General features: G+C 61.9%; 50 protein-coding genes and 1 pseudogene (2 of these 51 only partly in view). 31 read left to right on the top strand and 20 right to left on the bottom strand.

Annotated elements, in window-relative coordinates:
* Window positions 1-5,336: the 5' portion of an ATP-binding sensor histidine kinase gene (locus V1283_RS01370; protein WP_334392926.1), read on the bottom strand. 955 nt of this gene lie to the left of the window's left edge; only the first 5,336 of its 6,291 coding nucleotides appear in the window; the start codon lies at window positions 5,334-5,336; its stop codon lies off the left edge, out of view.
* 325 nt (window positions 5,337-5,661) lie between these two features.
* Here V1283_RS01370 and V1283_RS01365 point away from each other — a divergent pair, with 325 nt between their 5' ends.
* The 16 genes from V1283_RS01365 to cyoD all read left to right on the top strand — a co-directional run bounded on the left by V1283_RS01365 (window position 5,662) and on the right by cyoD (window position 21,786).
* The gene (locus tag V1283_RS01365) at window positions 5,662-6,282 is read left to right on the top strand and encodes a hypothetical protein (protein WP_334384660.1); all 621 of its coding nucleotides are present in this window, start codon (window positions 5,662-5,664) and stop codon (window positions 6,280-6,282) included.
* A 44-nt stretch (window positions 6,283-6,326) separates the two neighbouring features.
* Window positions 6,327-6,941, top strand: coding sequence for a hypothetical protein (locus V1283_RS01360; RefSeq protein WP_334384659.1), 615 nt, complete (start codon window positions 6,327-6,329; stop codon window positions 6,939-6,941).
* Between the two features lie 66 nt (window positions 6,942-7,007).
* Window positions 7,008-8,375: a Dyp-type peroxidase gene (locus V1283_RS01355; protein ID WP_334384658.1), complete on the top strand. Its 1,368-nt coding sequence runs from the start codon at window positions 7,008-7,010 to the stop codon at window positions 8,373-8,375.
* A 12-nt stretch (window positions 8,376-8,387) separates the two neighbouring features.
* Complete coding sequence (locus tag V1283_RS01350; RefSeq protein ID WP_334384657.1) at window positions 8,388-9,887, top strand: DUF4331 family protein; 1,500 nt, start codon at window positions 8,388-8,390, stop codon at window positions 9,885-9,887.
* The gene (locus V1283_RS01345; protein ID WP_334384656.1) at window positions 9,884-10,972 is read left to right on the top strand and encodes a hypothetical protein; all 1,089 of its coding nucleotides are present in this window, start codon (window positions 9,884-9,886) and stop codon (window positions 10,970-10,972) included. Before V1283_RS01350 ends, V1283_RS01345 begins: the two co-directional genes overlap by 4 nt.
* Window positions 10,973-11,164: 192 nt before the next feature.
* Complete coding sequence (locus V1283_RS01340; protein ID WP_334384655.1) at window positions 11,165-11,566, top strand: EthD family reductase; 402 nt, start codon at window positions 11,165-11,167, stop codon at window positions 11,564-11,566.
* A complete protein-coding gene (locus V1283_RS01335; RefSeq protein ID WP_334384654.1) occupies window positions 11,563-11,745 on the top strand; it encodes a hypothetical protein in 183 nt (60 codons plus the stop codon). Before V1283_RS01340 ends, V1283_RS01335 begins: the two co-directional genes overlap by 4 nt.
* Before the next feature lie 27 nt (window positions 11,746-11,772).
* On the top strand, window positions 11,773-13,071 hold the full coding sequence (locus V1283_RS01330; protein ID WP_334384653.1) for a c-type cytochrome: 1,299 nt from the start codon (window positions 11,773-11,775) through the stop codon (window positions 13,069-13,071).
* A gap of 17 nt (window positions 13,072-13,088) precedes the next feature.
* Window positions 13,089-13,562: a (2Fe-2S)-binding protein gene (locus tag V1283_RS01325; protein WP_334384652.1), complete on the top strand. Its 474-nt coding sequence runs from the start codon at window positions 13,089-13,091 to the stop codon at window positions 13,560-13,562.
* Complete coding sequence (locus V1283_RS01320; protein WP_334384651.1) at window positions 13,555-15,822, top strand: xanthine dehydrogenase family protein molybdopterin-binding subunit; 2,268 nt, start codon at window positions 13,555-13,557, stop codon at window positions 15,820-15,822. The genes V1283_RS01325 and V1283_RS01320 overlap by 8 nt, the downstream gene beginning before the upstream one ends.
* Before the next feature lie 319 nt (window positions 15,823-16,141).
* Window positions 16,142-16,585 (top strand): hypothetical protein, encoded by a 444-nt coding sequence (locus V1283_RS01315; RefSeq protein ID WP_334384650.1) that lies wholly within the window; start codon window positions 16,142-16,144, stop codon window positions 16,583-16,585.
* 283 nt (window positions 16,586-16,868) lie between these two features.
* Entirely contained in the window at window positions 16,869-17,900 is a 1,032-nt protein-coding gene (locus V1283_RS01310; protein ID WP_334384649.1) for a heme o synthase, read from the top strand.
* 1 nt (window position 17,901) lies between these two features.
* Entirely contained in the window at window positions 17,902-18,780 is an 879-nt protein-coding gene (gene cyoA / locus V1283_RS01305; RefSeq protein ID WP_334384648.1) for a ubiquinol oxidase subunit II, read from the top strand.
* Between the two features lie 2 nt (window positions 18,781-18,782).
* A complete protein-coding gene (cyoB, locus tag V1283_RS01300; protein WP_334392925.1) occupies window positions 18,783-20,765 on the top strand; it encodes a cytochrome o ubiquinol oxidase subunit I in 1,983 nt (660 codons plus the stop codon).
* A gap of 14 nt (window positions 20,766-20,779) precedes the next feature.
* Window positions 20,780-21,394 (top strand): cytochrome o ubiquinol oxidase subunit III, encoded by a 615-nt coding sequence (gene cyoC, locus V1283_RS01295; protein ID WP_334392924.1) that lies wholly within the window; start codon window positions 20,780-20,782, stop codon window positions 21,392-21,394.
* Window positions 21,391-21,786: a cytochrome o ubiquinol oxidase subunit IV gene (gene cyoD / locus V1283_RS01290; protein WP_334384647.1), complete on the top strand. Its 396-nt coding sequence runs from the start codon at window positions 21,391-21,393 to the stop codon at window positions 21,784-21,786. Before cyoC ends, cyoD begins: the two co-directional genes overlap by 4 nt.
* Before the next feature lie 1,114 nt (window positions 21,787-22,900).
* Here the strand turns inward: cyoD and V1283_RS01285 are convergent.
* A complete protein-coding gene (locus V1283_RS01285; RefSeq protein ID WP_334384646.1) occupies window positions 22,901-23,914 on the bottom strand; it encodes a DUF2891 domain-containing protein in 1,014 nt (337 codons plus the stop codon).
* Window positions 23,911-24,834 carry a hypothetical protein gene (locus V1283_RS01280; RefSeq protein WP_442895689.1) on the bottom strand — a complete coding sequence of 308 codons (924 nt, stop codon included), beginning with the start codon at window positions 24,832-24,834 and terminating at the stop codon, window positions 23,911-23,913. Before V1283_RS01280 ends, V1283_RS01285 begins: the two co-directional genes overlap by 4 nt.
* Window positions 24,835-24,906: 72 nt before the next feature.
* Here V1283_RS01280 and V1283_RS44525 point away from each other — a divergent pair.
* Together V1283_RS44525 and V1283_RS01275 are read left to right on the top strand one after the other, a co-directional pair.
* Window positions 24,907-25,011 (top strand): annotated as a pseudogene (locus tag V1283_RS44525) (LysR family transcriptional regulator); the annotation flags it as partial.
* 89 nt (window positions 25,012-25,100) lie between these two features.
* On the top strand, window positions 25,101-25,838 hold the full coding sequence (locus V1283_RS01275) for a LysR family transcriptional regulator (RefSeq protein WP_334384644.1): 738 nt from the start codon (window positions 25,101-25,103) through the stop codon (window positions 25,836-25,838).
* 71 nt (window positions 25,839-25,909) lie between these two features.
* Here the strand turns inward: V1283_RS01275 and V1283_RS01270 are convergent, their stop codons facing one another.
* The gene (locus V1283_RS01270; RefSeq protein WP_334384643.1) at window positions 25,910-26,878 is read right to left on the bottom strand and encodes an alpha/beta hydrolase; all 969 of its coding nucleotides are present in this window, start codon (window positions 26,876-26,878) and stop codon (window positions 25,910-25,912) included.
* Between the two features lie 225 nt (window positions 26,879-27,103).
* Between V1283_RS01270 and V1283_RS01265 the strand changes: the two genes are divergently transcribed.
* Entirely contained in the window at window positions 27,104-28,129 is a 1,026-nt protein-coding gene (locus V1283_RS01265) for an AraC family transcriptional regulator (protein WP_334384642.1), read from the top strand.
* Window positions 28,130-28,423: 294 nt separating this feature from the next.
* On the opposite strand, the gene V1283_RS01260 is transcribed toward V1283_RS01265, so the two are convergent.
* The 4 genes from V1283_RS01260 to V1283_RS01245 form a co-directional block, all read right to left on the bottom strand.
* On the bottom strand, window positions 28,424-29,275 hold the full coding sequence (locus V1283_RS01260; protein WP_334384641.1) for a class II aldolase/adducin family protein: 852 nt from the start codon (window positions 29,273-29,275) through the stop codon (window positions 28,424-28,426).
* The gene (locus V1283_RS01255) at window positions 29,223-30,215 is read right to left on the bottom strand and encodes an NAD(P)-dependent oxidoreductase (RefSeq protein WP_334384640.1); all 993 of its coding nucleotides are present in this window, start codon (window positions 30,213-30,215) and stop codon (window positions 29,223-29,225) included. The genes V1283_RS01260 and V1283_RS01255 overlap by 53 nt, the downstream gene beginning before the upstream one ends.
* 169 nt (window positions 30,216-30,384) lie before the next feature.
* Complete coding sequence (locus tag V1283_RS01250) at window positions 30,385-30,747, bottom strand: ferredoxin family protein (protein ID WP_334384639.1); 363 nt, start codon at window positions 30,745-30,747, stop codon at window positions 30,385-30,387.
* Entirely contained in the window at window positions 30,744-32,348 is a 1,605-nt protein-coding gene (locus V1283_RS01245; protein WP_334384638.1) for an FAD-binding protein, read from the bottom strand. Before V1283_RS01245 ends, V1283_RS01250 begins: the two co-directional genes overlap by 4 nt.
* 513 nt (window positions 32,349-32,861) lie before the next feature.
* On the opposite strand from V1283_RS01245, the gene V1283_RS01240 reads away from it, so the two are divergent.
* Genes V1283_RS01240 through V1283_RS01225 form a run of 4 tightly spaced genes read left to right on the top strand, consistent with a single transcriptional unit; the run spans window position 32,862 to window position 38,090 of the window.
* Window positions 32,862-34,514, top strand: a complete 1,653-nt coding sequence (locus V1283_RS01240) for an ABC transporter substrate-binding protein (protein ID WP_334384637.1) — start codon at window positions 32,862-32,864, stop codon at window positions 34,512-34,514.
* A 38-nt stretch (window positions 34,515-34,552) separates the two neighbouring features.
* Window positions 34,553-35,563 (top strand): ABC transporter permease, encoded by a 1,011-nt coding sequence (locus V1283_RS01235; RefSeq protein WP_334384636.1) that lies wholly within the window; start codon window positions 34,553-34,555, stop codon window positions 35,561-35,563.
* A complete protein-coding gene (locus V1283_RS01230) occupies window positions 35,560-36,402 on the top strand; it encodes an ABC transporter permease (RefSeq protein WP_334384635.1) in 843 nt (280 codons plus the stop codon). Before V1283_RS01235 ends, V1283_RS01230 begins: the two co-directional genes overlap by 4 nt.
* The gene (locus V1283_RS01225) at window positions 36,381-38,090 is read left to right on the top strand and encodes an ABC transporter ATP-binding protein (protein ID WP_334384634.1); all 1,710 of its coding nucleotides are present in this window, start codon (window positions 36,381-36,383) and stop codon (window positions 38,088-38,090) included. Before V1283_RS01230 ends, V1283_RS01225 begins: the two co-directional genes overlap by 22 nt.
* 129 nt (window positions 38,091-38,219) lie before the next feature.
* On the opposite strand, the gene V1283_RS01220 is transcribed toward V1283_RS01225, so the two are convergent.
* Complete coding sequence (locus V1283_RS01220; protein ID WP_334384633.1) at window positions 38,220-38,486, bottom strand: hypothetical protein; 267 nt, start codon at window positions 38,484-38,486, stop codon at window positions 38,220-38,222.
* A gap of 272 nt (window positions 38,487-38,758) precedes the next feature.
* Here V1283_RS01220 and V1283_RS01215 point away from each other — a divergent pair, with 272 nt between their 5' ends.
* Complete coding sequence (locus V1283_RS01215; RefSeq protein WP_334384632.1) at window positions 38,759-39,268, top strand: Lrp/AsnC family transcriptional regulator; 510 nt, start codon at window positions 38,759-38,761, stop codon at window positions 39,266-39,268.
* A gap of 61 nt (window positions 39,269-39,329) precedes the next feature.
* Here the strand turns inward: V1283_RS01215 and V1283_RS01210 are convergent, their stop codons facing one another.
* Both V1283_RS01210 and V1283_RS01205 read right to left on the bottom strand, forming a co-directional pair.
* Complete coding sequence (locus V1283_RS01210; protein WP_334384631.1) at window positions 39,330-40,112, bottom strand: MetQ/NlpA family ABC transporter substrate-binding protein; 783 nt, start codon at window positions 40,110-40,112, stop codon at window positions 39,330-39,332.
* Window positions 40,113-40,151: 39 nt separating this feature from the next.
* The gene (locus V1283_RS01205; protein WP_334384630.1) at window positions 40,152-40,367 is read right to left on the bottom strand and encodes a hypothetical protein; all 216 of its coding nucleotides are present in this window, start codon (window positions 40,365-40,367) and stop codon (window positions 40,152-40,154) included.
* A 576-nt stretch (window positions 40,368-40,943) separates the two neighbouring features.
* On the opposite strand from V1283_RS01205, the gene V1283_RS01200 reads away from it, so the two are divergent.
* Entirely contained in the window at window positions 40,944-42,332 is a 1,389-nt protein-coding gene (locus V1283_RS01200; protein ID WP_334384629.1) for an FAD/NAD(P)-binding protein, read from the top strand.
* Here the strand turns inward: V1283_RS01200 and V1283_RS01195 are convergent.
* Window positions 42,329-43,126 carry a MetQ/NlpA family ABC transporter substrate-binding protein gene (locus V1283_RS01195; RefSeq protein ID WP_334384628.1) on the bottom strand — a complete coding sequence of 266 codons (798 nt, stop codon included), beginning with the start codon at window positions 43,124-43,126 and terminating at the stop codon, window positions 42,329-42,331. The two genes, V1283_RS01200 and V1283_RS01195, sit on opposite strands and share 4 nt — an antisense overlap.
* A gap of 36 nt (window positions 43,127-43,162) precedes the next feature.
* A complete protein-coding gene (locus tag V1283_RS01190; RefSeq protein ID WP_334384627.1) occupies window positions 43,163-44,485 on the bottom strand; it encodes an O-acetylhomoserine aminocarboxypropyltransferase/cysteine synthase family protein in 1,323 nt (440 codons plus the stop codon).
* Window positions 44,486-44,886: 401 nt separating this feature from the next.
* Between V1283_RS01190 and V1283_RS01185 the strand changes: the two genes are divergently transcribed.
* Window positions 44,887-46,296: an LLM class flavin-dependent oxidoreductase gene (locus V1283_RS01185; RefSeq protein ID WP_334384626.1), complete on the top strand. Its 1,410-nt coding sequence runs from the start codon at window positions 44,887-44,889 to the stop codon at window positions 46,294-46,296.
* 35 nt (window positions 46,297-46,331) lie between these two features.
* Here the strand turns inward: V1283_RS01185 and V1283_RS01180 are convergent, their stop codons facing one another.
* From V1283_RS01180 to V1283_RS01155, 6 genes are read right to left on the bottom strand one after another with little or no spacing between them, the layout of a single operon-like run.
* The gene (locus V1283_RS01180; protein ID WP_334392923.1) at window positions 46,332-47,102 is read right to left on the bottom strand and encodes a MetQ/NlpA family ABC transporter substrate-binding protein; all 771 of its coding nucleotides are present in this window, start codon (window positions 47,100-47,102) and stop codon (window positions 46,332-46,334) included.
* Between the two features lie 59 nt (window positions 47,103-47,161).
* Window positions 47,162-47,947 (bottom strand): sulfurtransferase, encoded by a 786-nt coding sequence (locus V1283_RS01175; protein ID WP_334384625.1) that lies wholly within the window; start codon window positions 47,945-47,947, stop codon window positions 47,162-47,164.
* Window positions 47,948-47,973: 26 nt separating this feature from the next.
* The gene (locus tag V1283_RS01170) at window positions 47,974-48,639 is read right to left on the bottom strand and encodes a methionine ABC transporter permease (protein WP_334384624.1); all 666 of its coding nucleotides are present in this window, start codon (window positions 48,637-48,639) and stop codon (window positions 47,974-47,976) included.
* Complete coding sequence (locus tag V1283_RS01165) at window positions 48,629-49,750, bottom strand: methionine ABC transporter ATP-binding protein (RefSeq protein WP_334384623.1); 1,122 nt, start codon at window positions 49,748-49,750, stop codon at window positions 48,629-48,631. The genes V1283_RS01170 and V1283_RS01165 overlap by 11 nt, the downstream gene beginning before the upstream one ends.
* Before the next feature lie 54 nt (window positions 49,751-49,804).
* Window positions 49,805-50,125, bottom strand: coding sequence for a ferredoxin family protein (locus tag V1283_RS01160; RefSeq protein WP_334384622.1), 321 nt, complete (start codon window positions 50,123-50,125; stop codon window positions 49,805-49,807).
* Window positions 50,122-51,750: an FAD-binding protein gene (locus tag V1283_RS01155; protein WP_334384621.1), complete on the bottom strand. Its 1,629-nt coding sequence runs from the start codon at window positions 51,748-51,750 to the stop codon at window positions 50,122-50,124. Before V1283_RS01155 ends, V1283_RS01160 begins: the two co-directional genes overlap by 4 nt.
* 317 nt (window positions 51,751-52,067) lie before the next feature.
* Between V1283_RS01155 and V1283_RS01150 the strand changes: the two genes are divergently transcribed.
* Window positions 52,068-53,408, top strand: coding sequence for an LLM class flavin-dependent oxidoreductase (locus V1283_RS01150; protein WP_334384620.1), 1,341 nt, complete (start codon window positions 52,068-52,070; stop codon window positions 53,406-53,408).
* Window positions 53,409-53,412: 4 nt separating this feature from the next.
* On the opposite strand, the gene V1283_RS01145 is transcribed toward V1283_RS01150, so the two are convergent.
* Entirely contained in the window at window positions 53,413-54,507 is a 1,095-nt protein-coding gene (locus V1283_RS01145; protein ID WP_334384619.1) for an LLM class flavin-dependent oxidoreductase, read from the bottom strand.
* A gap of 438 nt (window positions 54,508-54,945) precedes the next feature.
* Here V1283_RS01145 and V1283_RS01140 point away from each other — a divergent pair, with 438 nt between their 5' ends.
* The 4 genes in view from V1283_RS01140 to V1283_RS01125 are tightly spaced (at most 37 nt apart) and all read left to right on the top strand, a layout consistent with a single transcriptional unit that may run on beyond the window.
* Entirely contained in the window at window positions 54,946-55,701 is a 756-nt protein-coding gene (locus V1283_RS01140) for an ABC transporter permease subunit (protein WP_334392922.1), read from the top strand.
* Window positions 55,698-56,423 carry an ABC transporter ATP-binding protein gene (locus tag V1283_RS01135; protein WP_334384618.1) on the top strand — a complete coding sequence of 242 codons (726 nt, stop codon included), beginning with the start codon at window positions 55,698-55,700 and terminating at the stop codon, window positions 56,421-56,423. The genes V1283_RS01140 and V1283_RS01135 overlap by 4 nt, the downstream gene beginning before the upstream one ends.
* 22 nt (window positions 56,424-56,445) lie before the next feature.
* Complete coding sequence (locus V1283_RS01130; protein WP_334384617.1) at window positions 56,446-57,444, top strand: NrtA/SsuA/CpmA family ABC transporter substrate-binding protein; 999 nt, start codon at window positions 56,446-56,448, stop codon at window positions 57,442-57,444.
* A gap of 37 nt (window positions 57,445-57,481) precedes the next feature.
* Window positions 57,482-57,553, top strand: the start of a protein-coding gene (locus tag V1283_RS01125) for an acyl-CoA dehydrogenase family protein (protein WP_334384616.1). The gene runs 1,158 nt beyond the window's last position; 72 of the gene's 1,230 nt are visible here — the first part of the coding sequence; its start codon is at window positions 57,482-57,484; its stop codon lies beyond the right edge, outside the window.

The raw sequence follows: 57,553 nt of genomic DNA, 5'->3' as shown, positions 1-57,553 counted from the left end.
GGATGGTCATCAGGATGAATCGTTCCGTTGGTGCCCCAGTTCCTCAGCTCTTCCAGTGACTGGCCGCAATACTCAAAGATTTGGCGATTTACCGCTTCGACGTCGCCGTTCGGAGCCAGGATCGCGACGAGACCCGGTATCCCGTCAATTGCCGAGCGCAAATTTCGCTCGCTTTCACGCAGTGCCTCCTGCGCGCGAATGATCACTGTCGCGTCCGTACCGGTGCCGCGATAGCCGAGGAATTTGCCGTCGACGTTAAACACCGGCTTACCACTGGCCCTCACATACATCGGGGAACCGTCGAAGCCAGCGGCGAGATAGACGAAGTCGCGGAACGGCTCATGCGAATCCATCGTGGCCTGGATCGCCCGCCACTTCTCCGGCTCGGCTTCAAGGTCGAGGGCACGCTCCCAGGCCGCGGTGCCAAGCCGAGCCGAAGGACTGGAGCCGAATGCATTCGGGGTCAGCATCGTCAATTTGTGGTCTGGCCCCATCTCCCAAAGCCAGTCGGACGCCGTCTCGGCGAAGTCGCGGAACCTTTCCTCGCTCTCGCGTAATGCGTTCTCAGCCCGCTTGCGCTCGGTCAAATCGAGTACGAACGCGATGCCTTTGTCTCTCTTTTCCTCGAAGGCCGTGTAGCCGATTAGCACGGGCACGCGGCTACCGTCTTTTCGAAAGTATTCCTTCTCGAAGGGTTGCGCCGTGCCGGTCGTCAACAATTCTTCCAGCGCGCGCGCAGTGCGGTCGCGCCATTCCGGCGGAGTCAGTTCATTCCAGCGCACGTTGCCCGAAGCAAAGTCGTTACGATCAAATCCCAGGATATGGAGAAACGCATCGTTGGCTTCGAAAATCCCACCTTCGGCATCGGCAACGATGATCCCAATGATATTGGCATCGACAAGACGCCGGATCTTGCCTTCGCGATCCGCAAGATCGCGATAAAGCTGCGTGTTCTCGAGCGAGATCGCCGCCTGCGACGCCAGCACCTTCAGCATGGTTACCCGGTCTGGAGTGAAAGCGTGCGGCGTCAGGTTGTTTTCAAGGTAGAGAATACCGATGAGCTTTCCCTGATTGATCAATGGCAGACAGAGAACAGAGTGGACGCGATACTTCACAATGTAAGGATCGGCGGAAAACGAACTCCTCGAAACGGCGTCACCCAGAACAACCGGCTCCCGCGTACGTATCGAGTAGAGAACGAGTGACTCAGGCAGCGCTGCTACATCGCTCGCAGGATGTTGCCGCACTTGCAGGGTGATCTCATTTCCGCGCACGACTGCCTCCGCGGAAGTTCGCAGCTCCTCATCCCGTACGGCAACCAGAACGGCGCGCTCGGCGCCGGCGTGCTCGATGGCCGCTCGCATGAACCTATCGATCAGCCTGTCCACGACTATCTCGCCAGAGAGGGCTTGCGAGACCTCGACGATCGTCGCGAGATCGAGATGGTCGACCGGCGCCTCGATTGTGCCCGTGAGACCCGGTGCGTGCTGGTCCTGCCTCAGCGACGGGTGCAGCTGGTCGAGCTGCCGGACCTTGCCGTCGGCGCCCCAACGCAGGTAGCAGGACCGGGCCTCCCGCAGATAGGCGTTTGCGATCGTCTCGACGTCGCGCGCGGCGTAGAAACGGGCGGCCAACTCGTTGGCGAGTCCTTCGATGTGCACGAAGCCATTCGTACGTGCCGAACGGATCGCCTTTTCGTAAAGGCGCTCTGCGTCGAGCTCCCGATTTTCGATTCGAGCCATCTCGGCGCCGACGATAGCGGTTCGGCTTTCAAAATTTTCCGAGCAGTTCTCCGCCCATTCCGCGAGCATCCTGTATTCCACGCTTACTGCCTGGACGCGCTGCCTGATGTCGTCGGGCGATGCGCGATCGCTGGACGCCGCCTGGCTTAGCGCGCCATAGAAGCGAGCTTCCGCTGCTTCGAAAAACGACGGCGATGCCCACAGCAACTCTTTCGCCTTCAGCCATGCATCAGCGGCCGCCGCATAGTCGCCGGCAAGTACGCGCGCCTGAAGCTTTCGTGCCCAATACCAACAAGCCGTGGTTGGTGGATGCGACCGGCCTTCGAATTCAAGTTCATTGAATTTCCCGTCGTCGAAGCAGCCGAAACTCGTCGTAAAGCCGCGAAGATTGCGGATGAACGCAAGTTGCGTCGCGATCACATCGACTATTGGAGTGACACCAGCTTTCTGCGTAAACTCCAAGCCTTTCTCGGCTTCGCGCTGCACGTCGGGGAGCGGATCGCCTATAGCCAGAAGCCTGTGGTTCAGGTTGAGGCACGCATATGTCGCATACATGATCTCGCCGACATCATTGGCGGCATCGAAAACTCGACGGAACAAATCTTGCCCGGTTCGCAGATGTTTGGTCCACGGGATGATGAGAACAACGAAATCCAGGTATGTCCGCACCTGGAATCTCTTCAGAGAGCGCCGCTCGACCAGGTCATACCCTAGCTGGCCGAAGCGAAAACCGGCCTTGTACTGACCAAAAACGCGTTCGGCGATTGCGCCCACGCAGACGTAAGCGACGCAGGAAGCTTCGTTATTGCCGTGTTCAAGGCTGAGATTGACCATTCGGCAAACAACAAGACCATATAAATTAACATCCGTATTCATCGCCGCAATCGTCACCTTGGTCAGGACCTCCATGGTGCCCAAAGCCTCAGGATCAGCCATGATGGGCAAGTCGACGAGGGCTTCTATCTCGCGCCCTTCGAGTAGCGACCAGATACGCTCGTATTCCTGTCGCGCCTCATCTGCCGTCGGATGGGCCGACCACTCGATGCCCAGATGACGGAGATAACCGAGACAGACTTCGACCGCCCGGCCAACGTCGTTCGCTGTCAAATATAGCTCGATGCGTAAGCCGGCGAGCGCCGCATGATCGACGATCGTGGCGGCGCGGGACGTCAACATCGTCAAGCGTTCCTCCGCCACCGTTAATGCGCCGGTCAGAAACTCGCATTCGGCTCGATGCAGCTCCAGCGCGAACATGAGGTCCGGCCGCCGCTCCCATGCGTCGTCTGGCATGACTGCCGCGCCCGCAATGAAATAGCGCAATGCCGAAACATAGGCCGTGGAGGCTTTGGCGCGCTTACCTGCCATCAGATTGAAATCCGCAAGCTGCTCCTTTTCGATTCGCTCCGCTATCAGCGTAGCACCGCGATTGAGTTGATTGACGATTTCGAAGATCGCCTCTTCCCGCTCCTCCGGAGCAGTATGAACGGCCAACAGCCTCCCAATTCGGAGATGTGCCTCGGCGCGCCTTGCCTCGGGAATCAGGGAATAGGCCGCTTCCTGAACACGATCGTGAAGGAAACGATAGCTGCTTCCCGAATGGAGCACGAGTTCGGATCGAAGCGCTTCCTGTAGATTGTGGCGCAACTCCTCGTCCGATTCCTCGCGGACCATTGCCAGCTGCGCGAACTCGGCGGTGCTGCCCAGACAGGCGAGCCGCTGCAGGATCTTTTGAGTGCTCGCAGGCAGACGGCTCAGCTTGCCGATCATGAGGTCGACGACATTGTCCGTGTAGCCCTTGCCGTGAATACCGGCCAGGTCCCAGGACCAGTTCGCCGAGCTGTGATCGAAAGTGAGCAAACCCTCTTCGACCAGTGCGGAAAGAAACTGGACGACGAAGAATGGATTACCGGCCGTTTTCGCATGCACCAGTGCCGCCAGCGGGGCCACGTCGTGGCGGTCACAACGGATCGAGTCCGCGATTAAATCGACGACATGTTTGTTGGCGAAGGGGGCGAGGACGATCTCCTGCACTTGCGCTCCAGCGCTTCGGATCCGATCCAACGTTCGCATGAGTGGATGGGCTGGGGTAACCTCGTTGTCTCGATATGCGCCGATCAGCAGCAAATGCCGTACACCCACTTCGGTCAGCAGATGTTCGAGCAGTTCGAGCGTGGCTGCGTCGAGCCATTGAAGGTCGTCGAGGAACAGAGCCAGGGGATGTTCGGAGCGAGCTAACACAGCCAGGAAACGCCTAAACACAAGGAAAAAACGTCGTTGCGCGTCCTGGGGTGGCAGCTCAGGGAGCGGCTCCTGTTCCCCGATGATAAGCTTCAAGTCCGGGACCAGGTCGACCATTAGTTGGCCATGTGGACCCATGGATTCACGGAAAGCATCACGCCAGTATCCGAGTTCGACGTCGCGCTTCGCCAAGAGCGGGCGGACAAGGCCCTGAAAAGCCTGCGCCAATGTGGAATAGGGAATATCGCGCTTGTACTGATCGAACTTACCTGTAGCAAACAGGCCGCGCTGCGGGACCAATACCTTGTGCAGTTCGTTTACAACGACGGACTTGCCAATCCCCGAATAGCCTGACACAAGCACCAGTTCCGGTGCGCCGCCCTGAACGACACGGTCGAACGCGGCCAGCAACGTCTCGATCTCGCTCGTCCGTCCATACAGCTTCTCCGGGATCAGCAGTCGGTCAGCTGCGTCCTGTTGGCCAAGTGGAAAGCAATCGACAAGACCCCGCGTTTCCCATTCGGTTAGGCAGTGTCGCAGATCATGGGCGATCCCCGTGGCAGTCTGGTAGCGATCTTCGGCTGATTTGGCGAGCAGCTTCATCACGATATCAGAGATGACCCTTGGCAAACTCGGGACGCTCTCGCAGGGTGGCACCGGCTGGCGCGCGATGTGGTAGTGAATCAATTCCATCGGGTCGGCAGCATTGAAGGGCAGTACACCGGTGAGCATTTGGTAGAATGTGACGCCAAGCGCGTAAAGGTCGCTGCGGGAATCGATGGACCGATTCATCCGTCCGGTCTGTTCGGGGGCCATGTAGGCCAGCGTGCCGGCGATCGTCTCGGGAGGGTGAGGCGACTGACGCTCGCGCGCGAAGCGCGAGGCGATGCCGAACCCGGTCAAGCGCACCTCGCCGGTTGCGTCGTTGCGCAGGATGTTGGCCGGCTTGATGTCTTTGTGGACGAGCCCACGCTGGTGAAGTCTGCCAAGAGCTGCCGCGACAGGAATGGCGAGGCGCAAGAAGCGTCCCACCTCCATCGGCGCACCGAGCAGCCGGTCGAACGGCTCACTTCCCTCATCTTCGAGCACCAGTATCGTGCGACCAGTGTCGCGTACGAGGTCCAGCGGGCGCACTGCCCACGCCCTATCGAGTTCGTCCTTTAGTTCGTATTCGTGGGTGAGCCGATCGAGGTTAGAGCGGGACGGGTAGTCGGCGGCAGGAACAACAAGCAGCACGGAGCGACGCTTGCCGTCGTCGCCCAGCCGCCAGCCGCGGCGAAACACGCGTTCGCCGTCCTCCCACAAGACCTGAGATTCGCCGTCCGAGTACGCAACGTTCAGCGAATGCGGCACCATTTGTGAGCCTCCGGCATTCGAACTCCAAATTGAGTTCGTCCAGCCAAGCTTCATGTGCGCCATGGGCGCGGCCCTATGCGGCCCGCAGAAATCGTACCCGATCGGCTGAGAAACGCCAGCCGTCCGCCCTCCCCTTAGCAGCAATTTGGCGCGATTTGCCGAGCTTCACTGGCGTCGGGAACGCATGCGGGCCAATTAGAGGCCCATCGCGGGTAAGAAATCCCACGATGGCAACTCAACCCGCAGCCGTGCGCCAATCAGCCGGTTAGGCCAACAGGATTTCTAGAACGCACGAGTCGAACAACATCGAAAGGACAATACAACCATGGCAACTCAAACACTGATAAAGTCGAAACAGAACCAGACCGTCGAAGACAAGATCCAGCAGCTGCGGCAGCTTTACGCCGACGCGCCGGAGTTTGCCAAAACGGCGCTGGAGAACACGCTCAAGGACCTGGCATCGACGGCGGCGCAGCCGCGATCACGGATGGAAAGCGCAGGCCGGACCGGCGTGCGTCAGGGCACGGTCTCGGAGTTGACCGTGATCGCCCCGTTCGCACCAGGTGGCGCCGCGCGACTGCGCGCCTTGCTACAGTTGCGGAACGGAAACTTCGACGATACGGACCGGGTTGGTACCGTCCACGACATGCGTTTCGTGTTTCTGGACAACGACACCAAGCTGCTCTTCGCCACGGCCTACGACGGCGACTGGGATATCTACATCGAAGACTTCGTGGCGAAGATTCCCAACGAAATGGACGTTCTCTTTTCGTGCTTTGAAGGCTGGCCGGGAATCCACAACGCGAAGGTGAAAGACTTTATCGCCAATCATCAGATCCCTGCCGAAGGCTGGTACGTCGCCCATCCGGATCTGACGGTACGGGACGTCCACCGCGTGAAGCGCGTTGGCAAGGCCGCTGAAGAATTCCTCGACAAGATTGGTTGAGCGAACCGCAACACCAAACCAAACACACGAGAAGGAGAACTGATATGGCAACGCAAACACTGAGCAGACCGCAACAGGACCAGACCATCGAGCAGAAGATTCAGCTGCTCCGGCAGCTTTACGCCGACTCGCCGGTGGGGAAAACCGCGCTGGAGAACTCGATCCCAGCGCTCAGGGAGCAGTTTGCCGGGGGACTGCGATATGAGAGCGCCGGCCGGGTCGGCCTTCGTCAGGGTAAGGTCTCGGAGCTCACCCTGATCTTTAAGTTCGTGCCAGGCGGAGCGAAGCGACTTCGCGGCCTGCTGCAGGCGCTGGAAGCCAACTTCAGCGCGGAGAAGGTACCCACCGTCCACGATATGCGTTTTGTGTTCCTGGACAATGACACGAAGCTGCTCTTCGCCACCGCCTACGATGGCGATTCGTGGGACAGCTATCTCGACGAGTTCGCAACGAAGATTCCCGACGAGCTGGATCTGCTGTTCTCCGAACTGGAGGAGTTTCCGGGGTTTCGCGACCCCTCCGTGAAAGACTGGATCGCCAAATACCAGATCGCGGCAGAAGGCTGGTACGTCGCCCATCCGGATCTGACGGTACGGGACGTCCACCGCGTGAAGCGCGTTGGTAAGGCCGCAGAAGAATTCCTCGACAAGATTGGATAGCCGACGCTCAGCGATTGCTCGGGGGCCGGTCCGGAATGGACCCGGCCCCCAGATAAGGATGCTCGTATGTTTTCCATCGAGAAACCCGTCGACGACACGGTTTCGACGCGCTCGCCGGCGCTCGAAACGAGCGACATACAGGCAACCGTCCTGCGCCCGCGCCCGACACCATACTGCGGAGAATACGTCATTCTCCGCATAGGCAGCGCGGAGCAGGGACGGGAGATGCTGCGTCGCATCCTTCCTCATGTCGCGCCGGCTGACGAATGGTGGGTGCCATCATTGCACGGCTGGTTGGGGATTGCTTTCACGTTCGAGGGGCTCAAGGCGTTGGGCGTGCCTCAGGACTCCCTGGACAGTTTTCCGACCGAATTTCGACAGGGCATGGCGGCGCGCGCCGAGACCCTGCATGATTTCGGCGCCAGTGCGCCAGCCAACTGGGAGTATCCGTTCGGCACACCGAACGCGCACGTCGCCCTGGCGATATACGCAAAAAGCAATCAGGACCTGGAGAAGGTCCTGGGCCTCGCGCGCAAGAGTCATGCCGACCTCCCGGAAATTTCGGTCGTGTACCGTTTGCGATTCGGCGAACTGCCGGATGGACGCAACCCGTTCGGCTTCAAGGATGGGCTGCACAATCCTCACGTCGAAGGAAGCGGTTCAGCAGGAGCAGGCACAGAAGCATCGATCAAGGCCGGCGAGTTCGTCATAGGCTATTCCGACGAGCGCGGGGAAACCGCCGATCTCCCGGTTCCCGTGGAGCTGCGTCGCAACGGCACCTTCGTCGCGATCCGCAAATTTCACATGGATGTTGCCGGGTTTCGCCGATACCTGCGCGCCCAGGCCTCGTCGCCCGAGGAAGAGGAGCTGATTGCCGCAAAAATGGTGGGCCGATGGCGCAGCGGCGCGCCCCTGGTGCTGGCGCCGGACCGCGACGATCCCGCGCTGGGCGCGGACGGCAATCGCAACAACGATTTCGGCTACGCGGACGACATGAAGGGATTGAAGTGCCCGTTCAGCGCGCACATTCGCCGTGTGAATCCGCGCGATGCCCTGAAAGACGACGTTGTCGCCGTCAATCTTCACCATTTCCTGCGCCGCGGCACCAACTACGGGCCACCGCTGCCGGAGGGCGTGCTCGAGGATGACGGCGCCGAGCGCGGTGGCGTCTTCCTGCTGATCGGCGCGCATCTGCATCGGCAGTTCGAATTCATTCAGTCGCAGTGGGTGACCGACGGCAACTTCATCAGCCACGGAATCGAGCAGGATCCGCTGATCGGCAACAACGAGGGCGACGGCGTCTTCACCATCCCACGAGTTCCGGTTCGACGGCGCCTGCACGGGTTGCCAAGCTTCGTTGCCGTCCGTGGTGGCGAATATGCCTTCATGCCGGGACTGCGCGCGCTGCGATGGATCTCAAACCTGGGCCGATGAAGGAGGCTGACGATGTCCGATCACGTTGACGGTCCACGGTCGATCGGCGACCCTGCGGCCGACATCACCGATCTCTTCGCGTTCACCAGTCCGGAAAACCCGGCGCGCACCGTCCTGGCCATGGATGTTTTTCCTTCAGCCGGCGAAGATGCGATTTTCTCGAATATCATCGATTACGCGATCGCCGTTCGCCATGTGACCGTTGCGGGCGTTGGCAACAACGCGAAGTTTCAGCCGGCAGACGACGAGATCCGCTTTAGCTTTCGCTTCGAGACCCTCAAGCGCGACGCTGCGGGGAAAGCGATCCAGCACGGCATTTGCAAACTGCCTGATGGTCGCGAGCTGTCGCTCACTGTGAACGAAGAGAACGGGACGTCGACGCCGGAGGGTGATGTTCGCGTGTTCGCAGGGCTGCGCTCCGACCCTTTCTACCTCGCCTGGGACATCGCCATACTCAAGAAGCTTCCAAATCTGCTGCAGCACACCAATGTGCTCTGCATTGTTGTCGAGTGCGATACGCGTCGCGTGCTTGATCCCGCAAAAGGCTCGTTGTTCGGCGCCATCGCCGAGACGGTTCCCCCGCAGAAGCGGGGCCTCCTCGGTCCCGCAATCTCCCGCATCGACTGGATCGGACGCCCCGAGCAAACAAACATGCGCCTCAACAATCCGGCGATGTCGGAGATCACCGATTTGCGCGACCTGTGGAATCAGCAGACGCCGTTCGCCATCTCGAAGGTGCTCCAGCCCCTGTTCCTGCAACGTCTGAAGGACAGCATCGCCACCTGGGACATGCTCGACGGCAAGGCCGATTGGACGCCGGAAGCGATTGCCGCCACCGCGAATGTCTTCCTCGACGATTTTCTGCTGTTCGATGTGGCCAAGCCGATCAATGACAAAAGCCACCTCGAGATAGAGAAGAGCACGCTTTCCGGCCACCCTTACCAGACGGGAGGAGGTCGTACGATCGACGCGAATTCGATCGACATCCTGCTTAGCTGGCTGGTCAACAACGATCGCGAGTTCCTTCTGGGCGGCGCGACCGGGGCGACGAAGCCTGGCATGAACGTTTTCCCGTACTTCGCGACGCCGAACACGAAACTGCAGATCGTCAGCGAATCCGTTGAGCTCGCGGCGACGCCCGACGACGTGTGGTCGCTGATCGGACAGTTCGGCGGCGCCTGGCATCCTCTGAACGCAAGAGTTAACTTGACCGGCGCAGGCATCGGTCAGCTCCGCTCCATCCTGACGCTCGACGGCCAGCAAATTGTCGAACGGCTCGAGGCAATCGACGATGCGAAGCGGTTCTTCAGCTACTCGAACATCGCGGGGATGGGCGTTTCCCAGTACACCGGCACACTCGAAGTGAAACCGAAGGGCAGCGGCTCCGTCGTCGATTGGCGCGCGCAATTCCTGGCAGCCAACGCGACCGACAGGGCCATGAAGGTCAAGGTGTCGACACTATTCAAGACCGGCCTCGAAAGTCTGAAGCAGCGCTTCGGAGTCACGAAATGACTGCATTCGTGGAACTTGACCATTCTCGTCCATCCGCGACCGACGGGGAGATCGCCGCGATCAACCTGGAGAGCGCGCGCCGTGGCGCATGGGCTCGTTTCGCGCAAGACCCGCGGCTGCCGGGCGTGGCGGAGGAGATTGTTGATAGCGAGCGTCTGGCATCGCAATTTCTGGGCGATCTGGACGTGCTCGACCGCCTGGATGTGCTCGCCTCGCAATTCGCGCGCGCGGACGACTCGTCTCGTGCGCCCCTTGTTCAAGCCGAGGTCGCTTCGGCAGCGCATCGCTTCGACGATGCGCGCGGCTACCTCGCTCGTGCCGCGCGGGCAGGCGCGCCCCGCGAGGCGATTGAGCGCCAGGCGTTGGCGATCGATCAGGCCTGTGGCGTGGGGCTCCAAGCAGTACTCGCGGCTCGCCGCGGGTTCGCCAAGGCGAGCGGCCGGCTCGAAGACCTCGTACCTCTCGGCGCCCTGCTTGCCGACCTCGAACGCTGCGCCGAGGCAGACACTATCTATCGGCAGGCATTCTTCTCGTACAGTGACGTTTCGCCGTTTCCGTTGGCGTGGGTCTGCTTTCAGCTCGGCATGCTGTGGGGAGAACTCGCAGCCGTGCCGGATCCGGCTCTTGCCGCGGTCTGGTATCGCCGCGCGATTGCTTACTTGCCGGGCTATGTGAAGGCGCGTGTGCACTTGGCTGAGATCTACGCGAGCCAAAGCCGCATGGGCGACGCGGAGGCGTTGCTCTTGCCGGCGCTTTCGAGCCGCGATCCAGAGGTCAATTGGCGCCTGGCCGATGTGCTGACTGCGCAAGGCAAGTTCGAAGAGGCCGAGAGACAGCTCGATGCCGCGCGGTCCGGCTTCGATCAGCTCCTGGGGAGACATCTGCTCGCTTTCGCGGACCACGCTGCGGAGTTCTACGCCGGCAGCGGCAATGATGGCCGGCGGGCGTTCGAGCTCGCGCGCACCAATGTCGCCAATCGCCCGACGCGCCGTGCGGTCAAGCAAGCGGATGCAATTGCGTTGATTGCCGATGCGGCTGGGCCAAGCGATCCGCATGAAGCCTGCGGCGCGGGAACGCCGGTGTGACGATCAATCGCAGAATCCCATCCAGTCCACTGGCGTAGTTGCCTCGGGTTCGCATCGACTTGCAGTTCTTTGGCAGTCTTCACTCGCGCGCACGGGGCTGCTTGGCGTAACCAATGGATGACGCAAGGCGCAGGCGAGTTGCGTGAGCCGCGCAACACGGAAGCTGCCGTATGACGATCTGCAGGAGGAACCATGATCAAGGTTAGCGTGATTTATCCCAACAAGGCGGGCACGCGGTTCGACCACCACTACTACCGCACGACGCACCTCCCCCTCATCAAAAGCAGGATGGGTGCAGCCTTGAAGTACTACGCCATCGACAGGGGGCTTGCGGATAAGGATGGCAAGCCTCTCGGCGCATATGTCGCCATGTGTCACCTGCTGTGCGACTCGGTCGATGCGTACCAGTCGTCGTTCGGACCGCATGCCCAAGACATCAGGGCAGACATAGCCAACTTCACTGACGTAGTGCCGATCCACCAGATCAGTGAGGTGGTGGTCGAGAACTCCGCCGTGGATGGGGCCGAGGCGCTGCATCGAATCCCGATTGATCGCAGCCCGTCGCCGCACATGTCCGATCCGGTGGCCCGATGAAAAAGCTCATCGCGCTTCTGTCCGCCTTCAGCATGCCCGCGCAGGCCCATGACTCACTCGCGCCGCATGCGCATCCGCACGGATTGAGCATGCTGGCGAGCAGCGACGCCGTCATATGCATGCTGTTCGCGCTTGTCGTTGGCCTGGTCGCCTACTGGCGATTCAGGCGCGCACCCTGAACGCAAGCAAGACTCTGGGAGTTCGCCGTGTTCAAGAAGCTGCTCATCGCGACCGTCGCACTCGGATGTCTCGGGCTTGCAGGCTTTGGCGCGTTGGCGTGGAAACCCGCCATCGCTCCGGTCGCGCGGCCTGCGGCGGGTAGCTTCGCGCCGGAGTTGGTCGCGAAAGGTGAAGCTCTTGCGGGTGGCGGCTATTGCGCGGCGTGTCACACCGCAAGGGGCGGCGAGAAATTCGCCGGCGGTTACGAGATGGCAACCCCGTTCGGCGCGATCTATTCGACCAACATCACGCCGGATCCGGAGACCGGAATCGGCACGTGGTCGGAGGCGGCCTTCAGGCGCGCCATGCATGAAGGTGTCTCACGCGACGGCTCGCATCTCCTTCCGGTGTTCTCCTTTGACCATTTCACCAAGCTTTCCAACGATGACGTGCGTGCTCTCTACGCCTACTTCATAACCAGAACGCCGGTTCATGCTGTCCGGCAACCGAACGGCATCCCGTTTCCGTTCAACATCCGTTACCTGCAGGCCGGATGGAAGCTGCTGTTTTTCCGGCCCGGTCGCTTCGAACCGGATGTCACCAGGAGTGCGGAGTGGAATCGTGGCGCTTATCTCGCGCAGGGCTTGAGCCACTGCGGCGCCTGCCATACGCCGCGCAACCTGCTGGGAGCGGAGAAGTCCGGCAACGCATACGGCGGTGCCGTGATCGACAACTGGGTCGCGCCACCACTGACAGCCGCAAATCCCGCGCCGGCACCCTGGACGCACGAAGAACTCTACGACTACCTGCGCACGGGCACCAGCAAGCTGCATGGAACCGCTGCGGGGCCGATGTCCCCCGTCGTGCAGGGGCTCGGTGCGCTGCCGGACTCTGACATCCGCGCGCTCGCGACCTATTTTGCCGATCTCGACACGGCGGCGGACCGGCTGCCATACGTCTCCGGCGCCGTGAGCCTTGCGATGTCCAGCGCATTGGCCAAGCAGGGCGCGCCGTTCGATCCCGACGCGCGGCTCTACACCGCGGCTTGCGCGTCCTGTCACTACAACGCAACCAACGCGCCGCTCGCTTCACGGCCCGACCTGGCGCTCAACAGCGCTGTGCACCTTTCCGATCCCAGCAACCTGATCCAGGTCATCCTGCGCGGCATTAGCGCCAAGGAAGGAATGCGTGATGTCGTCATGCCGGCCTTCGGTGGCGCACTCAGCGATGCCGACGTTGCCCGCATCGCCGCGTACCTGCGGCGGACACGCACGAGCCTTCCGCCCTGGCCGGATCTCGTCGCAAAGACCGCAGAGATTCGCCGAATGAACGGCGCAGCCAATTGACCCAGCGGAGAACGAACATGACCTCATTTGACATCAATGGCCGCGCGATGACGGTTGACGCCGAGGAGGATACGCCCCTGTTGTGGGTGATCCGCGACGTCATCGGTCTCACCGGCACGAAGTTCGGCTGCGGGATCGGGATGTGCGGCGCCTGCACGGTCCACGTCGGCGGCCGACCCACGCGCTCGTGCATCACGCCGCTTGCCAGCGTGGCCGGCGCCAAGGTTACCACCATCGAGGGCCTCGACCCTGAGAGCCAGCATCCAGTGCAAAAGGCGTGGGCCGACCTTCAGGTTCCCCAATGCGGTTACTGCCAGTCGGGCCAGATCATGCAGGCGGCGTCGCTCATCAACGACTTTCCTTCCCCGACCGATCAGGACATCGATGCCGTTATGGCTGGGAACCTGTGCCGCTGCATGACCTACGTCCGCATCCGCAACGCGGTCAAACAGGCCGCCGCTGCATCACGGAAGGTCGCCAGTGATGACTAAGCTCGGGAAACAGAGCTCGCTTTCGCGCCGCGCATTTCTAGTCGGCATGGCCGGCACAGCGGTCACGTTCGGTTTCGCGCCAGGGCGAGGCACCGCGAAGGACTCGGGGGCCAGCCCCTTCGAACCCACGATTTGGTACAGCCTTGACCGCGATGGCATCGTGACCGTGAACATCATCCGTGCGGAGATGGGTCAGCACATCGGCACTGCTATCGCCCGCGTCCTCGCCGATGAGCTCGAAGTCGACTGGACCAACGTGCGCATCCTTCTGGTCGATGCTGATCCGAAATGGGGTTACATGCAGACCGGCGGCAGCAAGTCGGTCCGGGTCGATTTCCCGATTTACAGCCGCGCCGGTGCTGCAGGCCGCATCGCCCTCATCGAGGCCGGCGCAAGGCTGCTTGGGGTGAGCCCAACGCAATGTGTCGCGCGCCGGGGCGCCGTGTCTGCCGAAGGTCGGTCCATCACCTATGGCGAAATCGTCCGGCGCGGCAGCCCGGCACGCGAATTTACGTCGGACCAACTCGCGAAGCTGCCGATCAAGCCGCCCTCAGAACGACGTCTTATCGGGCAAAAGATCGACGCTCTCGATGTCCCCGGGAAGATCAACGGTACGGCGCGTTACGGCATCGATGCCGTCGTTGAGGGTATGGTCTATGCCCGGCCGAAGATTCCTCCGACACGTTACGGCTCAGTGGTCCGCACCGTCGATGACTCCGCGGCGAAGCGGGTCAAGGGATATCTCACGAGCCTCGTATTGGAGGATCCCTCCGAGACGGTGCCCGGTTGGGTCGTCGTATGCGCGACATCTTATCCGGCAGCAATCCGCGCCGCTGACCTCGTCAAGGTCGATTGGGCCGCGGGTGATGCGTCGATGGTATCGGAGCAGGACATCCTCGATTACGGCGCTAGGCAGATCGCTGCACCGCGCGGGGGAGCCCTTGTGGTTGATGGCCCCGAAGTCGATTCCGCGTTTCGCGCAGCCGCCTCCACACTCGAGCGAACGTACACCACCAACAGCGTTCTCCATGCCCAGCTCGAGCCGGTGAACGCTCTCGCCTTCGAGAAGGACGGCCGCTTCGAGATCCATACCGGCAGTCAGGCGCAGAGCACGATTCTGCCCGTGCTTGCACGGGCGCTGGACCTGGCGCAGGATCGCATTGTCCTGCGCACCTATCTGCTCGGCGGGGCATTCGGGCGCAGGCTCAACACTGATTATGCCATCCCCGCCGCGCTGGCCGCCAAAGCTCTTGGCAAGCCGGTGAAGCTCGTACTGACGCGTCAGGATGACACGCGTTTCGACTCGTTTCGTTCGCCGTCGATCCAGAAATTACGCTTGGCATTCGATGTCCACGGCAAGGTCACGGCCATGGAACATCACGCGTCGGCCGGCTGGCCGACCTCAGTCTACGTGCCGCCAGCGGCCATGCCGAAGGCGCCTGACGGAAACCCATTTGATCCATTCGCCATCGATGGCGCGGACCACTGGTACAGCGTTGGGGCGCAACGCGTACGCGCGCTCGAGAACGACCTTGCAAATCGTGCGTTTCGCCCTGGCTATCTGCGAGCGGTGGCGCCCGGGTGGACCAACTGGGCGCTCGAGACCTTCATGGATGAGGCGGCGCGGATGGCTGGCGCAGACCCTGTCGCCTTCCGCTCCGGGCTGTTGGACGGCGCTGGCCGCAACGCCGGGTCGGCGCCCAACGCGGTGGGGGGCGCGAAGCGTCAGGCGGCAGTCCTCAAGCGAGCGGCAGAAAAGGCCGGATGGGGCGCTCGCATGCCGGCCGGCACCGGGCTCGGCGTCGCCACCACGTTCGGCCAGGCACGATCGATGCCCACATGGGTCGCTTGCGTCGCGCGCGTTCGCGTTGACCGCAGCAACGGCGGCGTTTCAGTCGAAAAGCTCACGATCGTCGTCGATGCGGGCACCCTCGTCCATCCAGACGGCGCGCTCGCGCAGGTTGAAGGCAGCGCTCTGTGGGGCCTCAGCATGGCGCTCTATGAGGGAACCGAGTTCCACAAAGGCCAGGTGAAGGACACGAATTTCGACAGCTACACGCCACTGCGCATCGGTGACGTGCCGGACCTCGACATCGAATTCATCGAGAGCACCGAGGCTCCGGTCGGTCTCGGCGAGCCCGGTACGACGGTCGTCGCGCCCGCCATCGGCAATGCGATTTTTGCCGCCACCGGGATTCGCTTGCACCATCTTCCCATTCGGCCAGCTGCCGTGCTCGCGGCACTCGCGTCGAAAAAATGAGTGCCGTTACCGACGTGCAAATTGAGAATATCGGCGCCAGGTGGACATGGATTGGAAGTGAGATGAAAGACGTCTTGAGCCTCGTTATGTTTGCCATCATAGCCCTGTGCTTTGCGGTGTTCGTAGCCACGGTAAGGCCGCTTAGCGCAGGGCCGGCGTTGGGCAACCCTGCGAATTGTATGATGGCGAGTTCCGGTGCGCCGGGATGCGGCTCCGAATGGCGATGGTGGCATTTCACAGGCTGGGGCAGTTCCCGATCGATATCCGAGCTTCCGAGCGTTGCTTCATCCGGCCCTACCATTTATCGGAAGCTCGCGACATGAGCACTGTCTACCTTCCCGCAATCGCGGCGTTGGCGGGCTCAGCGATTGGCGGCCTGACGTCGTTCGCGTCAGCATGGCTCACTCAGTACCGTCAGGATCGCGCCAATCGGCTGTCGGGGGAAAAGGCCAGGCGGCAAAAGTTGTACAAGCAATTCATCGATAAGGCATCGAAACTCTACGCCGACGCGCTGGTGCATGATCAAGCGGAAGTCTCCGCGCTGGTCAGCGTCTACGCTCTCATCAGCCGGATGCGTGTCATATCGAGCTCCCCCGTGATCGAGAAGGCCGAGATTGTCGTACAGTTGATCTTCGATACCTATTCCACACCCAACAAGACCTTTTCGGAATTACGCGATCTGATGAGCAGCCACGCCGTCAATCCGCTGCGGGCCTTCAGCGAGGAATGCCGGGCTGAATTGCGCGCGCTCAATTCTCGCTGAAGCCGCGCCACAGCACTCAGCGCCAGAACCGGCTCAGATTGATCGCGACGAGCACGGCGTGATGGCTGGCCGCCATCAGCGCGTTCGGCTTGGTGATCGCCAGACTCCCGCCCTTCTCCCAAATCGCGGCAGTTCCTGCAATCGTTAGGAACAATTTGCCGGGATTTGGCAGCCTTCACTCACGCTCTTGGAGCCCATCAGCTTAGTTAGCGGGAAAGCCGCGAGGCCCAACGAATGGGCGATAGTGGTTTCGCAAAACAACTTTCTGCATGAGGAGCCGATCATGAACAGCATCGCGATTTCGGTATCGCGCTTCCGGCTGGCTTCGCGGTCCGGCTGGGTGGAGCGACTACCCCATTTCATCAGCTTGGCCAAGCCGCGCGTCATGGCGCTCGCGCTGTTCGCCGCGTTCGTCGGATTGATGATCGCACCGGCACGTCCCGACCCGGTTTCCAGCTTCATTGCAATTCTTGCAATCGCAGCCGGCGCCGGAGCCGCCGGCGCACTGAACATGTGGTACGACGCCGATATCGACGCGGTCATGGCTCGCACCGCGATGCGGCCAATTCCCCGTGGCAAGGTTTCGAAGGTTGAGGCGCTAGTCTTTGGACTCGTCCTCGGCGTTATCGCAGTCACGTCTCTCGCTTCGGCGACTAACCTCGCGGCAGCCGCGCTGTTGGCCGGCACGATCCTCTTCTATGCTGTCGTGTACACTGTGTGGCTGAAACGGGCAACGCGTCACAACATCGTCATCGGCGGTGCTGCGGGGGCGCTACCGCCCATGATCGGATGGGCTGCGGCGACCGGACAAACCGGGCTCGAGCCACTTGCGCTCTTCCTCATTATCTTCCTTTGGACGCCGCCCCATTTCTGGGCTCTCGCGCTCAATCGCACCGATGATTATGCCCGTGCGGGCGTTCCCATGCTGCCGGTTGTTGCGGGACGAGCTGCAACAACGCGACAAATACTGATCTATAGCGGCCTCACCGCTCTTGCCTCGGAACTGCCTTGGGGGCTCGGGTTTGCAGGCGCGATCTATGGCGTGATCGCCAGCATCTGCGGCGCGGTTTTCTTCTTGCTCGCACTTCAGCTGAACAGGAGCGTTGGAGCCGATCGTCGCTCGGCTCACAGGCTGTTCGTCTTCTCCATCTCCCATCTGTTCCTGCTGTTTGCAACCCTTCTGGTCGATCACAACGGCGGTTCGTTCGCGCCGACGCGTTTGTCGCATGACGACCGGGCAAGCGTGTCCCCATCTGCCGCGCGGCAGTCGAGCGCCACGCGCAAATCATGCACCTTCAAGGTTCGGGAGGCCTAATATGCAATACCGTTCGCTTATCGTGGTCCTGCTGGTGGCCGCGACACTCGGTGGCTGCGATGGAGGCGTGCTCGATCCGAAGGGGCCCGTCGCCCTAGCCGAGCGACAAATTCTGTTCAACGCGACCGGCATCATGCTGGCGATCGTGATCCCGGTAGCCGCTGCGACGCTTGGCTTTGCTTTCTGGTTCCGTGCATCGAATGAGCGTGCGCGCTATCGGCCAGATTTCACATATTCAGGCCGCATCGAGATGCTCGTCTGGTCTATCCCGCTGATGACCGTGCTCCTTGTCGGTACCGTGGCCTGGATCGGTGCGTACGATCTTGATCCACCCAGGCCGATTGCCGCCTCCACCAAGCCTCTCAAGATACAGGTCGTCTCGCTCGACTGGAAATGGTTGTTCATCTATCCGGAGCAAGGTATCGCGAGCGTCAATCATCTGACGATCCCGGTCGGCACGCCGGTCAGCTTCGAACTGACTTCCTCGGGCGTCATGAACAGCTTCTTCGTGCCGCAACTCGCCGGCCAGATCTACACCATGGCCGGAATGGTTACGCGCCTGAATCTACAGGCCGACTATTCCGGCACATACCGCGGGATGTCGGCGAATTACAGCGGCGCGGGCTTCGCCGACATGTACTTCCATGTCGACGCAGTGGCGCCCGACGCCTTTGCGCAATGGGCGGCTTCAACGCGCACCGCCGGGCCCGTCCTCGACGCACCGGCTTACGCCGCTCTGGTCAAGCCGAGCAAGGCGGTCGCGCCCTTTACTTATCGCTCCATCGCCAACGGCCTGTTTGCCAACATTCTGAGTGCCGGAATTCAGCCGGCCGCAGGTCTCTGTGTCGCTTATCCCGCATCCAAGAGGGCAGAACGATGAACATATCGGGCAAACTCACCTGGGCCGCTATTCCTTTTCAAGAGCCTATCATCATGGGCACAGTGGCCAGCGCCGGTGCTGTCATCCTGGCGGTTCTGGCATGGGTCACCGTCAAGGGATATTGGCCGTATCTCTGGCGCGAATGGCTTACATCCGTCGATCATAAGCGCATCGGCGTCATGTATCTCGTCTTTGCGCTGATCATGCTTATACGCGGTTTCGCGGACGGAATCATGATGCGCACGCAGCAGGCGGTCGCAGCCGGCGGCGCGCAAGGATATCTGCCGCCCGAGCATTTCGATCAGATTTTCTCGGCGCACGGCACGATCATGATCTTCTTCGTCGCCATGCCGCTTGTGATCGGTCTGATGAACTTTGCGGTGCCGCTGCAACTCGGCGTCCGGGATGTGGCGTTCCCCACGATGAATTCTGTAAGCCTTTGGCTGACGGCCACAGGCATCTTGCTGATCAACGTCTCGCTTTTTGTCGGTGAGTTCGCAAAGACGGGCTGGGTCGCCTACCCTCCGCTCAGCGAACTGCAATTCTCGCCCGGCGTCGGCGTCGACTATTATCTTTGGTCACTGCAGATCTCGGGCATCGGAACCTTGTTGAGCGGCGTCAATTTCGTCACCACGATTCTAAAGATGAGGGCTCCCGGCATGAGTTACATGCGGATGCCGGTTTTCTGCTGGACTGCGCTCGCCTCGAATCTTCTGATCGTGGCTGCATTCCCGGTGCTCACCGCACTCTTTGCGATGTTGTTGCTCGACCGTTACCTCGGCTTCCACTTCTTTACGCTGGACGCCGGCGGCAACGCCATGATGTACGTGAACCTGTTCTGGGTCTGGGGTCACCCCGAAGTCTACATCCTGGTCCTGCCGGCATTCGGCATCTATTCGGAGGTGAGCGCGACATTTTCCGGCAAGCCGCTGTTCGGCTACCGGTCGATGGTCGGTGCGACCCTGGTGATCTGCGTGCTCTCCTATACCGTGTGGCTGCATCATTTCTTCACCATGGGTGCAAGTGCTGGCGTGAACGCGTTTTTCGGCATCACCAGCATGATCATCGGCGTGCCGACGGGCGTCAAAGTCTTCAATTGGCTGTTTACGATGTACGGCGGTCGTATCCGATTCACGGTGCCGGTGCTTTGGACAATCGGCTTCATGGTGGCTTTCGTCTTCGGCGGCCTGACCGGGGTTCTGCTGGCCTTGCCGGCTGTGGATTGGCAGGTGCACAACAGCGTCTTCCTGGTCGCTCATTTCCATCATGTCATCGTCCCGGGTGTTCTGTTCGGGGCCATCGCCGGCTACAATTACTGGTTTCCAAAGGCATTCGGCTTCAAGCTGGATGAGCGCTGGGGCGTCGCCTCTTTCTGGTGCTGGTTCATCGGCTTCCATCTCGCGTTCATGCCGCTCTACGTGACAGGGCTGATGGGCATGACCCGTCGCCTGCAGCACTACGATGTGCTCTCCTGGCAGCCCTGGCTATTGGTGGCTGAAGCGGGCGCAGTCATCATTCTGATCGGTATTATCTGTCAGATCATCCAGATCGTGGTGTCCATTCGTCACCGTGAGCAACTCCGCGACACGACCGGCGATCCGTGGAACGGCCGCACCCTGGAGTGGGCTACCGCATCGCCGCCGCCAGCTTGGAATTTCGCAGTGCTGCCTCGTGTCCATGAACTCGATGCCTTTTGGGCAAAGAAGCAACGCGTGCTCGCGAAGCAAGAACTGCCGGGGCAGCAGCATAAGTACGAACCAATCGAAGTGCCCAAGAACAGTCCGACCGGTTTCGTGACCGCCTTCTTCGCGGTGATCACCGGGTTCGCTTTGATCTGGCATATCTGGTGGATGGCAGGCGTTGGAATTCTCGGTCTGACCGTGACGCTGCTTGCCTTCATGTTCCGCGTGGAGGACGAGGTTGAGATCTCCGCAGAACAGGTCGGTCAATTCGATCGGACGCACGCAGTGGAGGTATCGCTATGAACGTCGCCGTTGAAATGGATGATGTCCGGCAGGGCAAATTGCTTGATATCAGTGAGGCGGGTCCGGCACCTAAGCGAATTATCGCTGGCTTTGGGTTCTGGATCTTCCTGCTGAGCGACATCGTGATGTTCTCGGCGTTGTTTGCGGCCTACGCCGTGCTCGCCAAAGCGACTGCAGGCGGTCCAACCGGTGCGCAGCTGTTCAATCTGCGGACCGCAGCGATGGAGACGGCTTTTCTCCTGCTCTCCAGCTACAGCTGCGGGCTGATGTCGCTCGCCATCAATTCGCGGCAACGCTTCGGGATTTTCTTCGGCGCCGTGGTGACGTTCCTGCTGGGCGCGGCATTTCTCAATCTCGAGCTTCGCGAGTTCCACGACTTGATCGCGGCGGGGGCGGCCCCGCAACGCAGCGCATTTCTTTCCGCCTTCTTCACGCTGGTCGGCTGTCACGGGCTGCATGTGGCGATCGGACTGGTCTGGCTGGTTCTCATGATGGTTCAGCTGTCAATCAGAGGATTCCAGGGGGTTGTAGTGCGCCGTTTGCACTGCTTCTCCCTGTTCTGGCATGCGCTCGACATCATCTGGGTCCTGATATTCACGATTGTTTACCTTATGGGAGTCCTTCCATGACCGACATGCGTTGGGATGTTGCACCCGGAGACAGGCCAGCGATTCCGGCCTCGGAGCAAAGCACGTCTTCTGGCTTGCTCGTGTACACGACCGGCTTGCTGCTGGCAGCGATCCTGACAGCCACATCCTTCTGGGTGGCAAATACCTCGGCGATCTGGGCTCCTGGTGTGCCGGCCGGACTCGCGGTCCTTGCCATCGCCCAGATGGGAGTGCACCTGGTGTTCTTCCTTCACATCACCACGGGACCCGACAGCACCCACAATGTCCTGGCGCTCGCGTTTGGCGTGCTCATCGTATTCCTGGTCCTCGCCGGGTCGCTCGTGATCATGGCCAACCTGAATGAGAACATGATGGCGCATGGTGAAATGATGACTCTGCAGACGCGGCGGTGACCAGCGGGGCATTGCGCTGCGATCGGTTCCAGCAGTCAAACAGGTACGCAGTGTCATTCACTGCCGACGTGGGGCATCCGTGGCGGTCTTCGAAAGTTGTCGAGCGGGGTCGACTGGCAGCACTCACGGAGCAGAAAATGCCTACCCGAGCTACGCCTTGCGCCGGTTACTGGGCCGCGCACTACGTCAACCGCAATGGAGATTGGAGCATCGCATGCGACGCTCTCGGCCGCATCATCCGGTGCGAGACCGAGAAACTAGCGCTCTCGGTCGCGCGCTATCGCCGTCGTCGCCTCCGCCAATTTTGCGAGTGACCGCTTTGCGCCAGAAGCGGTCCTATCACAACGCTCCATATCCGAATCCCTGCTTGAGCCGCGCGCGCTACCTAGGCGCCGCACGAGCCAAGCTTTAATCCCACCTTATGGGGGAATTAGACCGTTTGCGCTTGGGGGCGAGGCGCTACCATCAAGCGCACAGGATCGCAAAGGATCGAAGGACGTCGAGCAAAATCGTAGTAGGTTGGTAGCGAGAGACCGCTACCGCCTTTCCCCACACGACGTAAATCTGCGATATTTCCTCCGATCGTCCGCCTAAACTCGGAAACTTATCGAATGGTAGGTTCAAATCGGGGAGGCGCAACACCCGATCTCTGCGAAATAGTCGTCAAACGGAAAGGCGACCCTTCCGGGTCGCCTGCGCCGATATCGCAAGGATCGGTGGTTGCGGGGCTCGCAACACCCGATTCTCGCGATTAATTGAACAAGTCGTTCCTCGCTTAGCAGCATAGCGACCGCTGCCCTCCGAAGGCAAAGGTCACACGTTCGAATCATGCCGGGTGCGCCAGTTTTTCTTTATTTTACAGCGGTATGCGCGCGTGGACTTGAGCTCGGGGCGGCCTAATTCCAGCGAGGAAAATCGCCGCCGAGTGCAGAAAGCTTGGTGACTGACGATGTCGGTCGAAAGCTGCGAACTACCGCTTCTTTCTCTCCAGGGATGCGATCAACGAGTCCATCTGTGGGCGAGTCGTGGACGAGGTTTAAGCAATCATCAATCGACAGTAATGCCGGCGACGCTGCAGCGGCCTGATGGCAAATCACCTCCCGCACGGGTACACTCAATCCTCATCACCGAGTGCGAGAACGGCGAAGCTCGCAAGCCAATGCTCGCCCATGTAGTCGCCGGCAGTATGGGGAAGACCTACGCTCAGATGATTTTGAGCAGCTTCGAGGGCAAGGGTGCGCCGTCCGTCGTTCGCCGGCAAGGCATTGCCGAGCGAGCGCCAGCACCAGGCCCGGCTGAGATTGAGACCGTCGAGATGGGCGATCTTACCATCTGTGCGATCGGTGACGGTGGCGGGCCGGAACAGCGCTGCTGGCTTTCTTTCGATCAGCCGTGGCAGGAACCGATCGAACCATGGCAAGAACACCTCGGGCGGCAGCAAGCGTCGCATGCACTCGACTTCTATGAGCGCCGAGGACTGGAAATCGTCGCCGCTCGGTTCGCCCCAGGCCGGGCAGTCGCTATCCTCGCCATACCAGCGCAAGCCGGTCTCGCGCAGCAACTTGACGAGTGCTTCATCTTTTGTGACGTCGGCATAGTCCGCCGCCATCCGCAGGCCAAAGGCTGTGTTGAAATGCGTTCCCACACGTACTGGATAGGTCAATAGCGGCAGGAAGTCGCGAAAGCGCTGCGCGATGATTTCGGCCAGCGGCGCGAGATTGCACCCCCAACGATCGTCGGAGTGGAGTGCCAGTTCCGTCGCCAGCTTCATGAGCCACCCCCACCCATAGGGCCGCTTGAAGCCACGGGCAGTCGGACGGGTGAAATAGGCGCACTCGGCGGCGACCTTGTCGGGCACGAACTGGGTGTCGAACAGCGCGCTGATGTCGGCAGCCGGCGCAAAATCCGGAAATCGGCGCAGCAGTCGCGCCAGCATCCAGTGGCTATGGACACAGGAATGCCAGTCATAGCTGCCGTAGAAGATTGGATGCAGCTCGCTCGGCGTGCGGGCGTCCTCCGGTCCGGCAAGCGCGTGGTCCACATTGTTTGGATATTCACGCCTGACGTGGCCGAGCGCGATGCTGGCGAGGTGCGAAGCCAGTTCGAGGGTGAGACGGGTCGTGGTCATGGCTTCACCTTGTTTTTGTCACGGCCGATCAGCGTTTCGATCAGGCGCGGCAGGATGTAAATCGGCAACTGCGTCGCCGCGAAGTACAGGGCCATGCGTGGCGAGGCGGCAGCGCCGAGCGCCGACCAGACCAGGCCGACATTGCGATTGCCGAGGATGAGCCCGACGGTCAGCCGTTGGGCCAGATCCCCTTGCAGCAGCACGGCACCGGTGGCTTGAAGAGCGATATTGCAGGCGAAGGCGAGCACAAGACAGAGAGTGGCGGCCTGCATATCGGCCGCGATCTGGGCGCCGATACCCGCCATGGTTGCCACCGCGAAGACGAGAAGTGCCGCGACGATGATCCCGTCAACCATGCCGCCATGGGCCGCCAGCACTGGCGCCGCATGCCGGCGGAACAGGAAGGCGATGCCTTCGGCGCCGCCAATCAACAGCGCGAGCCGGAGTGCGAGTTCAAACGCACTGATTTCGAGCCCTCCGAACCAGCCTGCGAGAAGCGGCACCGTGACCGGGGCCAGCACCATGGACAACACCGTGACCACAAGCGGTACAGCGCCATCGAGCCCGAGCATTCGTGCCACCGCCGCCGTGCCGCTCGATGGCGGCGCCGAAACGGCGAGCACGACTGCAAGCGCGAGTTCGGGACTGAGGCTCAGGGCGTGACCGGCAATACCAATCACCAGCGGACAGGCAACCATAACGACGGCCGGCAGGAGCACGGAAAGCGATGGCTGTCGTAGTGCCCCAACGACAGCCTGGTTGTCTATCCGCAGGAGGGTCCCGAGCACGATCAGGAAGATCGTGGCCGGCATCAGGGGGCGGGCAAGATCCGCGAGAGCTGGAAAGGCCAACCCAAGAAGCACGCCGAGCACCAACAATGTCGGTCCGCGCGGGATGAGGCGCAGCAGTGAGGGTCGCATGCGCCCCGTCCAATTCGGTCTGTCACCGCCAATAGAACAGGCATCGAGACATTGTGGAAATCGATTATTGATATGTGTATTATTGTTCAAATGAATTTGGCTTCTGTCGATCTCAACCTTCTGGTGGCCTTCGAGGCGCTGATGGAGGAACGCAACGTGACCCGCGCCGGCGAACGCATTGGTCTGGCGCAACCTTCCATGAGCAGCACGTTGACGCGCCTGCGCGCGCTCTTGCCGATGATCTTTTCGTGCGCTCGGCCTCCGGCATGCAACCAACTGCCAAGGCGCTATCGCTCGCCCGGCCAAACAGCGACGCACTGGGACAGATCAGAGGTGTGCTCGCGCCTGGGTCGGATTTCGAGCCCGCAATGGCCCGTCGTCGCCTGTCTATCGCCGTGACCGACTATGGCGATCTCGTCGTGGTCCCCTCACTGGTCAAGGCGCTGCGGCGGGAGGCCCCGGGCATCGATCTGGTGGTGCGTCCCATTATCGACGCGGCAGAAGGCGTCGCCAGCCTCGAACGTGGCGAGGTCGACGCTCTGATTGGCGGCCATCTCCCCGGCTCCGCACGCGTCACGCGGCAGTTGCTGTTCGAGGAACGCTTTGTCTGCATTCGCGACGCCAAACGCGTCAAGCAAGACGTGTCACTCACCGGCGAGGACTACACGCGTCTTCCGCACGCCCTGTTCTCCTCCGCGGGCGGAGACGGACTTCCTGGCGCCATCGATACGATGCTGGCACGGCATGGACGCAAACGTCGGACCGCGGTCACGCTCGCCCACGTCGTCGCGGTGCCCTTTGCCGTCGCCGGCACCGACCTCGTGGCGACCATGGCCCAGCGCATCGCTCGTCGCTTCGCAGCAGCCGCGGGCGTGGCGGTCGTACCGCTTCCCTATGACGTGCCGGCTTTCACCATCGACCTTATGCACACGCGCCGCGTCATGGCCGATCCGGCACTGCGCTGGTTCATCGAAATGATCAGTCGTGTGTGCAAAGGGATCTGACGCCCCAGGGACGGTTGTAGTGACGCAACGATAGCCACGCAGAGTGAGCCGCCGTCGACGTCGTTCACCGATCAAGGTTTCACGAAGTCGGCTATCTCCCGCAGGGCTTCGGTTGCCTCGGGAAACAATCCCAAAAACGCATGCCAGACGTGAGGCAGCTCCGGCCAGATGCTCAAGTTCGTTCTTACGCCGGCATCCTCGAGACGTGCTGCAAATTTCCGGCTGTCATAAGCCAGGGTTTCGATCGAACTGGCCTGTAACAAGGTCGGCGGAAACTTCGCCAGGAGATGACGGGGCGCATTCACCGGCGAGACAAGATGATCGGACGGATTGCCGTTCGGAGCGAGATAGACAGCCGTGCCGGCATCCAGGGACTCCGCAGTCGCAATCTGATCGTCTATTCCGACGCGATCCGCCGGCGATTGATTGTCGAGCGTGCCTGCGATCAGCACGAGACGATCAGGAACCAGTTCGCCGCCTGCGATCAATTCCAGACAGGTCGCCGCCGCCAGGTTTCCGCCCGCGGAATCACCAACCAGGCTCAGATGGGTCGACGCATCGCCTGAGTGCACGCGACCGCCATCGGGTCCATGCAGCGCAGCCCAGCGAAATGCATTGACACAGTCTTCCAAGCCCGACGGAAAGCGATGTTCGGGCGCCAGACGATAGTCGACGACCAGAATCGCCGCGCGCGACAGACGGGCGAGCGTCCCGGTGATGGCCCGATAGCCATCGGGAGAGCCACCGACCCACCCGCCTCCATGCGTATAAACAATGCGACGCGCGGGATCGGGATCGGGCGGGATCACCCACTCTGCACCCACACCTCCGGCGTCGACCGGCGTAAAGGTCACGCCTTCGAAGCTCGGTATCGGACCGACATCGCCATAACGCGGCATCAAGGTTCGAATGATGGCGACGAATTGCTGCAGCGGGTCGGAAATCCCCGCCAGGTCCGCTGAGGCGGCCAGTCCAGCAAGGTGCGCAAAGGCACGATCGAGCTCCGGACGGCGCTCGCGCTTCGCTGCGGTCTCGTTCATCGCTCACTCCATATCCGCCAGGTCATGGCAAAGCGTAAATGGGAACACGGCTCGCCGCACTGACCGAAGGATGCAGATGAGGGAGACCCAATCGATCAGCCTGACGAAAAGGTCGGGCTTCGTATCCCTGAGTCGGGCTTCGTATCCCTGAATTGCGGACGATGGAGTTTGTCCCTAGGATCATCGCCGCGGCTCGGCCCGTTGCGAGGCTTCATGCGTCACGGCATGCCATTCGATTGGATCACCCGACAGGTCAGCGGCGTCCTTCGCCAAGGCCTGTCGTTTGAACAGGTCATGGCGGCATCCCTGATCGACTTGCGTCACGGCGACAATCGCGACCTTGTCGGTCCCGCTCAATATCTGCTGCTGTGCATGAATACGGCGCTTGGCATCGACGATGCGGCGCACGGCTTGGCGCGCTCGCGCATCGATCCAGCCTATACCGCGCTCGGCCTCCGGATAGCCCTTGGCTGCGCCACGCTGGAAGACGCGATCCTTTCGGTAGCGCGGCTATATCGAACCGCGTCCAGCGCCGTTCAGATCGAGCTGAAGACCGAGCACGATGTTGCGGTCCTCAACGTTCGCACAGACTCCGCGAGGGGCGCCGACGCGGTCCTGCTCGAGGATATCTACCTGAGCTGGATATTCATGCATTGCATGTACTTTCTCGGCGCCGCGATGCCAATCCTCGAGGTGACCACCCGCGATCCCCTGCACTACAATCTCGGCCGCCGGCATTTTGCGGTCGATGCTCCGGTGCGTCACGGTCCGGTCACGGGCATGCGATTCTCGCGTGCCCTGCTTGGTCGTCGAGGGTTCAGGCGTGCCGGCGCCAATCCACATTGGGAATGCTTTCGGCTCTGGCTTGATTTTATCGATGAGGGGGCTTGGCGAGATGATAGCGCAACACTAGCGGATGCCGGGCGGTTGCGCCTGAAGGACGTTGCGGAGCGTGCGGCCGTCAGCACATCCACGATGCGCCGCCGGCTGGCGACGACCGGTGGATTTCGTCATGTGCGCGAGCGCGCCCTGGTCACCGCCGCCGTCCGCAGGCTACGAACAACCAATGACAGCGTCGAAGCCATCGCCGCCGAGCTCGGCTATTCCGACGCAAGGAGCCTCCGCCGATTTCTGAAGGCGGCCACGGGGACCACCCCGCAGCAGATTCGTGCCGAGCGCATGCCTTCCGACCCCGACGATGGCGCTGTTCGCTCCCGATTGCAGGCGATCGGCGCCATGATGGGCGCCTAGCCGGACAAGCGAACCGGATCGAGCCCGCCGTTCAGCACGATACCGAGTTCAGCGGCCATAGTTCCCGTCGAGGCCACGCTGCGATTCAGCCTTCGCGCGATCTTTCTGACAGGCGTATTGTTCTTCGCCAGCCCTCGGAGCTTATGTTTCTCGGCGGCTGTCCACGCCCTGTCATCGGTCCGCAGCGATCGTGCACCGGTGGTCGCGTCGTCTCTCAGCGTCACATTCCGGCCCTTGCGTCTCGATCGGCGTCCACGGTCATGCGGCCGCGAACGCCGATGCAAACCTGATGCGCTAGTTGAACAGATCCGGCTCCGCCTCAGTGATCCAGTCCCACAATGGCTGGAAGCTGAAATAGCCGCCCTTGTGGGTCCCGACCTGGCTTGCGGTCAGTTTCGCTACCTCGTGCGGAATCGGATTCGGCGTTCCCGCCGCTTCGGCGAGGAGCTGCGTTCGCGCCGCATTGTCCATCGCTATGTACCACCAAGCGGTCGCTTCGATCGTCGGCCCAACCGTCAACAGGCCGTGGTTCTGCAGAATGACGGCCTTCTTCGATCCCAGCGCTTCGGCGATTTTTCTCCCCTCCTCCGCTTCCAGCACGACGCCGGAGAACGGGTCGAACAGCGCGTGGTCTTCATAGAAGGCGCAGGAGTCTTGGGTCAGCGGATCGAGCACACGGCCGAGCGCCGACCAGGCTTTGCCGTAGGTCGAGTGCGTATGGGCCGCGGCGATCACCTCGGGATGTGCGGCATGGATCGCCGAATGAATCACGAAGCCGGCCTGATTGATCGGCTTGTCACCGATCAGGATGTTGCCGGCATGATCGACCAGCTGAAGGTCCGAGACCTTGATCTGGCCGAAAAACTTCGACAGCGGGTTGATCCAGAAGCGATCCGGGAATTCCGGATCGCGCACGGTGACATGGCCGGCGAGGCCCTGATCGAAACCGTAGCGCGAGAACAGGCGGAAGGTTGCGGCAAGCCGCTGCTTGCGATGCAGCCTCTCCTCCTCAAACGAGGCGGCAGGCGCACGCTCGACCAGCGAATATTTCTTCGGCTTCTCGACGATCTGGTTCATTCTCGCAGCTCCTTGTTCAGTATTCCAAATTCTTGTCGAAGACGTCTGCCAGCGGTGCTCCGTGCGCATAGGCGTCGAGGTTGATGAGCACCTTGCCAGCCAGCCGCTTGACATCCTCTCCGCCTGTCCAAGAGACATGCGGCGTTAGCAGGACCTTGGGATGGCTGTAGATCGGGTCGCCGTCCGGGGGCGGTTCCGGATCGGTAACATCGAGGGTGGCCCCGGCGAGCTGGCCATCGTCTAGTGCCCTCAACAGAGCTTGTTGATCGATGATCCGGCCGCGCGCCACGTTGATGAGATGCAGCGACTTCTTCGCCCGCGCCAGCACGTCGGCGTTGATGAGATGCATCGTTCTTGACGTTGCCGGCAGCGCGACCACAAGATGATCGGAAAGGGCAAACAGCGTCTCGATATCATCGACCGGCAGGATGCCCGCCGGCGCATATTGCCAGGGTGTTCTCCGCAGCACCCCGATCTGGACCCCGAACGGCTTTACCCGCTCGGCGACGGCATGACCGATCGAGCCAAAGCCCGCGATCCCGATCGTCTTGCCGCCGAGCGAGCCCAGCGGAGTGATCTTCCAGTCGTCACGGCTGCGCGGCCGGATATCGTGCAGGCGCTTCGTAAAGCCGAGAATGGCCGCAAGGACATACTCCGCAATCGCGTCCGCCGAGATGCCGCGCCCGATCGTCACCACCGGACCATCAAGCAGCCACGCCGGAAAGAAATCAACTCCGGTCGATGCCGTCTGGATCCAGCGCAAGCCGTTGGGCCAGCCCGCCGGCCTGTCAGCCGGCGCCTTGTTCCAGCCTGCCAGCGGCCGCGTCAGCAGCACGTCAGCTTCCGGCGCGATCTCCCACGGCGGGCGATCGGCGGGATGGTCGATGACCAAAGGCCGGGACCAGTGATCGATCAGCGACGCGCGGATTTCCGCTCCGAGCTGATTGATGATGATCGGCGATCGCACGCTCACCGCTGCGCGTTTTTCGTCGATACGAGGAGTGTTCATTGCAAACGCCTTGCGACTTCAACGTCCCGACAGGCTAGGCGCTTACGACAAGATAGTCTTTTCAAAGATCACGAACGCTCTGCAATAAGAGGATGACGTGTCCGAGCGACGCAAATGAAATCATCTCTCGAGCCGCAACGCTGTTACCCAACCCACGCGAGCGGCGCAATCATGGTTTCTCATTGCGACGTGCCGCCGTTTCGCCGGCCCTCCGGAACACTGTCTCCATCAGCCATTGCTCGTTGGGGAAATGTTGCGCCCATTCATCCCAGCCGGAATGCTTCCGATATTGACCAAGGCGGCCCGAGGCGACGACCTCGTCAGCGGTTGCGTGGATGCGACGGTCGCAATCGGGTGCGACATAGATCGCGTCCGCACGGCAGTAGAGTTCGCACATGAAACAGGTCTGGCAATCGTCCACCCGTGCCGGAATCGGAGGACCAGCGTGCCCGGGATCGAACACGTTGGTCGGACAGACCGCGATGCACTCGCCACAATTGGTACAACGGTCCGAGACGATGAGTTCGATCATAACGCCGGCTCCAATTGATTTGATCGAGCGCTCGGGGATTCGCCGTCAGCACCGACCCAGACGCGATCCAATCCGCCGCTGAGGAACCGGATCGCGAGTTGGGCCTTGGGCTCCGTAAAATCCTCGCGACGGTGCATTCCCCTGCTCTCGCTGCGCCACTCAGCCGTTGCGACCGACCAGCGGGCCGCTGCCACCAAAGCCGCCGCTTCACGCCATGCGAGGGCGCCTGCGGGCGCGTGGTCGGCGAGTTCGGTCCAGAGGCTGTCGAGCACGTTCCGAGAAGCATTGAGCCCCGCGCGTGTGCGAAACAGATTCTTGTCGAACGGATGCATTTCGGCGCGGACACCTTTCCGGACCTCCGCCAGATCGAGCGCCTTCGGCTGCCGACGTTGCCGAAGGCCGACACGACCGAGCGGCGTAAGATGTGCCGAGCGGCCGCCCGCCTCGCGCGCAAGACGCGCGGCTGCTTGTCCAGCGAATACGCCCGATGACAGCGCCCAGGCCGAATTGACATTGCCACCACCGGAAATCGCGCCGGCGGCTTTCTCGCGGGACGCATTGTCGCCAGCCACGAACAGACCCGGCACCGATGTCGCGCAATCGGCATTGACCACGCGCACGCCGCCGAGACCGCGGATGGTGCCGTCATTGTGCAGCGTCACCTCGAAGCGGTCACGGTAAGGATCGATCGACCAGCGATCAAACACCAGCGGCACGTTCGGCGAGATTGTATGCAACCTCGCCTTTACATCGTCTGGAAGTCGATACAGCGAACAGTACACCGGCCCGCGCTGGAGCGCGCGGGCGAGACGCACGGTCTGGTCGGGCCCGAACGGCAGGTCCAGCTCGCGCCCGTCGGCGTCGTAGTAGGTCGCGAAGGAATAGGCCATGCTGCGCGTCATGGTCGAATGCGCCGGCGCGATGGTGTAGGCGGCGGTGAATTCCATACCGGACATTTCCACCCCCGCCTCCGCCGCCAGCAGGTAGCCATCGCCGGTGTTGGTTCGCGATCCCAGCAGGTGAGACAGAAAGCTCGTGCCACCGGCCGCCAGCACTACGGCTGCGGCGTTGATTTGATAAGGCCTGTTCCCGTCCTGTCGACGCAGGCCGCGTGCGCCGCCAATCGAGCCGTCATCGCGGGCCAACAACTCCAGTACGGGCGAATGATCGAGAACGGCGACACCGCGGTTCACCGCGAACTGACGAAGCGCCCGCATATATTCGGGTCCACGGACGGCGCGATAATTGACCCGTCCCTCGTCGTCGACGCCAAACGTGTAATGCGGCGCAAGCCTCGGCAACGTCCGCCAGGTCTGGTCGAGGATTCGATACATCCACTCGGCCTCGCCGAGCCCAAGTCCGGCTGCGATACGATTGCGGACGGCGCTCGCGCGCGCTTCGGGCGGATCCGGAGGCACCCACCAGTGTCCGGGCCCCGCAGCCGCCGTCACGCCGCTCGTGCCGCAATAGCCCTTGTCGGCCAGGATGACCTTCGCGCCCGCCTCCGCCGCGGCACTCGCCGCCCAAGCACCAGCCATTCCGCCACCGACAACAAGGACGTCTGTTGTGATCGACAGCGGCTCGCGCGATGAAACAGTCATGATCGTGCCCTTGGCAGACGCAGCGGACCGCAGCTCACCGCGCGACGCTCGTTACCGTATCGTTGGGTGGCTCTGCGTCAGCGTCAACGAAACGCAAAACTCTTTTCCGACGTAACGCGAACGAGTTCTCCCGCGAATGCCAACATCAGCGCCATGTCTGTTTCGAGGGAGAACAGTTTTCCTCTCTCTGAGCGCACGCAACACATTGCTTCTCCGCGCCACAACGCTCGACGTTACCTAAGCAATCGTGTGCGAGCTCCTGGATTCTCCGGCGTTCTTCCTGGATCCGCTTCGTTTTGCCTCAGGACTCAATGTTCGATGCTGCAAGAACGCTCTCCCGTGGCAGGGATTTCCATCAAACACCAACTCTTTGGAATCTCAAATTTCAAACGAAACGCTACGCTGCCAGCAACGAAGTATTGCCGCGAAGCTGGAACGGCATTCCGCTGCCTCCAGGGTCCTCTTCGATGATCCGCAGATGCAGGACCTAACTAGAACCGCCAGGAGCTATCCATGACCAAACGCTTTTCCTCGCGCTTCCTTTCCCGGCGCCGCCTGCTGATCACCACTTCCGCGGTGGCAGCCGCTGCTCTAGTGGTAATGGCGGGTCTTAATCCGGTTCAGAGTGCCGGCGTTCCGCAGAATGGCGGCAACATTACCTTCCTCATCGACTCGCTGGGCAGCACCTGGATCCCGAACAACAGCGCTATCTCTAGCTTTCAGGGCCACATATGGGGCCACGTGACCGACAAGCTCGTCTATGTCGACGCTGACGGCAAGGTCAGTCCGTGGATCGCCGAGAGCTGGGAGCAGAACGATAACGCCACCCAGTTCACTCTCCACCTCAAGAAGGGCGTGACCTTCTCCGACGGTACGCCGCTCGATGCGTCGGCCGTCGTTGCCAACCTCGACATCTGGTACGCCGGCCGCCGGAACGAGGGCATCAATCCGATCGGCCTCTTCCCGAAGACCTACGACCGCGCCGAGGCGGTTGACGCGACGACAGTGAAGGTCTTCTTCAAAGCGACGACGCTCGGCTTCATCCCGACTCTCGGATACCACGGCTCGATCCTCATCTCCCCGAAGACCATCGCGCAGCCTGCCAGCCAGCAGGCTGACTTGGCCAAGACATCTGGCAGCGGCCCATACGTGGTCGACTCCTGGAAAGAGGGCGACTTCGTGAAGCTGATCAGGCGCAAGGATTACAATTGGGGTCCCGCCGCAGTCGGCCATACCGGCCCGGCCCACCTCGATTCGATCACCTACAAGCTTGTATCCGAGCCATCGCTACGCGTCGCCGCCGTCCAGTCTGGCCAGGCCGATGTCGCCTACAACGCCTCGCCGCAGGAACTGAAATCCCTCAAGGAGGCGGGCTTCACCATCGCGACACCGCGCTATCTAGGTTTCGTGAACGGCTTGGCGATCAACACAAAGCTGGAGCCGTATAACGACGTGAAGGTGCGCCAGGCCTTCCAGTCCGGAATCAACCGGAAGGAGATCCTTGACACCGTATACACACCTGACTGGAAGCTCGCGACGTCTTTCATACAGAGCAACGTGCCCGGCGCGACTGACCATAGCGACCTGCTGGCCTACAATCCGGGCAGAGCCGAGAAGCTTCTCGACGAGGCGGGCTGGACCAAGGGCTCTAACGGCATCCGTTCCAAGGACGGCAAGCAGCTATCGCTGACGCTGTACTCCAACCCCTACCTCGCGACTTCGAAGTCGATCGACGAACTCATCGCCCAGCAACTCGGCAAGATCGGTTGGAAGGTCTACATCCGGGCCTACGACGTCGTAACGTTCGGCGAGAAGGTCAAGTTCGGCGGCCCGGCCGTGCCGGCCTACGAGGTGACGCGCAGCTTCATCGACGCCGGCACCGTGGCCAGCATCCTTACCGACGCCAACAACGGCGAGAATTGGTTCGCCCTCGGTGAAAGCGACAAGAAGCTCAACGAACTGCGCGACAAGATCGCCAGCGCTGCCTCGACCCAAATCCGTGACCCGCTCCTCGACGAGCTTCAGAAGTATGTCCTCGAGCAGGGCTACTTCATTCCGCGCACCCAGATCGTCCAGTGGATCTACGTGCAGTCTCCGAAGCTCAAGGGGGAGGTCTACAACGGCATCGCCTACGCCAGCTACTACACGGCCACGATCAGCGAGTAGCCCGCAGTGCAACCGAGCAGTGTGTCGAGGTGACCGGCATGAACAGTACCTACCTATCCTATGCCGCAAAGCGCCTCGTCCAGGCCGTCGTCGTCATCCTGCTGGCCTACGTCTTCACCTTCGTTGTCGTCAGCATCTTGCCGGGCGACCCCATCACCAACGTCCTGCGCGACCCACAGAACGGTTTCAGCGAGAAACAGATCCAGGAGATCATCGCCGCCCAAGGCCTGGACAGGCCGATTCTGGTCCAGCTCTGGACGGCCTTGTCCAACTTCGTGACTGGCGATCTGGGCCTGTCGATGCGGTCCAACCGGCCCGTGACAACCCTGATCGCCGAGGTGCTTCCCTCGACGCTGATCCTCGCATCCACCGGTCTCGGCGTCGCGCTGGCGCTGGCGGCGGCGATCGCCTACGGCACCCAGTTCGTTCCAAGACGGTTCGGCCAGGGCTTGCTTCGGGGCTTCCCGTCATTGTTCCTGTCGGTGCCCAACTTCGTGATCGGCCTGGTGCTGATCCACACCTTCGGCTTCCAGCTCGGCCTCTTCCGCGTGATCGAATCGAACAGCTTCCTGGCGACTCTCTTCGCGGCGATCGCGCTCGGCATCCCGGTATCCGCTCGGATCGCCGAGGTGCTGATCGCGAATCTCGATCACGAGGCGGAGCAGGAGTACGCCGCCGTCGCGCGCGGTCGCGGTCTCGGGCAGGTACGCCTCTTCGCCAAGCACCTGCTCAAGCCGTCTTCGCTCCCTGTCGTCACCGTGATCGCACTCGCCATCGGCGAACTGCTCGGCGGCTCGCTGATCACCGAGACCGTCTTCGGACGCACCGGTGTCGGCAGCCTGGTGCAGCGTTCGGTGAGCACGCAGGACCTACCCGTCCTGCAGGCGGTCGTCTCGCTGGCGGCGGTGGTCTTCGTGCTCGTCAACCTGATCGCCGACCTCGTCTACCCCCTGCTCGATCCACGCGTGAAGCTCATCGGCGGTCCCAAGTACCGTCCGACCACCGCTGACGAAAACTCCGCTGACACTTCGCGGGCGGTGACCACATGACCTTCGTCTCCTCAGCCTCGCGCGCCACGGCGACCAGCCGACTGACAGCCCTCTGGATACCGCCGACCGTCGCGCTCTCTTTCGCGGTCATCGCGCTCGTGATTGCCTGGTCGCTCGTACCGGGCCTGTTCACGAGTCACAACCCGGTCAACGGCATCCCCGCTGACAAGCTGCTCGGCCCCGGCGCCGAGCACTGGTTCGGCACCGACCATTTGGGTCGCGACCTCTACACCCGCGTCGTCTATGGCACGGCGTCCTCGGTGACGAGCGCACTCATCGCCGTCGTCATCGCCGCCGTCGCCGGCGGCCTCATAGGGCTTCTGGCAGGCTTCCTCGGCGGCTGGGTGGACATCGTGCTCGCTCGTCTGGTCGACGTCCTGCTGGCGATCCCCAACTTCTTGCTGGCCGTCATCGTTGTCACCGCAATCGGTTTCGACACTACGAACGCCGCCATCGCCACCGGCATCTCGGCGGTGGCCGTCTTCGCCCGGGTGATGCGCGCGGAGGTCATCAAGACGCGGCAGGCGACGTTCGTCGAGGCGTCATTCCTGCTGGGCGGCTGGCGCTGGCACATCCTGTTGCGGCACGTGCTGCCGAACGCGTCGCGCTCGGTGTTCCCGCTTGCGGCGCTGCAGTTCGGCCTGTCGATCCTGGTGATCGCCAGCCTTGCCTTCCTAGGATACGGCGACCCGCCGCCCGCCTCCGACTGGGGCCTGCTGATCTCCATCGGCAAGGACTACCTCAAATGGCCATGGCTGGTGTACGCGCCCGCCTTCGTCACGATCGCCACCGTCCTCTCTGTCAACAGGATCAGCCGATGGCTCCGCAAGACGGACTGACCACTCTCGCCCGCGCCGAGACCATTGCATCGACGTTGCAGCCGTCCGCATCTCTGCTCCGGGTCCACGGCCTGTCGGTGTCCTACGGGCCGCACGAGGTCGTTACCGACGTCGGGTTCGAATTGGGTCGCGGGCAGAGCCTCGCCCTCATTGGGGAGTCCGGCTCGGGCAAGTCGACGATCGCCCGCTCAGTACTGCGGCTACTTCCCAGCGGTGGGCACGCCACCGGCCGCATCGAGTACGACGGCCAGGAAATATTGGGGCTCTCCGAGCGTCGCTTCCGGCCGTTGCGAGGACGGGCCATCGGATTCGTCCCGCAGGACCCCGGCAATTCGCTCAACCCGGTGCGGACGATCGGCGCCCAGGCGAAGGAGGCGGCCGCGCTCCGCGACGAACCGGACAAGGCGAACCGCAAGCAGCTCATCCTGGAGACATTCGCCCAGGTCGGGCTAGACAACCCCCAGCGTGTCTACGACTCCTACCCACATCAGCTGTCCGGCGGCATGCTGCAACGTGTGCTGATCGGGTTGGCGATCCTCCCCCGGCCGGAGTTGCTGGTCGCGGACGAGCCAACCTCCGCGCTCGACGTCACGATCCAGAAACGGATTCTCGACCTGCTGTCGCGATTGCAGCACGAGCTGGATATCAGCCTGCTGCTTATCACCCACGATCTGGCGATCGCCACGGAGCGGGCGAACTCGCTCGTAGTGCTCAAGGACGGCGTCATCCAGGAGGCCGGCAGGACCGCTTCTGTCTTCTCCTCGCCGCGGTCGGCATACGCAAGGAAGTTGTACGCCGACGTCCCGGCCCTCAACCCCGACCGCTACGCTGCGCTGCGCGACCCCGGCTTCCGTCGCCTCAACACCGACGCCGGCGCAACACCGAAGATCGAGGTTCGCGCCGTCACGAAAACCTTCACCGTCGACGGCAAGGCGCTGACGGCTGTCGACGACGTGTCGTTCACCGTCCCGGGCGGCACCACGCACGCGCTGGTTGGCGAGTCGGGCTCGGGCAAGACGACGGCGATCCGGTTGCTGCTTGGGCTTGAGCAACCCGACACCGGAAATATCTCGATCGCCGGCGAGCAGCTCACCGGTCGCTCGCCCGAGTCGCTGCGCGCCGTGTGGCGCCACCTTCAGCTCATCTACCAGAACCCGTTTACTTCGCTCGACCCGACCTGGAAGGTCGAGCAGCTGGTGCGCGAGCCGCTCGACCGGTTCAAGATCGGAGCCCCCAAGGAGCGGGTCGAGCGGGTCCGCGAGGCGCTGGCCGACGTCGGGCTCGGCGAGCACCTGCTCTCCCGCAAGCCGGGAGCTCTGTCGGGTGGTCAGCGCCAGCGCGTGGCCATCGCCCGGTCGCTGGTCCTCAAGCCGGATGTGATTGTGCTCGACGAACCCACCTCCGCGCTCGACGTCACCGTCCAGGCAGACATCGTTGAGGTGCTGCTCTCGCTACAGGCCAATTTGGGCCTGACCTATGTGTTTGTCTCCCATGACCTGGCCCTGGTGCGCCAGCTCGCCCACACCGTCTCGGTAATGCATCGCGGGCGCATCGTCGAACATGGGACCGTCACCGATATCTTCGACAATCCTCGCCAGCCCTATACCCGGTCGTTGCTGGCGTCGATCCCGTCAGGTGCCGCCCAGGTGCCGCACCCGCGCAACAGGTCGGTCGTCACGGCATACTGAATCGGCATGCGGATCGAGCGCTAGGCCGACAAGGGAGATCCCGTCGTCGGCTTTCATTCCGCGGCTATCGAGAGGGGCACGCCGTTGACCCTTGTTTCCCCTCTCACGTTATCTACCGTGACATGCGTGTCATACCAGGTGAGTCGGGGGGCGTGTGCCGAAACGCTCCGTCAGTTCAGCGATCCGGGCTTCCGTAAACCAACCTTCGGCGGCTTCTCGGCTCTCCCACAAGTAAACACCGCCCGTGCCGGCCGCTCCGTTCAGGTAGTCCTTACGGATCAGACCTTTTTCGGCCAGCCCGCGATAGATGGGCGCCGAGCCGGTTCCACCCGCGATGGCCTGCTCTTGCGTCCGCTTCGGCAGATCAAACTGAACGATGACGATGCAATTTGCCATGCTACGTCCCTCCCCCTGAGATCGAATACAATGTTGCACGCAATAACCGCTCGGATTTTTACCATGTCTTGGTCGGCTGGCGAAGAAAAGTGCGCTGATACTGCTCCTTGTATCCTTCGCCGCAGGCAAGAGCGCAGATGCGCTGAAGTAAGCCATCTGAACAGAACGTATTTCTATAACGGAGGCCTTCTTCGAAAACCCGCTACCTTGTGCGGAATAGTTTTTCCTCTATCGTTGGTTGCTGCCAATCATTTGAAAGAAAGTTCTAAAATATGAGCGAAGTCAGCGTGTCCTTGCCGGGAACGCCCCGGCGCCTCGATGCGATCGACCGCAAGATACTTCGGGTACTTCAAGAAGATGCATCGCTGTCGGTGTCCGAGATCGGCGAACGCGTTGGGCTTTCCTCGACGCCTTGCTGGAAGCGAGTTCAACGTCTGGAGAACGACGGCATCATCACCGGCAAAGTCGTGCTGGTCGATCAGAACAAGATCGGTTTGGGTTTGTCGGTATTCGTGTCCGTGGAAAGCGACGATCATTCCGAGGCGTGGCTGAAGAAATTCGCGGCCACCGTCAGCGCCATGCCCGAGGTTCTCGAGTTTTACCGCATGGCCGGCGACGTCGACTACGTCTTGCGCGTGGTCGTCGCTGACATGCTTAGCTATGATCTCTTTTACAAGAAGTTGATCGGTGCGGTCGCCCTGAAGAATGTGACCTCGCGGTTTGCGATGGAGAAAATCAAGTCAGTGACGGCCTTGCCGGTTCCGTCGGTTGAGGCGGCGTAATCGCGGCCTCAAATCGCGCCAGGGTTATGCTGCGCGACTTCCAAGCCACACCGGTCGTGGCTTACCAGCTCGGCAAGACCGCGCCCTTGAACTTGGTCAGGACGAACTCCTTCACCTCGGGCGTGTGGTAACTCTCCACCAAAGCCTTGACCCACGGCTTGTCCTTGTCGGCCGCTCGGACCGCAATCAGATTGACATACGGCCCCTTCGGATCTTCGCGAAGGATGGGATCCTTGACGGGATCAAGTCCCGCCTGGGTCGCGTAATTGGTGTTGATCGCTGCGGCATCGACATCGTCGAGCGCACGCGGCGACTGCGCCGCATCGATTTCGATAAACTTGAGCTTCTTCGGATTTTCAGTGATATCAGAGATCTTCGGCTTGAAACCGACTCCATCCTTCAGCTTGATGACTTCCTTGTCGCGCAGCAGAAGCAGCACCCGTCCGCCATTCGTCGGATCGTTCGGTATCGAAACCGTGCCGCCGTTCGGAATGTCCGACCAGCCCTTATGCTTCTTCGAATAGACCCCGATGGGGAATTTGACCGTCAGGCCCACCGATTCGATCTTGTACCCGCGATCGGCTTTCTGGTTATCGAGATAGGGTTGGTTCTGAAACGAGTTGGCCTGTAGCTCGCCGGCATCGAGCGCGGCGTTCGGCACCACGTAATCGGAAAACTCGATCAACTGGATGTCCAACCCCTTCTTCGCGGCGATCGGCTTCACAGCTTCGAGGATCTGAGCATGCGGCCCCGGCGTGACGCCGATCTTGATGGCTTCGGCCGCGGAGCTCGCCGACCAAGCGGCGAGTACCGTCGATGCAATCAGAACAGAACGAAACAACATTTTGGTCTCCGTTAACTTTGTGAAGATTGGGATTGGTAATTAGAACGCCGATGCGAGCGATGGGCTTGTCAGCAAATGGCGCCGCTGCTGCAGCAACGTTCTGACGGCCCGCTCGGCGTCGCGCGCGGACCGGAATTCGCGACCTTCGAGGCCGTCGAACGTACGATCTGAGGAAAAGAACCGGTATCCCCGCTCGTCCCTGGCGACAATGCCTGCGGTTCGGCTCTCGATTTCGATGATGTAGGCTTGGGTCATGTCTGCTCTTTCACCGGAGTGATCCGGTGTCCTGTCTGGTTAGTGATGACGATTTATCTTGAACAGGAAGATCAGCGACAGGCGCCGGTGGCCGCAGAGAAGCAGCGCAGCGTCACGCGCTGAGGCGCATTTCCGGACGCTGGTGTTCGATCAGATCGCATGCGGCAACTCTTGAGCGGGGCAATTCCCTACGCAGATAGTATTGACGGCGTCGATCACGTCAATGAAATGGCTATTCAATGTTGTCGTCGCGACGCGTCGGCGGTTCTATGCGTCCGACAGAAAAGGAAACGGAACGATCTTCGAGAGCTTAAGCCGCCCGTTCGAAACGAATCTGCGGTCGCGAATCCTGATCAAAGCGCCCCTTGCACAGATATTGCGCAGCTTCGACGAGGTTGGCCCCGCTGAAAATCTCTGCGCACGTCAGAGTTCCCAGAATCTCGATACTCTTGTGCCCTTCCCGCGCAGAACGATTTTCTTTTCAACTACTCGTACCTCCGCTGCTGGAATTCAGCCACGATCCGACGAGACAGTTTCGCGTTAGCTTATCACTTGGCTAAAACGGGGGGCGGTTGCATGAATGCTTTCGCAAGCCGACACGCGATCATCATAGGCGGCGGCGCCAGCGGCGTTCTCTTAGCCTATCAGTTGCTACAGCGTTCAACCCCTGACTTTCGCATCACGCTGATCGAGAAGCGTCCTGAAATCGGTCGTGGTCTGGCCTATCACACCGGCAATCCCGAACACGTGCTCAACGTGCGCGTCGCCAACATGAGCGCGCTGCCGGATGAGCCGGACCATTTCTGGCGCTGGCTGACCTCGCGTGAAGGCGTGCCACCGCCGTGTCCCGATCCCTTCTGTTTCGTGCCACGGCGCATCTATGGCGACTACATTGCCAGCCTGTTGATGACGTCCAAAGGACGCTCATCGCACCGGCTCTCTATCGTGCAGGGCACATGCGTCGACGTCAGCGAAGGGCCGGGCGAGGTCTCGGTCCGGTTGGACGACGGCAGATGCTATGTCGGCGATATCGCCATTCTTGCCACCGGTCACGATGTCCGATCCTGTTCGCCGGGTTACGCCGATCCCTGGGTGCTGCCCTCCTCGGCGGGTATCGATCCCGACGCAACTATACTCATCCTCGGCACCGGGCTGACGATGGTCGATTACGTTCAGTCGGTTGTCCAGGATGGACACCGCGGTCCGATCGTCGCGATGTCTCGGCGCGGTCTGCTGACGAAGCCCCATCGCCGCGTGGATCCAATTCGCATCGAGGAAACGGACGTTCCGTTCGGCGCCGGGATCAGTCACTTGTTGCGCTGGTTCCGCAGCCGGGTCGACGGCCACGTCGCCCAGGGTGGCGACTGGCGCAGCGTTATCGACGGCCTGCGGCCCTACACCCAACAGCTCTGGCGCGAGCTTCCGCCTGCTTCCAAACGCCGCTTCCTCGAACACGCGCGCGCCTGGTGGGACGTGCACCGCCATCGCATGGCGCCGGAAGTGGAAGCGCGCATCACGGATGCGCTGTGTGCCGGCCGTTTGACCGTTATGGCGGCGAAAGTGGCCGGCATCGAACCCAACGAAGCCGGCGCCCGGATCCGCTACCGCCGACGCGGTCAAAGCGAAATCCTCAGCATGCAGGTCGGCGCCATCGTCGATTGCACGGGGATCGTGAAAGACCCCCTCGCGTCGGCCAATCCGGCCGTGCGCAGCCTGTTCGACCGGGGCCTGGCACGGGTTGACCCGCTGCACATCGGTATCGAGACCAGCGCGGATGGCGCGATCGTCAACCACGACGGCGTTCCGTCGCGGCGATTGTTTGCCGTGGGTCCGCTCACCCGCGCCGCCTTCTGGGAGATCATAGCGATCCCCGATATCCGCAACCAATGCGCCGAGCTTGCTGCCAAACTCGCCCACGTCAACGAGGCGAGTTTGGCCGAGCTCATCGCCGCGCGATCCGCCTAGCTATTGAATCCGGCGGGAATGAACGCTGGAATCTTCTCTTCGATGAACTGCTTGACTTCCGGCGAGTTGAACACCTGGATGAACGCCTTCAGCCGCGGATCGTCCTTCTTGTCCTGCCGTGCAGCGAAGCGCAGCACGAGGCCGTCGTCGACGGTGCGATCGATGATCAGTGCCGATTTCGGATCGCCGCCCGCCGGGATCAGATAGGTGATGTTGACCAGTGCGAGCGTGACGTCATCGAGCGAACGATAAGTCTGCGCCGGATCGAGTTCGACGATCTTCAGGCTCTTGGGGTTTTCGATAATGTCGAATTTGCTGACCGAGAATCCCTTGCCCAGCGTGAGCTTGATCAAGCCGGCACGTTCGAGCAGGATCAGCCCGCGGGCGCCGTTCAGCGGCTCGTTCGGAATCGCAACGCTGTCACCGGACTTGATCTCTTCGAGGCTTTTGATCTTCTTTGAGAACAGTCCGACCGGCGCGATCACGCCGACCTTGTCGACCTGCACGAGATTGAATCCGCGCTGCTTGTTCTGAAGCGCCAGATAAGTCCCGTGCTGAAACAGATTGGCGTCGACATCGCCGCTGTTGACCACCTCGTTCAACGCGACCCAATCGGATAGCTCGACGATCTTGACGTCCTGCCCCTTCTCCTTGGCGAGCTTTGCGGCAAAGGAGGCCAACTGCCCGACCGGACCGGCGCTGGTTGCGATCTTCAGGGGTTCGTCAGCGATGGCGGTGGCGGTCAAGGCAAGCGACAGGCCGGCAGCCTGCGCGAGGCGCAAGAATATCTTCATCGTTTTTAGTCCGTTTCTTGTTTCTGGGCTTATTGATCAGGCTGCCTTGCGGGCACCATCGGCCTCCGCTTCGGCGAGTGCCTGGGTGAGATCGGCCAGGATGTCGTCAGGATGCTCGATCCCGACCGACAGCCGCACATAGCCGGGCGTCACGCCGGCGGCGAGTTGCTCCTCGGCGGTGAGCTGCTGATGCGTGGTCGAGGCGGGATGGATCGCCAGCGAGCGGGCATCGCCGATATTGGCGACGTGATAGAGGAGTTTCAGCGCATCGATGAACCGGCGGCCGGCCTCGATGCCACCCTTCAGCTCGAATCCAACCAGTGCGCCGTACCCGCCCTTCAGATACGCGTCCGCGCGACGCCGGTTCTCCCCGCTCTGAAGCCCAGGAAAGATCACCTGCGAAACCGCGGGATGCTTGGCCAGGAAGTTGGCGACCTTGATCGCGTTCTCATTGTGCTGGCGCAGCCGCAGCGGCAGGGTTTCCAGCCCCTGGATGAACTGGAACGCATTCTGCGGAGCGATCGCCGCCCCGAGATCGCGCAACAGTTTCACCCGGGCACGCAGGATATAGGCAATCGGTCCGAACGGCTTGGCCGCTTCAGTCCAGACCGCACCGTGATAGGCCGCGTCCGGCTGGGTCAGGAGCGGGAAACGTCCCGCATGCGCTTCCCAATCGAAATTGCCACCGTCGATGATGGCGCCGCCGATCGCGGTGCCATGGCCGCCGATATATTTTGTGGTCGAATAGACCACGACCGCCGCGCCGTGCTCGAACGGCCGGGCGATGATCGGAGCTGCGGTGTTGTCGAGGATCAGGGGAACGCCGAGCGAGCGGCCGATGTCGGCAACCTCCTTGATCGGGAACACGTGGAGCTTCGGATTGGGCAATGTCTCAGCAAAATATGCGCGGGTCTTCGCGTCGGTGGCACGACGACAATTCTCGGGATCCGCCGGATCGACGAACCGCACCTCGATGCCGAACTGCTTCAGCGTCTGTGACAGCAGCGTCCAGGTGCCGCCATAGAGATCGGTCGAAGAGACGATGTTGTCGCCGGCCTGTGCGATATTGAAGATCGAAAAGGCCGAGGCGGTCTGCCCCGAAGCGACGGCAAGCGCGGCAGCACCACCTTCAAGCGCCGCGAGTCGTTCCTCAAACGCATCCGTCGTCGGATTCTTGATCCTTGTGTAGATCTGCCCGAGCGCCTCCAGCGCAAACAACCGCGACGCATGATCCGTGTTCTCGAACTGGAAGGATGTCGTCTGGTAGATCGGAACGGCAACGGCGCCGGTCGCTGGATCAGAACGGTAGGAACCGCCGTGCAGGGCAAGTGTCTCGGCGTTCTTCGTTTCGACGGGCATATCCTGGTCTCCCTTCAATGCGCGAACCATGTGTCACCAACGCCAAAATGATGCGCAGCGAATTCAGCGCTGTCGAGACGTTGAAAAAAATAGCGATGAGCGTGCTGCAGCATCAGCGCATCGCGCCACTAATTTTTCAGCGCGCGCGACGAGCAGAGTTTATTGTTTCATCGCTACTGTTGCGAGTTTATCGCGTTCGTCGAGCAAGCCGAGCGAAGTCATTTGAACTTCCTTCAGCGCGATTTTCACGCGTTCACGGCGAGAAGCGAAACATTGCTACACCCAAATTTGTTTGCAGCACGATTTGCATTTCGATGGGCCTAATAGAAAATAACGTTATCCGGGCAAGATGCTAAACGGTCTGTCGAAGATCGCCGAGACTGTCTTGCCGGAGCAGGCCGATGGCCAAACCACGAGAACTGCGGTTCAACGCGTTCAACATGACCGCCCCGAGCCATAACTGGGCTGGACTGTGGTCGCACCCGCGCGACACATCGATCAACTACAATTCGCTCGATTACTGGGTCGACTACGCCAGGACCGCGGAGCGCGGACTGCTCGACGGCATCTTCCTGGCCGACGTATTCGGCGTCTATGACGTGTTCGGCGATAGTCCCGATACGGCCGTGCGCCATGCCGTGCAACTGCCGAACGCCGATCCGACGCTGCTGGTCTCCGCCATGGCGCTGGCTACAAAACATCTCGGCTTCGGCATTACATCGAACCTGACGTTCGAGCACCCCTATCAGTTGGCCCGCCGCTTCTCGACGCTCGATCATCTCACCAACGGGCGTATCGGCTGGAACATCGTCACCGGCTATCTCGACAGCGGCGCGCGCGGCATGGGCCTGCCCGCCTCGCGCGCCCATGACGAGCGCTATGATGCCGCTGAGGACTTTCTGGAAGCCACCTACAAATTGTGGGAAGGAAGCTGGGAGGATGATGCGGTCCGGCGCGATCGCGACGCGCGTGTCTTTACCGATCCGGCAAAGGTTCACACTGTCCGGCACGAAGGAAGCCATTATCGCGTCAACGGCATTCATCTTGCCGAACCGTCGCCGCAGCGGACACCACTGCTGTATCAGGCGGGAACTTCAAAACGCGGCCGCGCTTTCGCGGCCAGGCATGCGGAAGCGATCTTCGTTAACGGCCAGACGAAGCCGATCCTGGCACGCGCCACCCGCGAGATCAGGAACGCAGCAAAGGAGTTCGGCCGCGATCCCTACGACATCAGGCTGTTTGCCGGCGCGACCGTGATCGTCGCGCCGACCCGCGCGGAGGCCGAAGATATCCTCGAGGACTACGCCCGCCATGTCGATCAGGCAGGCCAACTCGCGTTGCTCTCCGGCTGGACCGGCATCGACTTCTCCACCTACCAGCCTGACCAGGCCGTGCAATATGTCGAGAGCAATGCGATCCAGTCGATGGTGGAGAATTTCACGCTTCGCAGCGATCGTCCGGTCAGGATCGGAGATCTCGCCACCCTCAGCCGCGTCGGCGCACGTTCCCCGTTTGTGGTCGGCTCGCCCCAAGACGTCGCCGACGAATTGATCGCCTGGGCCGAAGAGACCGATGTGGACGGCTTCAATCTGTTCCGCCTGGTCGTTCCCGAGACGCTGAACGCCTTCGTCGATCTGGTGGTGCCGGAATTGCAATCCCGCGGCGTCTACAAGACCGCCTATCGCGAGGGGACTCTGCGCGAAAAGCTGTTTCCGGGGCGCGGTGCCCGCCTGCCCGCGGTGCATCCGGCTGCGGGTTTTCGCCGCCAAGCGGCTTCGGCGAGCGACGTGCGATCGGACGCCGCCGAATAGCGCGCGCTCGCGGTATCTGGCGGCCGACCAGGCCCTTACCAGGTCGCGATGTACGTGCCCTTGAAGCGCTTATCGAGGAACGCTTTCACTTCCTCTGAACGATAGGCATCCGCCAATTGCTTGACCCAGGGCTTGTCCTTGTCCTCGTCGCGCACCGCGATGATGTTGACCCATGGGCCATCCGCCGCTTCGCGGGCGATTGCATCGACCGCCGGATTGAGGCCAGCCTGCACTGCATAATTGTTGTTGATCGAAACAACGTCGACATCCTGCAGCGAGCGCGGCAGCTGCGCCGCATCGAGCTCGACGAAACGCAGTTTCTTCGGATTGTCCGTGATGTCGGCAATCGTCGAGGTAACGTTGTTCGGATCCTTCAATTTGATGGCACCATGAAGGGCGAGAATCATCAACCCGCGCGCGCCGTTCGACGGGTCGTTGGCGATCGCAACCCGTGCACCCTCCGGCAGTTCCGACAACTTCTTGTATTTCAGCGAGTAGACGCCCTGCGGCGAAGCGATGGTGTTCGCGACCTTGACGATGTTCCAGCCGGTCTTCGATATCTGATTTTTCAGATAGGGTTCGTGCTGGAACGAATTGGCTTCGAGGTCCTTCAAGGCCAAGGCCTGGTTCGGAATGACGTAGTCGGTGAACTCGACAACCTTGATGTCAAGTCCGCGCTCGGCAGCCACTTTCTTCACGACGTCGGTGATCTCCGCGTGCGGACCGGCCGTGACACCCACCCGGATAGTCTCGGCGTGCGCGGCGCCAGCGAGCACGGTCGCGGCCGCGATGAGTAGAGGGAACATACGCATAAAGGTCTCCTGAAAACTGGATGATGTTGCCGATTGAGCTGCCGCCACCTCGCTCAGTCGCGAACGATCGCGCAGCTTTCGTCTTTGGCCCAATCGGCAAAGCTCAGGTAATAGGCGCGGACATCCCGATATCCCGCTCGAAGCGCTGCCGCCGCAGCCAACGCCGCCCGTCCGCCGCCATCGCAGTGGGTCACAATGTGGTCTCCCGACTGGAAGCCGGCGTCGGTCAGCAGTTGACGCAACTCATTGGGGGACCGGAGGCGACTGGCATCGAGGAGATTCGTATGCGGAAGCAGCCGCGCGCCCGGCAGATGACCGCCGCGCGAATTGCGCCGGAGATCCTCGCCAGCAAACTCACCGGCCGTCCGTGCATCGAATATCCGGACATCTGCGTCCAGTTCGGCCTTCAAGGTCCGCCGATCGACAAGCGCGGCCGATCCCGATCCGGGCCGCGCCTTGAAACTGGCTGTGCCGGAGTTCGGAATGACCCCGCGCACGTCCTCGCGGTCCTTGATCGCAGCCCATCCGCCATTGAGAATGAATGCCTGCGCTCCGAAATACTGCAGGATGAACCAGACCCGCGCTGCTTCGGTCAGGCGCCCATCGTCGAAAACGACGGCCGGCAGCGAGCCGTCTATCCCCAGAGCCGCAATCGCACGCTCCCAATAGCCAATGTTTTCGAAGGAGGTTTCGCCCGACTTCGCCGCAGCTTCCCAGACTTCAAGGGGGACACGGGCAATGTCGGCACGACCAACACCTTCGAGCGAGGCTGCTTCCAGAAGCCGAAACGGGCCGAGATCGCGCAACGCGTCGGGTTCTATGACGGGATCAATGGCCATGAGGTATCTCCGTGAGGACTTCAGCTTCAGCGATGCCGTAGCCGGCGGTTGACCCGCTTTGCCAGATAATCGCCGACGGTCTGCACCGTCTGCACCAGCGCGATCAGTACCACCACGACGGCCAGCATCATTTCCGGCATGAAGCGCTGGTAACCGTAGCGGATACCGAGGTCGCCAAGGCCTCCGCCGCCGACCGCGCCGACCATGGCGGAATAGCCGAGCAGGCTGACCACCGCGAGCGTCAGCGCCAGCAGCAACCCCGGCAGTGCCTCAGGGATGAGGACCTTGAGCACGATCTGCAGCGGGGTGGCGCCGAAGGAGGACGCGGTCTCGATCAGGCCGGCGTCCACCTCGCGGATCGCCGCCTCGACCAAGCGGGCGATGAAAGGCGTCGCAGCGATTGTCAGCGGCACGATCGCGGCTCCCGAGCCGATCGATGTCCCCGCAATCAGCCGCGTGAACGGAATGATGGCCACGACCAGGATGATGAACGGCGTCGATCGGGTGGCGTTGACGATGATGCCCAGCACCGCGTTGATTTTCGGCGCGGCGAACAGTTCGCCCTTCCCGCTGGTGGCCAGGAAGATTCCGATCGGCAGGCCGAACGAGGTTGCCACCAGGGCGGCGACGGCGACCATGAACAGGCTCTCGCCGGTCGCCTGGATAATCAGGTTGATGAGTTCAGGCGACATAGCCGAGACGCTCCGCTGAGAACTGATGTTGCGATAGATAAGCAAGAACCTGCGGCGCAGTGGCGTCGCCACCGGGAATGCCGATCGTCAGCGATCCGACACGCCGGCCGCCGATCTCATCGATACGCGCCGACAATAGCGCGACGTCAATGGAAAGCTCACGCGCCAGGCGGGCTACGACCGTATCGCCGGCGTCGCCGCGAACAAGAACGCGAAGGACGGCCTGCCCGCCAGGAACGGGCTTTTCCTGCAGGCGGCTCGCGAGCGAGACCGGCACCGAATCGCCGAGGACTTCGGCAAGGAACGACTGTGTGATCGCTTGTTTTGGATGGGTGAAGATATCGGCAACATGTCCCCGTTCGACAATGTCACCGGCGTCGATGACGACGACCTCGTTCGCGAGTTGCCTGACGACCGACATTTCGTGGGTGATCAGGATGATGGTCACGCCGAGTTCGCGGTTGATGTTGGCGAGCAGATCGAGGATCGCCCGGGTGGTCTGCGGATCGAGCGCGGAAGTCGCCTCATCCGACAGCAGCACGCTCGGCCGCGTCGCCAACGCGCGCGCAATGCCGATGCGCTGCTTCTGGCCGCCGGAAAGCTCCGGGGGGTAACGATCATGCTTGTCGGCGATATCGACGAGTTCGAGCAGTTCGGCAACGCGCACCGCGATGTCGGTCTTCGACCAGCTCGCGATTTCGAGCGGCAGGGCGATATTGGCCGCCGCCGTCCGCGAAGACAGCAGATTGAAGTGCTGGAAGATCATGCCGATGGAACGCTGCGCCAGCCGCAGTTCGCGACCGGACAGCGCCGAAATATCCCGCCCGTCGACCTCGACGCGACCGGTGGTCGGCTTCTCCAGGCCGTTGATGAGACGCACCAGGCTCGACTTGCCGGCACCCGAACGGCCGATGACGCCAGTGATCGAGCCGCGGGGAACCGCGAAATCGATGTTCTGCAGCGCCCGCACGCTGGGTTTGCCGCGATAGGCCGGATACGTCTTCTCAACGCCTTCGAACCGCACCATGGCGTCCGCCTTGGCAGGTACGCCGTCTGGAGGAGAGAACGACTGAAGCGGCCGGGAGGCCGCCAGGGATTGATGCACATTCATTGCAGAATTCCAGTTTCTTCGATGCGGCCGCCCGCGTTGCGGGCAGCCTGGCTATCAATGACCGAACAGCAGATAGCTGCGGTCGATGTCGCGATGGTGTTTTGTTTCCTCGGTCCAGCCGACGGCCCGGCGATAGCTGCCGAGCAGCGCATTTTGCCTCAGCGCCTCGAGATCGACACGCTGCGGGACTTCCGCGAACGGCGAGACGAACAGCGCATCCTCGGGACAATAGAGTTCGCAGAGGAAGCACGTCTGGCAGTCGCCTTGGCGCGCGATGACCGGAATTCCATCGGTCTTGTCGAACACGTTGGTCGGGCAGACATTCACGCAGATGTCGCATGACGTGCAGCGCTGTGCATCGATGACCTCGATCATTCCGCGGCCTCCGCATAGGCGGCTTCGGCATGTGGACGTAGCGCGGTCCATACCTCATCAAGCCCGCCGGAGGTTATGTAGTGACGCTGGCGGTCGTCCTGATCAGGGAAATCATCGCGGCGGTGCATGCCGCGGCTCTCCTTTCGTGCCAAGCCGCTGCGGTACATCCAGCGCGCCGTTGCCAGCATGGATGCGCTCTCGCGCGCACGGAATACGTCGTCAGCGGCAGCAGCATCCGCCTTTGAGACTTCGGCCCAGAGCGCGTCGAGCCGCTCCAGTGAGCCGCCCAGTCGATCCGCCGCGCGAAAATAGTTCAGCTCATAAGGAAAGACCTCGTTCTGAACCGCCCAGGCGAGCTCGGCCGGCTTGAACGGTCGCCCGGCGCGCTGGCGAAGCGCGACGGTTCCCGCGGATGACAGCCCGCGGCCGCGCGTGGGACCAGCATGGCGTGCATAATCGGCGGCCCCCTGCCCGGCAAACGTGCCGGAAGAGATTGCCCAGGCGGCATTGTGGCTGCCGCCGCCGGTAAAGCCGCCGCAGATCAGCTCGCGCGTCGCCGCGTCGCCCGCCGCATAGAGCCCCGGCACCGTGGTCGCGCAGCTATCGTCGACGATCCGAAGCCCGCCGGTGCCCCGCACCGTGCCTTCGAGCCGCAATGTGATGGAAAAGCGATCGGTAAAGGGATCGATACCAGTGCGATCGAACGGCAGGAAGAAGTTCGGCTGCGAGACGCGCATCTGCCGCTGCACATCGCCGTCGGCCTTGTCGAGCCGGGCGTAGACCTGGCCCTGTGTCAGCGCACGGGCGATCGCCGAGCGGCCGCCCTTCGAGGCCGCGCCGGGCACGACACTGCCGTCCTCGTAAGTGAATGTGGCCCAGCCATAGAACAGCGTCTTGGTCACCGAGCCAAACGCAGCCGAGATCGCATAAGGGTTGGAGAACTCCATGCTGCTGAATTCGGCGCCCGCCTCCGCCGCCATCAGGTAGCCGTCGCCTGTCAGCACGTTCGAACCCAGCGTCTTGCTCAGGAACGCGCAACCGCCGGTCGCGATCACGACCGCTCGGGCACGCACAGTCCAGCGATCATGTTTCTGCCGGCGCAGTCCGCTCGCGCCAGCAACGGAACCATCTTCGTCAACGAGCAATTCGAGCGCCGGGCTATGATCGAGAATGGTGACGCCAGCCTGCTTGGTGCGCTTGCGCATCAGCCGCATATATTCCGGGCCCTGCAGCGAGTTGCGCTGGGACTTGCCATTGTCGTCCACGGGATAGGGGTAACCCCAGTCCGCCAACCGATTGCTCTGCTCGTAGGTCCGATCGAGCACCCGCGCCATCCAGCGGCGATCCTGCAGATGACCACCGAGCTTCTCGCGGTTGGCCATCGCGGCTTCACGCAGCGCCGGATCCGGATCGACGTACCAGACGCCAGTGCCGGCCGCGGCAGTGGCGCCCGAGGTTCCGCAAAACCCCTTGTCCGCAAGAACGACACGCGCGCCGTGTTCTGCTGCGCTGATCGCCGCCCACGTGCCGGCAGGGCCCCCGCCAAGGACCAGGACATCGGCATCGAACTCGACGGAGCCTGTCGGCGCGGACACCCTTTGGGCGCGCGTGGATTGAACTGTCATCGGCCACTTCTCCGGGCAAAATCGATCGCGATCGGCATTGCGCCGCGCCAACATCGTTACGCGCGCGCGTGTCGCTGGCAATTTCAGATATTTACGGAGACTTGGACGAAGCTTTCCCTGTCGCGGCGGACAGAAGAAGATTCACGTGGCGGCGCATAGGACGTTTTGTTCCTGCCCATGATGCGACATGGGATTTGCACTTTGGACATAGCAACAGAGACAGATTTTTCTTTCTGCTCGCGTGCAGTTCCGCTTCGTTTCCTTCAGTGCCAACCCGCAGTATCTCGTGAGGCACCTTCCATCAGCGCGTGGCCGCCATGTCCTCCCGTCAGCTTCACCTCAACGTCAACCTCCTCCACTCCGGCGTCTACGCCTCGGCATGGCGGCTGCCCGAGAGCGACCCACGCGCCTGCTTCGATATCGGCCATTACGTGCGCGTCGCCAGGATCGCCGAGCGCGGCAGGCTGGACGCGATCTTTCTGGCGGACACGCCCGCGATTACGGACCGGATCGACTACCGTTCGTTCATGTCGCTGGAGCCGACCATCGTGCTGGCGACGGTTGCGGCCGCCACCAGCCACATCGGCCTGATCGCCACTGCGTCTACGACCTACAACGAGCCCTACAACATCGCCCGCCGCTTCGCGACGCTCGACCTCGCCAGCGGAGGCCGCGCCGGCTGGAACGCGGTCACCACGGCCGATGCCGCCGCGAGCCGCAATTTCGGTCTCCCCGGCGTACTGGAGCACAAGGCACGCTACGACCGCGCCAAGGAATTCGCCGAGGTGGTGCACGCGCTGTGGGATAGCTGGGAAGACGATGCCTTTATCGGCGACAAGGCCAGCGCACGGTTCGTCGATACGTCAAAAGTGCATCCGATCGCTCATCGCGGCGCGCATTACTCCGTGGCGGGCCCCCTGAATGTGCCTCGCTCGCCGCAAGGGCGTCCCGTCACCGTGCAGGCCGGTGGATCGAGCGACGGCCGCGATCTCGCGGCGGCGCAGGCCGAAGCAGTGTTCACGCTGGCGCAAACGATCGAAGAAGGCGTCGCCTATGCGCGAGATTTGCGGACCCGCGCCGTTGCATACGGCCGCGCCGGTGATTCGATCGTCATCCTGCCCGGGCTCGCTACCGTGATCGGGAGCACCGAAGCAGAAGCAAAGCGGCGGCAGGACGAACTCTGGGAACTGGTCCCGATCGAATATAGCCTCGCGCGCCTTGCGGGCACGCTGCAGATCGATCCCGCGCTGCTCGAACTCGACAAGCCCCTGCCCGACCCGTTGCCTCTCCCGCCCAACGCGAACCACACCATGTTCCAGGGAACCGTGAATATCGCCCGCCGCGGCAATCTGACCGTCCGCCAACTGCTGCGGGCGCTCGGCGGCGGCGTTGGTCACCGTATCATCGTGGGCACGCCGGAGCAGATCGCCGACGACATCGAAGCATGGTTCAAGGCAGGTGCCGCCGACGGATTCAACCTGATGCCGGACGTGCTGCCGTCCGGGCTCGAGGTCTTCGTCGACAACGTAGTGCCGATCCTGCAGAAGCGCGGGCTGTTCCGGCGCGACTATGCCGGGACGACGCTGCGCAACCATTTCGGTCTGCCGCATCCGCCAAGCCGCTTTGCCGGCCCGGCCCGCGCTGCTGCTTCCGCCTGAGCCGTCAACGCTTCGCTACCTGCGCCGCCGGCCTTTCAACGGGCTCGGTCGGCTGCAGGGCACGAACCCGAGGGATGACTTCCTTTGCGAAGCGCTCCATCTCCGCTTCGAACGGCTGAAACTGCAGCATGAACAGTTCGATTCCGGCCGAATGGAAGGCACTGATGCGCGCGGCGACCTCATCATAGCTGCCGACGAGACCCGCCGCTGTCCCGCCATTGCTGCCGACCCGCGCGCTCTTCTGCATGGTCTGCATCATGACGACTTTTGGATCGGTATTCGCCTTCTGGATCGCTTTGATCGGCGCATCCTTTGCCGACAATTCCAGTAATCGCGCGTAGGCACGCTGGGCCTCCTCATCCGTCTCGCGCGCGATCACGAATGCCGAGAGGCCGAAGCGCAACGGCGCAGATTGACGCGGCCGCGCCGCGACATCGGCAATCAGTCCGGCAACATCCTCCAAAGGCTGGCCGTTGATGAACCAGACATCGCCATGGTCCGCGACCAGCGCGCGAGCCGGCTCGGACTCACCGCCGACATAAATCAACGGCCGAGGACGATGGAGGCTCGAAGGCCGTAGAACATAGTCGCGAACATCAAAGTGTTCGCCCTTGTACGTGAGGCGCTCGCCCTGCATCAGGCGCGACACCACCGTGATCCATTCGCGGCCATAGGCGTAGCGCGCGTCGTGCTCGGGAAAGCCAATACCTGCCTTGTCGAGCTCCGGCCGGTTCCAGGCATTGACGAGGTTGATCGCGAACCGGCCGCGGCTGATGTTCTCGATGCCGAGCGCCAGCTTGGCCAGCACCACTGGATGATAGAGATACGGCTTGATCGCCGCGATGATCTCGATCCGGCTCGTCAATGCGGCGATGGCCGCCGCCGCACTCCATGCCTCCAGCTGGTCGAGATCCTCCTGATGGGGATTGATCGTATGCTGGGCAATCAATGTCGAGTCGTAGCCAAGCCGTTCCGCGGCCAGCACGAGATCGCGATTGCGCTCCCACGACGCGTCATAGGGTTCGTCAGGGTCCTGGTAAGCGGCGCGCGAGCCGTGAACCAGCGCCCAGATGCCGAAACGAAGTGGTCGTGTCGTCATTTGCGATCTCTTTTCTCTTGTTCGCATGATCCATCGCGCGAGAGCCGAGCCTGTTATTCGCCAAGGCGCGTCGATAGATCAAGCAACGCGACGCAAAAAGATAATCCTTGCCGTGCCGCACACGCGGAGCAATCAGAAAAACTACGGAACGAATGACAATTGAAAAACCACTCTATTTCTGTCGAACCGAAATCGTGGGACAGTTTCGGCGTGAGAAACGGATTTCATTCATGCGGCGAGATCCTCGTCGATTGAGTGCGCGTCGATATCTGCATCTGCGCTCCGCCGGCTGCGCGGCTCCACGCGATGAATGAGGATAGATCTATCTTGAGTAATATCGAACAGACCGCTTCACCGGCCGCATTTGATCAATCGCAGCGTGAAGACGATGTCACTCCGTCATCGCGAAGGGTACCATTCGAGTTCAGCCGGCGCGGCTTGCAGCTGCTTTCCTGGCTCGCGCCGGTCGTACTCCTTATCGTCTGGGAGGTGCTGGCGCAGGCCGGTTGGCTGACCCCGCACATCCTCCCTGCGCCTAGCAAGGTCATCAAGACTGCGTTCAAGCTTACGACGAACGGAGGTCTCTTGAACGATCTCGGCGTTAGCCTCGCGCGCGCGGCTACCGGCTTTGCGATCGGTGGCGCCGTCGGCTTCGTGCTCGGCACTTTGGTGGGCTTCTCGCGCGTCGCCGAAGCAGTGATCGACCGCAGCGTGCAGATGATCCGCGCGATCCCGTTCCTGGCCGCGCTGCCACTGGTGATCGTCTGGCTCGGCGTCGGAGAAGCTGAAAAGATATTTTTGGTCGCGCTCGGCGTCACCTTCCCGATCTACATCAACACCACGCTGGGCATCCGGCAGGTCGATCCAAAGCTGCTCGAACTCGGGCGTGTGCAGGGGCTTTCCACGCTCGAACTGATCCGGCGGATCATTCTACCGGGCGCCCTGCCCTCTATCCTCACCGGCGTCCGCTATTCGCTCGCCACCGCATGGCTCGCTCTGGTCGTCGCCGAAACCATCGGCGCACAATCCGGCATCGGATTCCTCGCCATGGACGCGCGGGAATTTCTCCGCACTGACGTGATCATGCTGACCATCGTGATCTACGCGCTGATCGGCGTAGCGGCTGATGGGATCGCTCGCTTTCTTGAGCGCCGCCTGCTCGCCTGGCACCCCAACTATCGAGCCGCACGATGACGGTCCACGTCGCCCCCGCTTCAACGGTCTCCTCGCCGGCCGTTGTGGTGACCAATCTGCGCCGCGCTTATGGCAGCCGGGTCGTCATCGAGAACCTCAATCTGCGCATCGAGCGCGGCGAGTTCGTCGTGCTGCTCGGCGAGAGCGGATGCGGCAAGACCACGCTGCTGCGGGCGCTGGCCGGGCTCGATCCGATCGACGGCGGACGCATCGTGGCGCCGCGCCGTCCCGCCGTCGTTTTCCAGGAACACCGCCTGCTGCCGTGGGACAGCCTTTGGCGCAACGTATCGCTGGGCCTTCAGGCGCCGGACGCGCGCCAACGTGCCGCAGCGGCGCTGTCCGAGGTGGGCCTCGCTGAACGTCTCGACGACTGGCCTCGCAACCTCTCGGGCGGACAAGCACAGCGCGTGGCGCTGGCGCGGGCGCTGGTTCAGGAGCCTGAGCTCCTTCTGCTCGACGAGCCATTTGCGGCGCTGGATGCGCTGACCCGCATCCGCATGCACGCGCTCGTCCGTGAACTGGTGGCAGCGCACCGGCCCGGGGTTCTGCTGGTAACGCATGACGTCGACGAGGCGATCACACTTGCCGACCGCATCCTGGTGATGCGCGAGGGCCGGATCGCCTTCGAACACCGCACCAAAGGCGACGGCACGACTCCAATCGTGCGCGCCGAGCTGCTCGCAGAGCTCGGCGTCGTCGCATCGCCTCCCATCACTGCTTGAGCTTTCTTGTAAGGACTGAGCCATGACTGAATTTTCGCAACCAAGCCGCCGCCGCTTCCTTGGCACCGCCACTGCCGGACTTGGCGCACTCGCAGGCATCGGTGTTTCCGGGAACGCCTTGTCGGCGACCGGCCGGACCACCGATAAGGTCCGCCTGACCTGGGGCCTTAGCGGCCTCAACCTGATCGCCAAAGAGCGCGGCGAATTCGAAAAGCTGCTGGCCAAGGACGGCATAAAGGTCGAATGGCTCGGTCCGTTCCCGAACCACGCCCCGACGCTGCAGGCGGTGACCGGCGGCAGCGCCGATTTCAGTTTTGGCGGCAGCACCACGCCGGCACTGGCCGCCATCATCGCGGGATCGCCGCTGGTGTTCACGCAATTCGTGGTCTACGAGCCGCGCACCACCGCGATCATCGCCAAGGATGATTCCGGCATCAACAAGGTCGAGGATCTCGTCGGCAAATCGGTTGCGGTGAACCGCTCCGGCCTAGGTGAGTTCCTGCTGGTGGCGGCGCTGGAGAAGCACAAGGTCGATCGTTCGCAGGTGAAATTCGTTTATCTCAACCCGCCGGATGCCGCGCCGGCACTGGCAGCTGGAAAAGTTGATGCCTGGGCGATGTGGAGCCCCGGCGTCGACATCGCCAAACTCGAATACAAGGCGCACGACATCTTTCTCGAGGGCCGCGATCTCGACTTCCAGATCGACTACACCTCTTACCTCACCACCCGCAAATTCGCGACCGATAATCCCGCGCTGGTCAGCGCCGTCAACGACGCCTTCCGCGCCGAAGGAAAGTGGATTTCCGAAAACAGCAAGGACGCCGAGTACATCGCGCAGAAGGCCGGCAAGTACAGCGACGAGGTACGCGACCAGTTCATCGCCCTGAAGCGTCAGTACCGATACTTCGCGGTGAATGACTGGCAGTTCGTCGCCAACTTGCAGAAAGCGACGGACTGGCTGGTCGCGCGCAAGGTTTTGCCGGAGCCGGTCAAGGTTACCGAGCATCTTGCGGCTCTTTGACAAAGGCAATTCCACCAACTCGATCCGGGTCAAACAAATGAACAAGCCGATATCTGCACACTCCCTGGACCTCTCGCATCCCCTCGACCTCCGCTCGCCGGATCTCGAG

This window comes from Bradyrhizobium sp. AZCC 2262, assembly GCF_036924535.1.
In the GTDB taxonomy this organism is placed as follows: Bacteria; Pseudomonadota; Alphaproteobacteria; order Rhizobiales; family Xanthobacteraceae; genus Bradyrhizobium.
Note: the sequence above shows the minus strand (reverse complement) of the source record. Positions and strands in the feature narration are given on the sequence as shown.

Bases quoted from the DNA above. Each gene is read 5' to 3' on its own strand.
- V1283_RS01365 (WP_334384660.1), top strand. From the start codon at position 5,662: ATGGCAACTCAAACACTGATAAAGTCGAAACAGAACCAGACCGTCGAA.
- V1283_RS01360 (WP_334384659.1), top strand. From the start codon at position 6,327: ATGGCAACGCAAACACTGAGCAGACCGCAACAGGACCAGACCATCGAG.
- V1283_RS01355 (WP_334384658.1), top strand. From the start codon at position 7,008: ATGTTTTCCATCGAGAAACCCGTCGACGACACGGTTTCGACGCGCTCG.
- V1283_RS01350 (WP_334384657.1), top strand. From the start codon at position 8,388: ATGTCCGATCACGTTGACGGTCCACGGTCGATCGGCGACCCTGCGGCC.
- V1283_RS01345 (WP_334384656.1), top strand. From the start codon at position 9,884: ATGACTGCATTCGTGGAACTTGACCATTCTCGTCCATCCGCGACCGAC.
- V1283_RS01340 (WP_334384655.1), top strand. From the start codon at position 11,165: ATGATCAAGGTTAGCGTGATTTATCCCAACAAGGCGGGCACGCGGTTC.
- V1283_RS01335 (WP_334384654.1), top strand. From the start codon at position 11,563: ATGAAAAAGCTCATCGCGCTTCTGTCCGCCTTCAGCATGCCCGCGCAG.
- V1283_RS01325 (WP_334384652.1), top strand. From the start codon at position 13,089: ATGACCTCATTTGACATCAATGGCCGCGCGATGACGGTTGACGCCGAG.
- V1283_RS01320 (WP_334384651.1), top strand. From the start codon at position 13,555: ATGACTAAGCTCGGGAAACAGAGCTCGCTTTCGCGCCGCGCATTTCTA.
- V1283_RS01315 (WP_334384650.1), top strand. From the start codon at position 16,142: ATGAGCACTGTCTACCTTCCCGCAATCGCGGCGTTGGCGGGCTCAGCG.
- V1283_RS01310 (WP_334384649.1), top strand. From the start codon at position 16,869: ATGAACAGCATCGCGATTTCGGTATCGCGCTTCCGGCTGGCTTCGCGG.
- cyoA (WP_334384648.1), top strand. From the start codon at position 17,902: ATGCAATACCGTTCGCTTATCGTGGTCCTGCTGGTGGCCGCGACACTC.
- cyoC (WP_334392924.1), top strand. From the start codon at position 20,780: ATGGATGATGTCCGGCAGGGCAAATTGCTTGATATCAGTGAGGCGGGT.
- cyoD (WP_334384647.1), top strand. From the start codon at position 21,391: ATGACCGACATGCGTTGGGATGTTGCACCCGGAGACAGGCCAGCGATT.
- V1283_RS01285 (WP_334384646.1), bottom strand. From the start codon at position 23,914: ATGACCACGACCCGTCTCACCCTCGAACTGGCTTCGCACCTCGCCAGC.
- V1283_RS01280 (WP_442895689.1), bottom strand. From the start codon at position 24,834: ATGCGACCCTCACTGCTGCGCCTCATCCCGCGCGGACCGACATTGTTG.
- V1283_RS01275 (WP_334384644.1), top strand. From the start codon at position 25,101: ATGCAACCAACTGCCAAGGCGCTATCGCTCGCCCGGCCAAACAGCGAC.
- V1283_RS01270 (WP_334384643.1), bottom strand. From the start codon at position 26,878: ATGAACGAGACCGCAGCGAAGCGCGAGCGCCGTCCGGAGCTCGATCGT.
- V1283_RS01265 (WP_334384642.1), top strand. From the start codon at position 27,104: ATGCCATTCGATTGGATCACCCGACAGGTCAGCGGCGTCCTTCGCCAA.
- V1283_RS01260 (WP_334384641.1), bottom strand. From the start codon at position 29,275: ATGCGCACGGAGCACCGCTGGCAGACGTCTTCGACAAGAATTTGGAAT.
- V1283_RS01255 (WP_334384640.1), bottom strand. From the start codon at position 30,215: ATGAACACTCCTCGTATCGACGAAAAACGCGCAGCGGTGAGCGTGCGA.
- V1283_RS01250 (WP_334384639.1), bottom strand. From the start codon at position 30,747: ATGATCGAACTCATCGTCTCGGACCGTTGTACCAATTGTGGCGAGTGC.
- V1283_RS01245 (WP_334384638.1), bottom strand. From the start codon at position 32,348: ATGACTGTTTCATCGCGCGAGCCGCTGTCGATCACAACAGACGTCCTT.
- V1283_RS01240 (WP_334384637.1), top strand. From the start codon at position 32,862: ATGACCAAACGCTTTTCCTCGCGCTTCCTTTCCCGGCGCCGCCTGCTG.
- V1283_RS01235 (WP_334384636.1), top strand. From the start codon at position 34,553: ATGAACAGTACCTACCTATCCTATGCCGCAAAGCGCCTCGTCCAGGCC.
- V1283_RS01230 (WP_334384635.1), top strand. From the start codon at position 35,560: ATGACCTTCGTCTCCTCAGCCTCGCGCGCCACGGCGACCAGCCGACTG.
- V1283_RS01225 (WP_334384634.1), top strand. From the start codon at position 36,381: ATGGCTCCGCAAGACGGACTGACCACTCTCGCCCGCGCCGAGACCATT.
- V1283_RS01220 (WP_334384633.1), bottom strand. From the start codon at position 38,486: ATGGCAAATTGCATCGTCATCGTTCAGTTTGATCTGCCGAAGCGGACG.
- V1283_RS01215 (WP_334384632.1), top strand. From the start codon at position 38,759: ATGAGCGAAGTCAGCGTGTCCTTGCCGGGAACGCCCCGGCGCCTCGAT.
- V1283_RS01210 (WP_334384631.1), bottom strand. From the start codon at position 40,112: ATGTTGTTTCGTTCTGTTCTGATTGCATCGACGGTACTCGCCGCTTGG.
- V1283_RS01205 (WP_334384630.1), bottom strand. From the start codon at position 40,367: ATGACCCAAGCCTACATCATCGAAATCGAGAGCCGAACCGCAGGCATT.
- V1283_RS01200 (WP_334384629.1), top strand. From the start codon at position 40,944: ATGAATGCTTTCGCAAGCCGACACGCGATCATCATAGGCGGCGGCGCC.
- V1283_RS01195 (WP_334384628.1), bottom strand. From the start codon at position 43,126: ATGAAGATATTCTTGCGCCTCGCGCAGGCTGCCGGCCTGTCGCTTGCC.
- V1283_RS01190 (WP_334384627.1), bottom strand. From the start codon at position 44,485: ATGCCCGTCGAAACGAAGAACGCCGAGACACTTGCCCTGCACGGCGGT.
- V1283_RS01185 (WP_334384626.1), top strand. From the start codon at position 44,887: ATGGCCAAACCACGAGAACTGCGGTTCAACGCGTTCAACATGACCGCC.
- V1283_RS01180 (WP_334392923.1), bottom strand. From the start codon at position 47,102: ATGTTCCCTCTACTCATCGCGGCCGCGACCGTGCTCGCTGGCGCCGCG.
- V1283_RS01175 (WP_334384625.1), bottom strand. From the start codon at position 47,947: ATGGCCATTGATCCCGTCATAGAACCCGACGCGTTGCGCGATCTCGGC.
- V1283_RS01170 (WP_334384624.1), bottom strand. From the start codon at position 48,639: ATGTCGCCTGAACTCATCAACCTGATTATCCAGGCGACCGGCGAGAGC.
- V1283_RS01165 (WP_334384623.1), bottom strand. From the start codon at position 49,750: ATGAATGTGCATCAATCCCTGGCGGCCTCCCGGCCGCTTCAGTCGTTC.
- V1283_RS01160 (WP_334384622.1), bottom strand. From the start codon at position 50,125: ATGATCGAGGTCATCGATGCACAGCGCTGCACGTCATGCGACATCTGC.
- V1283_RS01155 (WP_334384621.1), bottom strand. From the start codon at position 51,750: ATGACAGTTCAATCCACGCGCGCCCAAAGGGTGTCCGCGCCGACAGGC.
- V1283_RS01150 (WP_334384620.1), top strand. From the start codon at position 52,068: ATGTCCTCCCGTCAGCTTCACCTCAACGTCAACCTCCTCCACTCCGGC.
- V1283_RS01145 (WP_334384619.1), bottom strand. From the start codon at position 54,507: ATGACGACACGACCACTTCGTTTCGGCATCTGGGCGCTGGTTCACGGC.
- V1283_RS01135 (WP_334384618.1), top strand. From the start codon at position 55,698: ATGACGGTCCACGTCGCCCCCGCTTCAACGGTCTCCTCGCCGGCCGTT.
- V1283_RS01130 (WP_334384617.1), top strand. From the start codon at position 56,446: ATGACTGAATTTTCGCAACCAAGCCGCCGCCGCTTCCTTGGCACCGCC.